Raw genomic sequence first — 57,671 nt, forward strand, 5'->3', positions numbered from 1 at the left:
TGGGCCTGCTAAAAATGACTCATCTCCGTCATAAGGTGTATAGTTTTTCTGAATAAAATCTCTGACGTTGATTTCTTTTTCCCAAACGCCGTTCTGGAATGTTCTCCATTCGTTTTTCATCCTTAGAGTACCTCCTGTTTATTGTATAAAGATCACATGATTGATTAGTAACTCTTATAAAAACAGCTCTATATAAAAGAACAACTTATATTAGCTAGAACTATTATATTCTATTCCTTGTATACACGTCAAGAAATATTTTAATATTGTGAAAAAGTATCAATAATGGAAGTAAAAGCCGCTTTTCCTTTGCCAGAATAAGGAAATTAAGAGGAAAGCGGCCTTGAAAAGAAAAGAAAAAAGTATTATAGTAATTCATAGGGTTATAGACACATACGGTATGTCCCCAAATTCACGGATAAGGAGAAAAACAAAATGCAGATTAATAAAGATATGTTAATCGGACAGTTAGTTACGATGGACGAATTAATTCCGGCAATGTTAATGCGTGCAGGCATGCATTGTCTTGGCTGCCCGTCCGCACAGGGTGAATCGCTGGCAGAGGCCTGCATGGTGCATGGAATTGACTGTGATGAATTAGTTGCCCAGATGAATGAAATTCTGGCTACAAGATAAGGATAATTATCGATGAAAATGGCTGCAGTCTCGGATAAAATACCTGAGGCTGCAGCCATTTTTAATTGTTACGGGCTTGCAGCGGCCGTTACTTGACCGCTGAAACATCCTCATGGTTTACGATATCAGGGAAAGAGACTGAAGCGCGTGTCCCTTGCTGATAATCTCATAATGTTCGCAGTAATATGCTTCGGCCGCATATTCAAATTTGACCTTTGTTCCGTACTCGGCAAGAACATTGAGAACGCGGCTGAATTCAAGAGAATCGGGACCGTCGCTGTGGACGATCAGATAATACTGATTCGTTCCTGGATTTTTATACAGTGTATTCTCGCCTTCATAGAGGGAACCGGCAGAATGGGCAGCTTCGATAATTGTATCGAGACTGCTGAAGGAGTAGATTCGGGAAGTAGAGGATTCCGATTTTTCAGAAGTACTGTCGGAAGACTTCTCATCCTTCTTGCTGTCCGATCCGGATGGGGCAAGTTTTTCAATCAGGCCGTCAGCGCCTTCCAAAAGTTCACTGGCCAGATTGGAAAGAATGCTGTCTTCGTCATCCGGCATAGGAGAAAATTTGGAAAAACGGGTATCCAGTTCTTCTGGATCTTCTATTTTTGTAATTACCAGCATAACACTTTCATTAGAGAGAGGAATCGCCTCAACCATCAGAGGAATATCGTCGGCCTCGAATCCTACTTCATTGGAAGCCTTTTGGATCATCTCGCGAAAGAGGTTGCGGGCCTTTTCAGTACCGTAAGCCAGTTCACCGAGATTTAAGTTACGGACACTTAAATCAAAACTTGTCAGGGTACAGCGAATTTGACTTTCATTTATACGTTCTATCTTCATAGGATCACTTCCTTTGTTTGAGTTTTAAAATGGGCGCATTCCTTCAATATAAATATACTATATCATATAGCAAAATATCAATTACTATGTGAAAAATTAAGAATTTTTTTATGGAATACAGGGAAATAATAATTGTAAAAGGCAAAAATGTGTATTAAAATATGGTTTAAGAGATGATATTGGAAAAAAGGAGGTGGGTCCGGGAGAGAACACCATTCTGTTTGGAAAATATCAACTGCGCCGGGTAATAGGGACCGGGCGTACTTGTACTGTATATCTTGCTGTACATCTGGGTCTGAAGGAATATCGGGCCATTAAAAAAAATCTCCAAACGCTTCGCAGATTATGGGGAATTTCAAAGGGAAGCAGTTATTCTGAAGAATATCAGGCATCCTGGAATACCTGTGATATATGATCTGGAAGAAGACGAGGACAATTATTATCTTATCGAAGAATATCTGGAGGGAGTTTCGTTGTTCAACCTCATACGGAACGAGGGACCCCTGTCAAAGGCAATGACGGTTTCAATCGGAATCCAGATTTGCCGTCTGGTTTATTATCTGCATTCAGCAAAACCAAATCCCATTTTATATTTAGATCTGCAGCCAAAGAATCTGCTGTTGTGTCATGATACTGTAAAACTGATTGATTTCGGCCAGGCTGTTTTTTTACAGGAAGCCGGATGCTTGAAAAAGCGTTATGGGACTGCGGGCTATGCCGCGCCGGAACAGTATACGGACGAGACACTGGATGAGAGGACAGATATGTTTGCCATCGGAAAACTGATGTATTTTCTGTTTAAAGGCACTTCCCTGGAGAATGAAGGGAATGAGAAGAGAGCGGAATTCAGAGCTCCTGGCCTTATGAGAATTATCAGCAGATGTCTGGCTTCAGAAAAAGAAAAAAGGTATCCTTCAGTATACGCCCTGTGTGAAGAGCTGGAAAAAATCCAGAAGGATGGAGGAAACAAAAACCATTTATCATCTCTTACCATTGCTTTTGCCGGAGTCAAATCGGGCGTCGGAACGACTCATCTGGCAATCGGCCTGTCGCAATATCTGAAATTACATGGTTATCCCAATCTATATGAAGAAAAAAACAAATCCGATGCAGTAAGGACGATGGCGGGATATTTTTGTGCCCGTCCTGACAGTGACGGCATTATTAAGATTGCCGGTTTATATATGAAGCCATTTTATGGACAGGCAGTACGGTTCAAAGAACCGGAAGGAATGTTTCGGATTCAGGATTATGGTACAGACTGGGAAGCGCTCGGGGAAAACAGGGCGGATGCACTCATTATCGTAAATGGGGGCAAATGGTGGGATATTGCCTGGCCCCGCAGATATCCATGTATGCTCGATGGGAGCGGAAAAATTTTCATTATATGCAATTTGTCTCTAAAGGATTTAAAAATAAGCAGAGAGAAAAGGCAGGAACAGGCCGTTTATATGAAAGCCCCGTATTTTGAAAGCCCATTTGACCTTTCGGCAGAGGCGGAATATTTTTACAGGAGCCTGATGGACAGGATATGGAATGGACAGCACAGAAGGGAGAGAAGATATTTACCACGGCTATGGCTAAAAAGAGCAATCCGTTTTATCCGTCTGATATTTGCCGGATAATCGGTGTAGCAGGAAGTACACATGGGGTAGGTGTCACCCACTTCTGTATATTAGCGGCGAATTACCTGTCGAGCTGTCTGAGAAAGAAAACAGCAGTATTGGAGTGGGACGGACACGGCGATTTTGAGAAGATGGAGCGAGCGTGTACCGGGAAAAATGCACAACGGAATGATTTCTGCGTTTTGGATGTTTCTTATTATAAAAACGCAGGGCAAAAAGAGCTGGTATCATGCATGGATCCGGATATCTGTATATTGTCGTGGATTTTGGGATTCTGACAAAGGAGAAGCAGGGTGAATTTCTTCGCTGTGAAAAGCATGTGCTGGTCGGCTCATTCAGCGAATGGCAGGAAGAAGAGTTTCTGGTTCATATGAAGCATCAGAAAGGAACGGAAAAAAGATGGATATATGCCGTTTCTTTCGGCAGTATGGAGATGAGAAAAGAGGTGACGAAAAAGTTAAAAATACCGGTCCTTAATATTCCATTCACAGCGGACGCATTCACGGTGACTCCCATAGTCCTGAAATTTTTCCAGGAATTTTTTGAGAACTGAACGAAGATTTGTGTCACAGCATACCTCTTTGCGGTTCGCTTTTCAGTTCTCGGGGAGGACAATATGGGAAAGAGAAAGAAACAGCTTGAGGAAAAGGACCGTCAGGTATACCTGGAAGGTCTGAAGAAGTACCAGGACCGTGGAATTCCCGTATATATTGACAACAAAGAAGCAAGCGAAGAAGATATGGGAAAGATTTTCGAGATTCAGGAGGATGGAAGCTTTTATATGGGAGACTATGTAGGAGCAGATTCCGGCTGTTTGAGAGAAATACGGTTTGATAAGGTCTATAATAAGTAATAGAATAATATTCTGCATAAGGGCAGCTGTGCCGTGGATACCGTATTCAGTCTGAGCAACCGTTCACCCACAGCTGCCCAAATAAAACGTTAAAAAAAATTAAGAACACACCCCCGCCGGATATGGTATAATGTGCACGTAAGCAATGAGCCATGCGAAATGAGTTGCAATGAAATTTACGTTGTGCTTGCACATAAGGAAATTTCATTGCGACTCATTTCATAGGGCGAAGCCCGTGACCGAAATGGAGCGGAGCGGAATTGAGGGCACAGCATGGCGGACAGAAAGAGAGCTCTTGACCAGGGCAGGCGAAGCCCGTGACCGAAATGAAAATAGATTTACAGGCAGATTCGGAGGATAAATAAATGAAAAAAATGCTTCAGACCCTTTGGGGGATGATTCTTGTCATAATTTTAGCTGCTGCAGGAGCAGGTTGTTTTTTTCTGTTCCAGAAGTATTCGCCTTCTAAGGAGAATGCGGATATTGGGAAACTTTTCCGGGCAGAGGGAAATGAAGTTGCAATTATTCTGAACAATGAATTACAGAAAGATAAGGGACTTTACATAGACGGCCAGACATACCTCCCTGTTACATGGATCAATGAATTCCTGAATGAACGGTTTTACTGGGACAGCAATGAGAAGATGTTGGTGTATGCGCTTCCTGACACAATCGTTTATGCAGATGCCAATACGGCGGGAAGTACCGGAAAACCCCTGCTCTATGATAAGGGGGAAGAGGTATATCTGGCTCTGGGCCTGATTGCCAACTATACAGACATCCGCATAGAAGCGTTTGACGGAGAAGAGACAAAGCGTATTTTTGTATGGAATACATGGGAGCCGGAACAGACGGCCTCTATGAAGAAGGATGGAAATCTTCGCGTAAAGGGCGGAGTGAAGAGCCCGATTGTACAGGAGGTTCCGAAAGGATGCAGAATTCGGATCCTGGATTCTATGGATAAATGGTCCTATGTTCAGACTGAGACAGGATTTCTGGGGTATATAGAGAACAGAAAGCTGACAAAAGCGGAACAGACGACGCCGAAAAGCGCATTTACGCCGCCGGTGTATGAGACGAATTCTCTGGGAGAACGTGTTTCAATGGCCTGGCACCAGGTTACGACGATGGAAGCCAATGGCCTGTTTGACAAGTTCATAGCGAATACAAAGGGAGTGAATGTCGTTTCTCCCACCTGGTTTTCAATGAAGGACAACGAAGGCAATTTTACTTCCCTGGCCAGCAGAGAATACGTTGACAAGGCACATGGCATGGGGATTCAGGTGTGGGCGCTGATCGACAATTTCGGCAAAGAGGTGCAGACAGAAGTTTTACTGTCCAAAACATCTACGAGGAAAAAACTGATCGCCTCCCTGATAGACAAAGCAAAGGAATATGATCTGGATGGTCTGAATCTGGACTTTGAGAGCCTGAAGCCGGAAGCGGCTCCGCATTATATTCAGTTTATAAGAGAACTTTCTGTTTCATGCAGAAAAGAAGGTCTGATTCTTTCTGTAGACAACTATGTGCCGGCAGCGCATACAGAATTCTATAACCGCAAAGAGCAGGGGATCGTTGCAGATTATGTAATTATCATGGGATATGATGAACACTATGCGGGCGGAGAAATGGGGTCGGTGGCGTCCCTTCCGTTTGTGGAAAACGGTATAAAAGATACGCTGGAAGTGGTGCCGAAAGAAAAAGTGATTAATGCGGTTCCACTTTATACGAGACTGTGGAAGGTGACGGGCGATGAGGTGAAATCATCTGCGCTTGGAATTACCGCTGCTAAGAAGTGGATTGAAGAAAATAAGGTCGGACTGAACTGGGATGATACGCTGGGGCAGTACTATGGCGAGCTGGAGGGAGAAGAGACCAGCCAGTATATATGGATGGAAGAAGAGCGCTCTCTCAAGCTGAAAGCGGACCTTGTAAACAAATATGATCTGGCAGGTATAGCTTGTTGGAAATTAGGCCTTGAGCCAAGTGAAATATGGGATGTGATCAATCAATGAGAAGCAGGAAACATACGGTAAGAGCAGTGGCAGCTACGCTGATAGTAGCTGCTGCTTTCCATATGCAGGGCTGTGCCGGAAGGGCAAGTACAGATCAGGCAGATCTTTCAGAGACTGAAAGTCAGGAGAGCACAGTCGGCACTGAGGAAAGCACAGAAGAGTTAACAGAGCCCGAAACAGCGGCACTGGAAACGGAACCGCTTAAAGAGGACGAACAAGCTGATTTGCACAGGCCGGACGGACTTGAGGGGATCGACGGGATTAAAATTGTTATTGGCACGGATGTACATTATCTGGCGGGAGAGCTTACGGACTACGGGGAAGCATTCCAGCATATGGTTGACTATGGGGACGGACGGATTGTCACATATATCGACCAGATTACAGATGAGTTTTTGAAGGAAGTAGTTGAAGAAGAGCCAAAAGCCTGATTCTGACAGGCGATCTCAGCTCAAATGGAGAGAAAAAGAGCCATGAAGCTCTGGCGGAAAAGCTGCGTAAGGTAGAAGACGAGGGAATTACCGTTCTTGTAATACCGGGCAATCACGACATTAACAATACGAATGCCAAAGGATATGAAGGAGACGGGACATATCCGGTGGAGTTTACTTCCCCTGGAGATTTTGCCTGGATTTACAGCGAATTCGGCTATGATGAGGCCGCCAGCCGTGATGAAAGCACACTCAGTTATGTTTATCAGCTGGATGAGAATACGAGGCTTCTTATGCTGGATACGTGTCAGTACCATGATGGATTTGCCAGGGTAGGCGGCGCAATTATGCCGGATACGTATGACTGGATTGAAGAACAGCTGGAAGATGCATATGATAATGATATGAATGTAATTCCTGTAGCCCATCACAATCTTCTGGATGAGAGTGAGGTTTACGTGGCCGACTGTACGATCGAACATAGCAGCCAGCTGATTGAAAAACTGGAAGGATGGGAAATATCCCTGTTTTTAAGCGGCCATCTTCATGTGCAGCATATGATGGAAGAAGACAGGGGATATCCAATCCGTGAAATCGTTACGAGTTCGCTGACGACTCCGGACTGCCAGTATGGGATTCTGACTTATCAGGACAATGACAATTATGAATATGTAACGAAGAAAGTTGATGTCGAACGATGGGCTAGAGAAAATGAGAGCCCTAAGATGGATTTGCTGGAGTTTCGTGCATTCCGCCAGCCGTTTCTGCGCAGGGTATTTCAGAATCAGGCATATGGCGTTCTGCAGAAAATGGACAATATGACGGAAGAAGAACGCAGGAGCATGTGCAGGTTCTATGCAGAGCTTAACGACTATTATTATCAGGGCAGGGCTGTTGAAATAAGAGAAAAGGCCCTGGATGACAAGGCCTTTGATTTGTGGCAGGATAAAGCATACGGAACTGTTTTAAACGATTATATTCTATATATTCTGGATGATGCCAGAGCAGATTACAACAGCCTTTATGTAAGAGATGGGGAGACGGTTAAATCGAAGGAAACCGTCGTGGATTCAGAAGAATGAGAAGGCCTTCTTAATCTGGCGGATATCATTTTTGGACATATGAAGCTTTTCCGCCGAATAAAGATACTGGTCAGCGTAGGCGGAAAGCAGAGAAGCAGCAGAGCCGATTTCATGGAGCCGGTCAAGTCTGCAGAGGTATTCACGCAGAGTTTCTCCCGTTTTTCGAGGATGCAGATGACGTTTCCCGTACCAGCCGGCGCGGAAAATCAGCGCGGGCATACTGTTCGTATGTACGAAAAGTATCCACAACATACGGAAAAACCTCGTAAGTTCACTGCATAATTTTTTAATAAAAGACATCAGGTGGGATGTGCGCCGTTCATTTTTTGCGGTGGACTTTCCGCCTGTTTTTATTCCGAGAATATTTTTACTGAATACTTTATATAAAAGATATGAAATTACAGCTGCAGCACATACGATCAACAGGAAAAAGAGGGCCTGCGTATTTGGAGTCCTATTTTCTTGTTCCATAACGGTCTGGACCGACGGTAGAATGAAGGGGTCCGCTTCCCCTGGCGGAGTATCCGGAAAAAGGCTGAACAGCCATCCGCAGAAGGCAGCAAAACACGACCAGAGAAAAGCAAGTCCGGATAATATGAGCCGTACAATAGAAATAATAAACGATACGAGACCGGAAGAGACGTTTTCTCCCCATAACGAGACAGCTGCACCTACACCTCCAAAGAAAATGATAAAAGCAGCAGGAAAGAAAACGGACGCAGCCGAAACCCTGCCCCTCTCAAATGAAGGGAGGGCCAGGCGGGATACGGCCAGATTCAGAAGACTGACTACAAGAGCGGCAGAAACAGCCTTCATCAGGGAAAGAATTCCAGCACCGGGATCAAAATAATGCCAGATCTTAACGATGATAATGATTACGATCAGCCCGTCTGTAGAGAGGATTCTGGAAGATTGAGAAGCAGGTATACAAGCTCTGTAAATCCGGTGAACCAAAAGCACCAAAAAGGCCAGGTAATACCAGAGATAGGTAAAAAGGTCAGGCGATTTTAGCAACGGCAGACGGATGGCTGCAATACAGAGCAGAGCCGAAGGCACGGTATTCAAACAGATATACCGTCCGACCGACAAGGGATTTTTTAAAATAAGGGAGTCAAACAGCTGGAGAAGAAACAGTCCGGCAGCCAGCATGACAAAGTTCAGGCCAAGAATGCAGGGCCTGAGAATGAAGAATATGGAAAAGCCGAAGACGGCAATATCGGTTAATACAGCTGTAATTGAATTAAGAACAGGATGTTTTACGCTCATATCAGATACCTCAAAGAATTTACGCCTGTATGCCGGTCAGATCATCCTTATGGATGAGTTTCCAAGGACAGAATGGGTCTTTATCAGAAACCGAACAGGCAATAACCGTCGTCCGGTCCATTTTTGCAAGTACATCTGTAGAAATGGTCATAGCCGAAAAAGAATAAGTGATGATACAGAACGTTCCGAAATATATTGCATTTTCCATCAGCCTGTCATATGGAACGACTGCTTCTTCATCACGATACGAAACAGAGGCGAGAGAGTATAAAAGATTCTCAGGATCAGAACCATGTCTTGCAGGATAATGAATTACGGCATTTTGATCGGGCAGTCCGGGTATAATCAGGCCGCAGCAGATTCCAGTGTCTGCCAGCCGCAGTATGCTGGAAGCGGTTATGCTGATCATCTCTTCCAGCTCGTCGCTGAGAGGAGTCCATATGACGATATCTTCACAGGTCATGCTGTTTTTTTCCGACGTGTATGTACGGAATGATGATAAATCTAAAAGAAATGTCATCATTTTTGGGAAGATGGTCTCATATATGTTTGTCATCATGATATTCTGCCCGGCAAGCTGCCGCCAGTTGACTTTCTTGACGGGATCCCCCGGCTGGTATACACGATTCATTTTCAGAAGAGTAATATCTTCCAGATAACCGTTATGGCCGGCTTCCGTGTCAGACGTACTCTGTGTTAAATCGTTGATTTGAACAGGCATGACAGCAGGATAGACGACAAAAACAGGCTGGATATCCAAGGAAACGGACTTTTCCTTGGCGCCGAGGCCGAAACCATCGCCGGAAGCGGCCGAAGCCCTGGTAAATGTGCAGATCCCTCTGCGGACCGCCTTTAAAGGAATGTCCAGTTGGGATTCCTGATGCCATAGAAGCCACGATAAACGGGCACAGGCTCCCGGAACTTCCTCGCCGGATGCCTCCTCAAATACCATTTTTGAATTTTCCTCATCAGCAGGTTCCACACACCCGTTTTTCGGAAGGGGAAAAAGGACCTCTACCCACATGAGAGGGAGGAATTTTCTGTTTGATATTTTGCATGACAGCTGAAAGGTACTGCCCGGAAAGGCACATACGCGGCTGTCTTTGATCTGGATATCCAGCCGTGACAGAGCGAATCTGTTCCAGAGCCAGGCCGCCAGAAACAGAAAGAAAAACAGGAGAAAGGTTCCGGCAGCTTCATTCAGTCCGTTGTAGTAAAACAGAACAGCCATGGCGGCCAGAATGCCGATTCCGATTGGATTGGCAAAATTACTCGTTAATTTACGGTTGCTTTCCATAATCAGCTCCGTTCCATGTTATTTGGTGTCAGAAATTTCTGTAGAAGCGAGAATATCCTGAATGATGCTGTCAGACGAAGTACCGGAGAAACGGGCCTGGGACTTTAAGGTGATTCTGTGGCTCAGTACAGGGACTGCGATCGCTTTAATGTCGTCAGGCGTAACAAAACTGCGGCCTTCCATAGCTGCCCATGCCTTCCCTCCCTGAAACAGCGCTTTAGAAGCTCTGGGGCTGGCCCCTGTCTCCAAAAGCGGATGATTCCTTGTGGCATGGACAAGACTTACGATGTAGCGGCGTACGGCAGTGCTGACGTGTACACGGTCAATTTCCGCAAATACTTCTGCAAGACCTTCAGGTGACAGGACAGAATGAATTTCCGCATAAGGAACGGTATTTCCTAAACGCTCCAGCATCAGATTTTCTTCTTCAGGACTTGGATATCCCAGGGACATTTTGATAAAAAAACGGTCCATCTGAGCGGCAGGAAGAGGGAAGGTGCTTTCACGCTCCACCGGATTCTGAGTAGCCATGACGAAAAAAGGAGAGGGCAGCTTTAAAGATTCTCCGTCAATCGTAACCTGCTGTTCTTCCATCGCTTCCAGAAGGGCGGACTGGGTCCTTGGAATCGCGCGGTTGATCTCGTCAGCCAGGAGGATATTGGTAAACACAGGTCCCTTGCGCAGCTGAAAGTCTCCTGTTTTCTGATTGAATACAGTCATTCCAAGAATATCCGAAGGAAGGAGGTCCGGGGTAAACTGTATTCGGCAGAAGTCGCAGCTTAAAGCCAGTGAAAGCGTTTTGATCAGAGTTGTTTTGCCGCTTCCGGGAAGATCATCCAGGAGGACGTGTCCTCCGGAAAATACGGCCATAACGAGCAAAGAAATCTGCTCTCGTTTGCCGATAATAATCTGCTCGATTTCGTCTAAAAGCAGGTTTTTATAATGTTCTGCATTCTTTTGTGATTGATCCATAGCTGTAAGTCTCCTGAATTCTGTAGTTTGTGTATGCAATGTTTCTATTATATCAGTTTGAAAGGAAACCGTCAAAAGAACGGGGAAAAGTTCACAAATAATTCATAAGGCGGCAACAGTTCTTTTTGGACAAAAAACAGGATATATTGAAGTAAACTGTAACAGCCTGGATGGTCATGGTGAAAAGAACATGGGCAGAGCCCCTGATGGGGATACTATTGTTGTTGGTTGTATTTTTTGTCTCCAGGGAAGCCGGGATTATGACGTCCCAGGCAACTGCAGGGGCGCATGGAGAACGAGAACGAGCGGTTGTGGCGATCGACGTGGGTCATGGGGGAAACGATCCTGGAAAGGTTGGGGTAGATAAGAGCCTAGAGAAGGACATCAATCTTCAGATCGCGAAAAAACTGAAAAAGTACCTGGAAAATTCAGATATAGAAGTCGTTCTGACGAGAGAGGATGACAGGGGATTATACAGTGAAAAAGACAGCAGAAAAAAGATGGCCGATATGAAAAAGAGAGTAGAAGTGATTGAAAAGGCCAAACCTGATCTTGTGGTCAGCATCCATCAGAACAGCTACCACCAGGAAAATGTATCCGGCGGGCAGGTTTTTTACTATGGAAGGTCTGAAAAGGGTAAAAAGCTGGCTGAAATTATACAAAAACGATTTGACTATGTGCTGGGGGAGAAGAACACAAGATTTGCGAAAGCCAATGACAGCTATTATCTGCTTCTTCACGTGAAGGAGCCTATTGTAATTGTAGAATGCGGATTCCTTTCCAACTGGGAAGAATCAGCAAAACTGAACTCTGAAGAATACCAGGACCGTCTGGCATGGACGATCCATATGGGAATCATGGAATTTCTGAATGATAAAACGGCCCCGCCCAAGGCTGAGAATGGAAATAAATAACCAAACAATTCTGGACTTCTAAAATTATCAATGGTAAAATATCCCTATTGGTGTTTTCAACGGTCTGGAGGATAAAAGATGATTATACATTCGATACAAAGTGTTTTGTCGCTTGTAATGATGATGGCTGTGGGATTTGTCATTACCAGGAAACCCTGGTTCGGCAAGGCAGGTGAAAGCTTTCTCTCAAAGCTGTGCATGCAGGTGGCAATCCCGTTTTTAATGATAGTTAACGTCTATGATACATGTCCTACAAGGGAAGAGCTTGTAGCTCTTCTGAAATTTTTCCCGATCCCATTTCTGATGATCCTGTTCTTTCTGATCGTAGGTTCGGTTGTTGCAAAGATTCTAAAAGTACATGTCAGAAGAATCGGGGCGTTTGTCAATGTTATAGGATTTTCCAATACGGTTTTCGTAGGGTTTCCCATCGTGGAATCCATTCTGGGCGAGCAGGCGCTTCCCATCGCCATGAGCTATTATATCGCTAATACCATTTTATTCTGGACTGCGGGCGCCTGGCTGCTGAGAAGGGACAGCAATCCCGGGGCTCCCATATTTACTTTCGAAAACGTAAAAAAGATGTTTTCCATGCCGATTATCGGATTTTTGTTCGGAATTACCCTAGTCATTCTGAACGTAACCATACCGGACTGGATTTTCAGCCCCATTAAACAGGTGGGTAAGACAGCAACGCCGCTGGCCATGATCGTAATCGGAAGTATTCTGAGAAATATCAACCTGAAAGAGCTGAAGATGTCCAGAGACATTGTTGTGCTGATGATAAACCGATTTATTGTATCTCCAGTGGTTATGCTGGGAGTCCTGCTTCTGCTTCCGATCAGTGATATGGCAAAACAGGTTTATCTGATTCTGGTAATTATGCCCGCAATGACACAATTTGGAATCCTGGCAAAGGAATCCGGCGCGGACTATGAATTCTGTACCGTCCTTATCGCTGTAACGACTGTAATCAGCATGGCCGTAGTGCCGGTTTATACGGTGCTGCTGGGGATTATTTTTTAACTATTTATAGAGGGTATTCAGTTTCAGGCAAATTTTGAGGAATACCAGTTCTTCGTTACGCAGGAAGATTACGCGGAGTTGGTTACCGATGCAGGCGATGTTTACAACTATAATATTATGACGACCCGCTACAAAAAGGGAGACGGCATTCATGTTGCAAATGTCTGCTCCGGTAATGTGATAGTATCCGTATACGCCGACTTCCGGAAGGAAGATGAGGCGGAGCGTTCTTTGGAAGAAATAGAGCGTATACTGCGCAGCCTGAAAATTGACGAAACAGAGGCGCTGGAATCGTTCCCGTCAGATGCCGGAGAAGAGGGCATGCAGGTGGTTGGAAATGAAACCGTGGGGTATGTTTCGGTTCCAGACACATGGGTGAAATTTACTGATTTGGACGGCGGAACAGATTTCCAATATTCAAATATAGAAGGTACGGCTATTATTACGATGAATATTTTTGACACGAAAGGCCTTTCGGACGAGCAAAAAGCAGCACTGGATACAAGGAGTGCTGCCAGTTCCGTATGGTATAATTTAGAAAATAATGATGTTACGAATATTTCCGGGGCTACAGTTAAGATCGGTACATATGACGCTCTTCAGGTTTACGGGTCGTTCACCAGTGAAGACCATGGCCTGGCAAGCTATATCGTCTGCTGGATATTTGAAGATGAAAACGGCATTATGCATTACGTTTCCGCAGAAGCTCCGGTGGAGTCTGCCTCGGAAGTAGTTTCTTATGTGGAAAGCTCATTTACGCTTACTCTAAAAGAGTGAGCATATCAATTATTTCATGGCTATTCATGATTATCACCTCCCGTAAAGGAAAACATATCTCAATATATCTAAAAAATGTGGTTTGTATATCGAGCCCATACACAGTCTTTTATATCCCATACTATATGCTATCATATATTTCTATTGAACGGTACGTGATGAAAGCGGTTTAGTAGGAAAATATCAGGACGGTTCTTTTAAAGCGGTTAAAGCCTGGCTGCGGTACTGGCCTGGAGATGTCCCCTCATACTGCTTGAAGAGGCGCATAAAAGAGCGGACATTGTTAAAACCGACCTGGAAACCGACCTGTTCCACTGTCATCTGTGTATCCTCCAGAAGACGTTTTGCCCGGTTGATCCGAAGCGTATTCAGATATTCTACGAAACCAATGTTCAGGTGTTTTTTAAACAGGCGGCTGACATAAGAGGGACTCATCTGGCTGTAGTCGGCCAGATCCTGCAGGGAGATATCTTCTCCGAGATGCGTCCGGACGTACTCTTTCAGGCGCTCAATGGTTTTGTCGGAGCGCTGGCGATTAAAGGACTCCACGCAGGAGGCGGCCGTGCCCGCCGTATTTTTCAGGAGCATCTGGATATCACCGATGGTGGCACAGGAGTTCAGCGCTTTATAGAATATCGTAAGTTCCGGATGACTGTCCAGATCGATCTCCAGACTGATCAGGATTTCCAGAATCTGGTTCATTATGTGAGAAGCTGTTATGGAGACATCGTTATAAGAAGCAGAATACTGGCGCATGTTCTGATAGATATTCATGCAAGGCTCTTCTACGGCAGCAGGAGAGCCGGTTCTGACGGCCTGCAGGAGGGCTTCTTCCAGCTTTGTATTCAGGTAGTACACCGTATGGGAAGGGGAAGCGGTTGCGCCGGCCGCTGTCCCCGACGGGTTATACTGCTGAAATTTTAAGGATTCTTGTGCTTCTCGATAGGAATAGGGAAGATCAGAAATTGATTCGTATGTATTTCCGCCGTTTATCAGCAGAGGAAACGGAAGGTTCTCCGCAGCTCGTTTTAGAGTAGATAGGATTGTGAGAAGCACGCGGTTTTCGGAATCCTTGCTGTTAATGACAAGCGACCAGGAAAAGCGGTTTAAGTGAAGCAGCGCATATGGGCAGGAGCCGGCGGCTTCATTTACGAGGCCGGATATCTGGCAGCTGTGAAGCAGCTGGGTCTGTTCGTCAAATTGTTGAATGTAATTCTCATAATTTGATATCAGCAGAATAATTACGCCGTAGCCAAAGGGTGAAAAATCTTCACGGATAAAATCTAATTTGGTCTCTATTTCTTCCGGGGTCATCGGTTCCCCAAGAATCAGGCTGAAGAAAAAATTATCTTTTACGGCCGGCCTGAGCTGATCGATGGTGGTATGCATATTCTGATTGGCTTCCTTCATGGAGCTGTATGCATTGTGAATATACTGATATTCATCAGAACATTCCCTGGAACTGTCTCCCCCCTGAACGAGAGAAACGAGGCCTCTCAGCGGTTTATAAAGTTTCTTTGCAGCAAAGAATGAAAGCAAAAAAGAAATTGGAAGAGCCGCGGCGGCCAGAGCCATGAGAAGCCGGGATATATGACGGTATTGTTTAAAAAAAATAGGCATGGAGGAAGTGCCGACATACCTCCAACCGGTTACAGGAGATATGGCATGAAGCACGACAAGGTCGTCCGGATCAGCCTTAAAGATAAATGTTCCGGAATTAGAAGCAAGCTCCTTTTGAAAGTCGCTGTCTATCTGCCAGCTTACCTGATCCGGATTTTGGGCGTAGAGACTGGATTGGTCCAGGTCGTATACATTGATCTGCAGAGCGGACTCCGGCCTGTTGGCGGAAAAGAGAAAATCCCTGTCCATATTGAGAATCAGACATCCAAGACTCCCTTTGGAATCAAGGGGGATATTCTGATAAAAGGTGAGGCAATTTTCCAGACCATTTGAATCGGGCGTATGAATTACATTTTTCCGCACGACCATCGAAGCATATTTTTTTCTGAATACAGGTCCAGAGCAGGTTTGTCATAAAAATGAAAATACCGGTAGCCTTTGTTTTCAGAAGACAGGACGAGTCCGGCGAAATTGGAATACAGATATGCATAGTAAATGCCGTTGTCCGATTTCTGGATATCATTTAAGTATTTCATAATCTGGGTATTCCTTGATATTTCAGAAAACGTCGGCTGGAGGATGAAGGAAAGAACGGAAGCATTGGTGGCAACGCGGACCATTTCTTCCTGAACGGATAAAATCTGATTGTCGATATTGTTCATGTACTGCGTTAACGCCCTCTGACTGGAGCTGTAGCTTTCGCTCTTCCAGAACTGTTCGGACAGGTTGGCAAAAAGCAGAGAGATGCACAAAAGAGGAATAACGGAAATGAGGGACAGCAGGATAAAGGTTTTTAAAAATACATGGTGGGAAAAGGAAAAATAATGTTTCAGTCTGTTTATCATTTCGTAAACGCCTCCCAAAGGGTAATGTCAGAATTATGGCAATATTATAGCAACAACAGGACAAAAATGAAAGTACAGGAAGAAAAAACAGCCATGACAATTTATGCACATATGACAAAAATGGAACAATAATGCGGATTATACAGGATAAAACGCACCAAAAAAGCAAGTCTGCCGAATAATGGAAGGAGACAGGTAAAATAGTGCCGGGCGGAGGAAAGAATTGTCAATTGTAAGGAATTTTAAAATCCGATATAGTAAGGACAGCCGATCAAGCTTGATGGAACAAATTAAAAAATGTATCAGGAGAGGAAGACGATATGATGAAAAAAAGAAGTATTTTAAGCGGAATTTTGATTGCCTCCATGGCTGGTAGCCTTCTGGCAGGATGTGCAAATTATTCGGGATCAGTTGATAATATGACGGAGGCTCCGAAAGAGGCGGAGCAGGAAAAGACGGAATCATCTTCTGCGAATCCGGATGCAGTTCCGATTAAGATTGCAAATTTCCTGGCTGATACGCATCCGATAAATGTGGCTCTGCAGTCTACATTGAAACCGATGCTGGAAGAGAAAACACAGGGAAGATATACACTTGAGATTTATTCCAACAGTGTTCTGGGCGGTGAAAAAGAGATTACGGAAGCGGCAAAGATGGGAACCATTGAAGTCGGAGTAGCAGGTGTACAGATGTCAGACCAGTTTCCCAAGTTAAAGGTGCTGGATTTTCCATGGGTATTCGACGATGTAGACAGCAGCTGCGAGGCACTGAACACGCCGGAAATTATGGAAGAGATCACAGAAGATGTGAAGTCTACAGGACTTTTATGTAAAGGCTTTGCGCTGAACGGCGTGCGTTCCATATCCAACAGCAAGCATCCGATCAATTCCGTTGAGGACTGCAAGGGAATCAAGCTGCGCGTTCCGGAAGTTACTCATTTTGTAGATAATGCAAAGGCTCTTGGATTTAACGTTGTTACGATGTCTATGTCGGAAATTTTTACGGCGCTTCAGCAGGGCGTAATCGATGGACAGGAAAACCCGCCTACAACGCTGCTTACGAGCGGATGGTATGAAGTTCAGGATTATCTTGCCCTCACCCGCCATCAGGTAACGTATCAGTGCTGGCAGTCAATCAGAAGTTTTATGAAGGAATGACTCCGGAAGACCAGAAGGCATTTGACGAATGCTGTGCAGCTTATGTAAAAGAGGTAAAGAGGCTTTACAAAGAGACGGAAGAAGCCGACATCAATACGCTGAAGGAAAAGGGAGTGGAGGTAACAGAAGTAGACAGAGCTCCGTTTAAGGCAATCGGTGAAACGGTAATTGAAAAGTACTGCGGAGAATATCCGGATTTTAAGGCAATGCTGGACAAGCTTCATGAAATGGGAGCGAAATAAGGAAAAGGATGGCTGTAATATGGAAGAGAAGAAAAAGAAGGGCATAAGCGGCCATGGGATTTTCGTAATGGAGAATCTGATATTTCTGATGTTTCTCGTAATGGTCGTAATCGTATTTGTTAATGTAGTTGGGAGATTCTTTTTTCAGAAAGGAATTACGGAGTCGGAAGAGCTGGCAAAAATCCTGTTTGTATGGATTACTTTTATAGGTACGGTTCTCTGCTTTTATGAAGGAAAGCATATTGCCGTGGATGTGCTGCTGATCTTCCTTCCGCCGAAAATCAGAAAAGTATTTGACGTAGTGAGCAATCTGCTCGTTACTGTAATTCTGGCACTCGTTGCATGGTATGGGATCAGCTTTGTAAAAACCAGCTTTGGAATGGTATCGCCTCTGACCAAGATTCCTCAGCCGGTGATCCATCTGATACTTCCGGTCAGCTTTGTGATAATGATCGCTATGAATATCAGGATCTGATTGATATTCTGAGATGCGTAAAGGAGGATGAAAAATGATTTTTGTTGAATTTCTGATCTCCATGTTCGGACTGCTTCTCGTGGGAGTCCCTATAGCGATAGCGATCCTAGGGACGGTAGCAATTATGATTCTGACGACCGGTCTTTCCAACTTCACATTGATTCCGACGTATCTGTTTAGCGGAACAAACAGCTTTGCCATGATGGCGGTCCCGTTTTTTATGCTGGCAGGAGAAATTATGAATGAAGGGGAACTTTCGGCAGGCATTGTGGGATTCTGCAGGACGCTTCTGGGTCATGTAAAGGCCGGTCTTGGCTATGTAGCGGTCCTGGCATGTATGATGTTTGCCTGCGTTTCAGGAGCAGCTGTTGCAACAGTGTCTGCAATCGGAGGAATTATGCTGCCCATGCTGATGGGAGAAGGCTACGATAAAGATGATTCTACGGCAATTATATGCGCCGGTTCCATTACCGGGCCAATTATACCGCCTAGTATACCGATGGTGCTGTTTGGAACGATCAGCGGAGTGTCGGTGACAAGGATGTTTGTCAGCGGTGTCATACCGGGAATTATTGCCGGCCTGCTTGTGATGATAACATGGAAGCTGATGAGCAGAAAAAAAGATTATAAGGTTTTGAAAAGAGCAACGCTTAAAGAAGTGCTCATAAGCGGAAAACAGGCTTTGCCATGTCTGATCATGCCGGTAATCATGATGGGCGGTATGCTGACGGGCATCTTTACCCCTACGGAAGCAGGGGTGGTGGCAGTCGTATATGCGTTTTTGGTCGCCGCATTTGTCAATAAGAAAATGAGCGTTGCAACGCTGAAAAAGTGTATGGTCAACGCGGCGAAATCGAGTGCGGTTGTCATGTTTATCGTTGCAACGACAACAGCGCTGGCTGCCATTATTACGGTTGCTCAGATTCCTCAGGTGATTGCCGCCGGGCTGTCGGCAATTTCTAAAAATCCTCTGGTGATTATGTGCCTGATCAACCTGATCATTCTTGTAATCGGACTGTTCATGGATGTGATTCCTGCAATTTCGATTGTTGGTCCCATATTTCTGCCGATTGTGAAGGCATTGGGCATTGACCCCACCGTATTCGGCGTGACAATGATATTCGGGCTTGTAATCGGCCTGTTGACTCCGCCAGTAGGAGCTGTGCTTTATATCGGCTGCAGCATGGGGGACGTGCCGCTGTTCAGGCTGGTGAAAAAAATACTTCCGCTCGTACTCGTGTACATAGCGATCCTGTTCTTGCTGACCATATTCCCCGGTATCATTACATTCCTGCCGGATCTGGTCATGTAATCCGGTAGTAGGGGATTAAAAAGCCATTGCTCGGTAAGGAAATGGTTTTAAAATTATATAACAGCAAACAAAAAGAAGGAAAAGAGAGTGCGGCAGCATTCTCTTTTCCTTCTTCGTGAAACGATGTAATCATAGTTCTCCGTCAGAAACGGTTATAATAAAATGATATTGTGCTCTATACACTCTTTTCTCATGCCGTCCGGCCACAGGCTCGCCTGTACTTCGCCGATATGGGCGCGGTCGAGAAGCAGCATACAGAGACGGGACTGCCCGATGCCGCCGCCGATTGTGTAAGGAAGTTCCTTATTCAGGATCATCCGGTGGTATGGGAAACGTCACGGTCAAGGCAGCCTGCCTTTTCCAGCTGTTCGTGGAGAGAAGTTTCATCCACGCGGATTCCCATACTGGAAATCTCCAGGGCGCAGTTGAGGTTCTCAAACCAGAACAGAATATCTCCATTCAATGACCAGTCATCATAGTCCGGCGCACGGCCGTCATGGGGTTCTCCGCTGGCCAGCTTGTCGCCGATCTTCATCAGAAATACACAGCCGTACTCTTTTGTAATTAGATTTTCGCGTTCCTTTGGAGTTTTATCCGGATAGCGGTCTTCCAGTTCCTGTGTGGTAATAAACGTAATATCTTTTGGAAGATGCTTCACCGCTTCGGGGTACTTATACCATACTTCATGCTGCATGTGTTTGATGATTTTAAAGATTGTACGAACGGTAGACTCCAGCGTTTCGATGGTCCGTTCCTCTTTTGTAATTACCTTTTCCCAGTCCCACTGATCGACGTAACAGGAGTGGAGGTTATCCAGCTCTTCATCGCGGCGGATCGCGTTCATATTCGTGTACAGGCCCTCGCCTGGCTGAAAGCCATAGTCATGAAGCGCCATACGTTTCCATTTTGCAAGAGAATGAACAACCTGGACAGTTTCGTCCGGGATGCCGGCAACATCGAAGGAAACGGGACGTTCCACTCCGCTCAGATCATCGTTCAGACCAGTGCTCTGTCTTACAAAAAGCGGTGCGGAAATACGTTCCAGATTCATCTCCTTGCCGAATTCTTTCTGAAATGTATCTCGTATATATTTAATGGCTTCCTCTGTCTGTCGTACGTTCAGTTTCGGATCATAATCCTTTGGAAAAATAAGTGACATTGAAATCGCCTCCTGATTTAAACATGTTCCTTATATTAGCAGAATCCATAAAAGATTGCAAGAGATTTGCGAAAGTTATATTATATAGTAACTCTGTACCAATTTTTACATCGGATGTCCATCTGAGCTTTTTAAAACGGCTTTTCCGGTCAAGAAGAGGCGCCGTATGAACTGTTGCATCTTGCATGGAGATTACCGTTGTGCTATGATACAAGCTAAGATTGAGGATAAAAGGGAAGGGAAAATAATGGAGACGAAGAGAGTCATTGTTACAGATAAGGAGCAGGTGAAGGACGAAGAGCTGTTGGAAGCTGCCCGGATTCTGAAAGAGGGAGGTCTTGTTGCATTTCCTACAGAAACGGTATACGGACTGGGAGCCAATGCCCTCGATGAACAGGCGGCTAAAAAGATCTATGCTGCAAAAGGCAGGCCCTCTGACAATCCTTTAATTGCCCATATTTCAGATATAAAAGAGCTGATTCCGCTGGTAAAAGAGATTCCGGAAGCAGGAAAAAAGCTGATGGAAGCCTACTGGCCGGGGCCGCTTACAATGATTTTTAATAAAAGCGATTTAGTGCCATATGGTACTACAGGAGGCCTCGATACGGTCGCCGTAAGGATGCCCAGCGATAAGGTGGCTAACAGGTTGATCGCCCTAGCCGGGGTTCCGATAGCAGCACCAAGCGCCAATACTTCCGGCCGTCCCAGCCCTACGACGGCTGATCATGTGTGGAAAGATATGAACGGTAAGATCGAGATGATCGTAGACGGAGGTCCTGTAGGAATCGGAGTGGAGTCTACAATTGTAGACGTTACGGAAGAGATTCCCGTCATTCTGCGTCCCGGTGCGATTACGATGGAGATGCTTAAGGGACTGCTGGGAGATGTAAGAATAGACCCGGCAATTGTAGGCCCAATGAAGCCTGATATGAGGCCGAAAGCGCCGGGAATGAAGTACCGCCACTATGCGCCGAAGGCTGATATGACTCTGGTTGAACTGTCAGATGAGACAAAACAGGCTCTGGAAGATAAAAACGGCAGTTTTTACCGTTCTGTTATGCATAGAATCTCAGACTGCGCAAAGGATATTCATATCGGGGCGGAAGACTATCTCCTGTCCTGGGAAGTGAAGAGACTGGCGGAAGAAGCGGCAGAACAGGGGTTAAAAGTAGGTGTAATCTGTACCGATGAGACGAAAGAAGAATACGAATGGGAGCGTTCTAATATCTTTATCGTACGCAGTATGGGGCTCAGGGCGAGGGAAGAGACCGTCGCTCATAACCTTTATGCGGTACTGAGGGAATTTGACGATCTGGAAGTGGACTTTATCGTAGCGGAGGGATTTGCCAGAACTCAGCTGGGGCAGGCGATTATGAACCGTCTGACAAAGGCTGCCGGACACAAGGTTGTTAAAATATAAGAGATAGAATACGTCAGGATGAGGGGAGAGATTTACAATGTCACAGAAAAGGCAGGATTATATTACCTGGGATGAATATTTTATGGGAGTCGCCATGCTTGCTGCAAGACGTTCCAAAGATCCCAGCACACAGGTAGGCGCATGTATCGTAAGCCAGGATAACAAAATCCTTTCCATGGGATATAATGGCTTTCCGAAGGGATGTTCAGACGACGAGTTTCCATGGGGGAAAGAGCATGAGAAGGATGATCCCTACAATTCAAAATATTTTTATTCGACCCACAGCGAGCTCAACGCCATACTGAATTACCGCGGCGGCAGCCTGGAAGGAAGCAAGCTTTATGTGACTCTGTTCCCCTGCAACGAATGTGCGAAAGCTATCATCCAGGCGGGGATCAAAACGCTTATTTATAAAGAAGATAAATACGCGCAGACACCTGCCGTCATGGCTTCCAAACGTATGCTCAATGCGGCGGGAGTCAGACATTATCAGTATCAGTCCACCGGAAGAAAGATAGAACTGGAAGTATAGAGATGAAATTTCTGTTAGCTGCGATCAATGCGAAATATATCCATTCCAATCTGGGCGTGTACAGCCTGAAACAGTATGCGCAGGCGCATCATTTGGGAGCAGATATAGAGATCGGAGAATATACCATTAATCACCAGATGGAGCATATTCTGAAGGACATTTATATAAGAAAGCCGGATGTCATAGGATTTTCCTGCTATATATGGAACATTTCCTATGTAGAAGAACTGATACACGACTTGGAGAACGTGCTTCCGGACGTTCCTGTCTGGCTGGGAGGACCGGAGGTATCTTTCTGCGCCGCGGATATGCTTGAGAGGGAACCGAACATTTATGGAATCATGATCGGAGAAGGAGAAAGGACATTTGCCTCCCTTCTTGAAGCATATGAGGCTGCATGGAAAGCGCCTGGCAGCTTCGACAAAGAGAAACTGGCCGAGAGACTGTCTTCCATACCGGGACTGGCTTACAGAGGACAGGAAGGCGATGTATTGATAACGCCGCCCGGGCCTGTAATGAATATGGACGATATCCCGTTTTCGTATCAGGACCTGAAAGGATTCGAGAACAGAATCATCTATTACGAAAGCAGCAGAGGCTGCCCCTTTTCATGCAGCTACTGCCTGTCTTCCATTGACAAATCTGTGAGATTTCGCAGCCTGGAGCTTGTAAAAAAGGAACTGGACTTTTTCCTGGAGCATCAGGTGCCTCAGGTGAAATTCGTAGACAGGACGTTTAACTGCAGAAAGGACCATGCCATGGCGATATGGAAGCATATTGCAGATCATGACAATGGAATTACCAACTTTCATTTTGAAATATCGGCGGACCTGCTGGATGAAGATGAGCTGCTGCTCCTCGGGACGCTTCGCCCCGGACTGGTTCAGCTTGAAATAGGTGTTCAAACCGCTAATTTGCAGACGATTCATGAAATCAGAAGAAAGACGGATCTGAACAGATTGAAGGAAGTGGTGGCCAGAATCAAGAAAGGCCATAATATTCATCAGCATTTGGATCTGATTGCCGGACTTCCGTTTGAGGATTACAGCAGTTTTAAAAGGTCGTTCTGCCAGGTGTATGAGATGGAGCCGGATGAACTTCAGCTGGGATTTTTGAAGGTGTTGAAAGGCTCGTATATGGCGGAAAAAGCCGCTGATTACGGTTTGCTCTGCAGACAGTCACCACCATATGAGGTGCTGTGCACAAACTGGATGTCATATGGGGACATTCTGCGGTTAAAGGGCGTGGAAGAGATGGTGGAAGTTTATTATAACAGCCGCCAGTTTATTCATACAACAGCCGCTCTGGCCGGGGAGTTTGATTCTCCTTTTGACATGTTTGAAAGTCTTGCCCAGTATTATGAAATGGAGAAATTATATGAGGTCAGGCATAACCGGACGGCCAGATACGAAATCTTATACAGATTTCTGTGCAGCCTGAGGAATATGACGGCCAGTCGTCTGAAGAAATTCAGGGATCTTCTCATATACGATCTCTACCTCAGGGAGAACGTGAAAAGCCGGCCGGACTTTGCTGCGGATCAGACACAGTTTAAAAACGATATAAAACCGTACTATGATGATTACTGCCGTGCTCACCGGCAGAAAGATAAGAGAATGGTTCATATAGAGGTTATGGAAGACGGAAGATATATATTGTTTGACTATGAGGTGCGGGATCCGCTCACATATAACGGAACTGCACGGACGATTCAGAGAAAACAGGAAACAGAGATGAGTACTGAAAAGTAAACGGAGTGAAATATGGCAAAAAGAGAAACGAAAGCGGAGCGGAATGAGCGGGTAAAAAAAGTTCTGGAACTCCTGGATCAGGAATATGGAACAGAATACAGGTGTTATCTGAACCATGAGACGCCCTGGCAGCTTTTAATTGCTGTTATTATGAGCGCTCAATGTACAGACGCCAGAGTCAACATCGTAACGGCAGACCTGTTTAAAAAATATGATACGCTTGAAAAATTTGCAGAAGCAGAACTGGCGGAACTTGAAAAAGACATTCATTCCATTGGATTCTATCATATGAAGGCCAAGAATATTATATCCTGCTGTAAGGATCTGGTTCAAAAATATAACGGCGTCGTCCCGAAGACGATCGAAGAACTTACTTCACTTGCAGGTGTAGGAAGAAAAACGGCAAATGTGATACGTGGCAACATCTATAACGAGCCTAGCATTGTGGTGGATACTCATGTTAAGAGAATTTCCAGAAAGCTGGGGTTTGCCCGATCAGAAGAACCGGAAAAAATTGAATATGAACTGATGGAAGTGCTTCCAAAGGAGCACTGGATTCTTTGGAATATACATATTATCACCCTGGGAAGAACGATATGTGTAGCCAGAAATCCCAAATGTGAGGAATGTTTTCTGAAAGATTACTGTCCCTCCAGAGGAAAGAAATAATGATAGAATCTTATGTGGCCATCGATCTGGAAACGACGGGGCTGAATCCGAAACAGGACAGAATTTTAGAAATCGGAGCTGTACTGGTATGCAACGGACATGTTACAAAAGAGTTTTCCACATTAATCAATCCAAAACGGGAGATTACGGACAAAATTGTGGATTTGACGGGAATTTCAGGAGAAATGGTGGAAAACGCCCCCGGAATTGATGATGTGATTGATGAGGTGCTGTCATTCTGCAGTGATTGTCCTCTTTTGGGCCACAACATTCTGTTTGATTACAGCTTTTTGAAGAGAGCGGCGGTAAACAGCGGCCATCTGTTTGAAAAGAATGGCGTCGATACGCTGAAACTGAGCAGAAAGTTCATGCCTCAGGAGGAGAAGAAGAATCTTTCCGCCGCATGTGAATGGTTTCATGTTAAAACTGACAGGGCTCACAGAGCGCTTGCGGATGCATATGCGGCACATGAGCTGTATCAGGCAATGAAAAACATGTATTCAGATCAGGAACCGGGTGCTTTTTCAGCCGGGATTTTACAATATCATGTAAAAAAGGAACAGCCTGCCTCAAAAAGGCAAAAAGACCACTTGCGTGATTTACTAAAATATCATAAAATATCTGTATCTTTGCAGATTGATGATTTGACACGTAATGAAATTTCCAGAATTACGGATAAAATCATTTCACAATATGGAAGAATTATAAAATAGGATAAAAGAGGTGAGAGAGAATGATTAATTTCAATGATAAAAAGACAGGATTTAAGAAAGCGATTGCAGCATTTGTTATTATTCTGCTTGCAGTTGCGATGGTATTGCCGATGGCATTATCGTTTATGCCGTAAAGCCGTAAATTTGGAGTATGAGGAGTATATGATGAAAAAGAAAGTGTGGATTGGCGGCCTGGCAGCGGCGGTACTGGCAGTGGGGGTTTTGGCATTGTACCCGACAGACGCGCAGGCGACAGAAATTCCTGTCGGTATTTCAGCAGGAGGACAGGATCTGGGGGGGCTTACAAAAGAAGAAGCTGAACAGACAATAAGAGATTATGTAACCAGTATGGAAGGCCAGAAGATTACTCTTACAATCGGCCAAAATGAGGTCGAGACTACCGCAGGTGATCTGGGATTTCACTGGAGCAATGAAGAGGCCGTAGAAGAGACGGTCAGCCGCTTTACGGAAGGCAATCTTCTCAAGCGCTATATGGTATTAAAGGACCTGGAAAAAGAAGGGGCGGAGATTAAACTGGAGACGGCTGTTGACCAGGCGAAGGTGGAAGCTTTTGTCAATGAAAACAGCACGGGTCTGGAAGGCGGTGCCAAGGATGCATCCATCACCAGAGAAAACGGACAGTTTATCATTACTCCTGGAGAGCCGGGGATTGCAGTCGACGCAGAAGCGACGGCCGCTGCGCTGAACGAGGCGCTGCAGGGCGGTCTGGACAGTCCGATCCAGGTAGAAGCGGCGGTTACGGAAAGCCAGCCCAGGATCAGAACGGAAGATCTGGAAACGATTCAGGATGTTCTGGGTACATTTACGACCGACTTTAGCAGCAGCGGTTCATCCAGAGCGAAGAACCTCCAGGTAGGAGCTGCCAAGATCAATGGCCATCTTCTGATGCCGGGGGAAACTCTTTCCGGCTATGAGTGCATGCAGCCGTTTACAACAGCGAATGGTTATGCAACAGCGGCCGCTTACCAGAACGGCCAGGTAGTTGACAGTATAGGCGGAGGCGTCTGCCAGATTGCAACAACGCTTTATAATATGGCGCTTCAGGCAGAACTGGAGATTACACAGAGACAGAATCATTCTATGATTGTCACATATGTAAAGCCGTCTATGGATGCAGCGATTGCAGGAACGGCAAAAGACATTAAAATTACTAATAATTACAGCACACCGATCTACGTAGAAGGTTATACTGAGAACAGAAAACTCACTTTTACCTGCTACGGAAAAGAAACGAGACCTGAAAACCGTAAGGTGGAGTACGTATCAGAGACGCTGGGCCGCACCGACCCGGGAGCTCCGATTGAGCAGGTGAATAACGCACTCGCTCCGGGGGCAAGAAGAAAAGTTCAGTCCAGTCATGCAGGCCTGCGTTCCAGATTGTGGAAGGTGGTGACTGTTGATGGACAGGAGACGGAGAGAACCCTTCTCAGCACAGATACTTATAATGCTTCGAAGGCGATTTTCCAGGTAGGACCGACAGCGCCCGCACCGACACCGGCGCCAGTACCGGAGACACAGCCGTCCACATCGCAGCCGGAGACACAGGCCCCTGTAGAAGGCCATGACGGAGGCCCTGGCGTGAGCATGAACCAGCCGACACAGCCGGCCGAGACCCCGGCAGCCGCTCAGGTGCCTGAGACGCAGCCGCCCGCGCCTGAAACACAGCCGGCGCCGCCCGCAGCGGAAGGCGGAGCTGGAGAAGGGCCAGGCTGATGAGAAGAAAAGTGATCAGGGAGAGCAGGGGATTCATGAAGCCGGCCAGGATATTGTTGCGGCCGGGTTTGCAGGAATGGCCGGAACCCTGGCGATCGTCCGGGAGAAGAGAGAGGAGCTGGAACAGTATTTCAGCTCTTCCTATATAGAAACCATTAACAACCAAAAAACGGCAGAATCAGACAGGAATCTGGAGCAGTGGAAGGAATTCGGAGCGACGGAGTGCGAACCGGCAGGAGAGGGAGGAATATTGACCGCCCTCTGGAATTTGTCGGGAGCGTACAGAGTTGGGATTGAATTCACACTGCGTCAGATTCCTGTTAAGCAAGAAACGATAGAAATCTGTGAGTATTATGATCTGAATCCATATCGTCTGTACTCAGAAGGCTGTATTCTTCTGATCGCCGGCCATGGGGCCAGACTGACCGAACGCCTGAAACGGGAAGGAATCCATTCCGCCGTGATCGGCCGGGTAAACGAAGGCGTGAAAATGGAGATACTTATGGAAGAAGGGGTAGCCTGTCTGGAACGCCCTCAAAAAGATGAACTGGAGAAAGTAATTCCTGGATACTTTCAGCGTTGAAGGTCAAAGGGATTGCATATAGAAAAAAGTATTGATAAGGAGGCAAAGCTATGAGAGAAAAAATTCTGGCAGTGATTGAGAAAAACAGCAGAATCGACGTGAAAGATCTGGCGGTTCTGTTGGGAGAGAGTGAAGTCGCGGTCGCCAACGAAATAGCTGCAATGGAAAAAGAGCATATTATCTGTGGATATCATACGCTGATCGACTGGGATAAGACCGACGATGAAAAAGTCACTGCTTTAATTGAGGTGAAGGTTACGCCTCAAAGAGGTATGGGGTTTGATAAGGTAGCGGAGCGCATTTATCAGTACAATGAAGTAGAAGCCGTCTATCTGATGTCCGGTGGCTATGATTTTACAGTTATCATTGAAGGAAGGACCATGCGCCAGGTCGCTCAGTTCGTATCTGAGAAATTATCTCCGATGGAATCGGTTTTGAGCACGGCAACCCATTTTATACTGAAAAAGTATAAAGACCACGGAACTGTTCTTGCAGAGGAAGAGCAGGATGAAAGGATGTTGATTACTCCATGAGAAATCCGTTATCAAAGACCATAGTGAATATACAGCCGTCAGGAATCCGAAAATTCTTTGACATTGTCAGCGAGATGAAAGATGCGATTTCCCTTGGAGTAGGAGAACCTGATTTTGATACGCCGTGGCATATTCGTGAAGAGGGAATTTATTCTCTGGAAAAGGGAAGGACATTCTATACGTCCAATGCCGGACTCAAGGAGCTGAAGGTTGAAATCTGCAATTATCTGAACAGGAAGTGCAGCCTCAAGTATGACCCGAACCATGAGGTCATGGTAACTGTAGGCGGAAGTGAGGCTATCGATATCGCGCTGCGCGCCATGATCGATCCGGGCGACGAGGTACTGATTCCGCAGCCGAGTTACGTTTCTTATGAACCGTGTGCAATTCTGGCTGGCGGAACGCCTGTTATCATTCAATTGGAAGAAAAGGATGAATTCAAACTGACTCCAGAGAAGCTTCTGGAAAAAATAACGCCGAAGTCAAAGATTCTGGTGCTCCCATTCCCAAACAATCCGACAGGAGCAATCATGGAAAAGGAAGAGCTGGAGAAGATAGCTGAAATCGTCGTTGAAAAGGATTTATTTGTAATTTCTGATGAGATATACTGCGAGCTTACATATAAGGGTGATCATACCTCAATTGCATCCTTCCCGGGCATGTGGGAAAGGACCGTTGTGATCAATGGATTTTCCAAGTCCTATGCGATGACTGGCTGGAGGCTGGGATATGCTGCCGCACCACGGATCATTCTGGATCAGATGCTGAAAATCCATCAGTTTGCGATTATGTGCGCTCCGACTACGAGCCAGTATGCAGCCGTTTCCGCCTTGAGAAACGGTGATCCGGATGTAAAGATGATGAGAGAATCCTATAACCAGCGCCGCCGTTTCCTGGTAAACGCACTGAGGGAAATGGGGCTGGAATGCTATGAACCGTTTGGAGCGTTCTATGTATTTCCAAGTATTAAGCGTTTCGGAATGACATCGGATGAATTTGCACTGCAGCTCCTTCAGGAGGAGAAGGTAGCAGTTGTCCCCGGTACTGCGTTTGGGGCAAGCGGAGAAGGATTTATCAGAGTTTCTTATGCGTATTCGTTAAAGAGCCTGAAAGAGGCCCTGGAGCGGATCAAACACTTTATAGACCGTCTGGATGGAAAGGCATAAGGAAATGAACATCGTACTTTATGAGCCGGAAATGCCGGCAAATACGGGAAATATCGGCCGTACCTGTGTGGCGACGGATACGAAGCTCCATCTGATTGAACCTTTGGGATTTAAGCTGAATGAGAAGGCGATCAAACGGGCGGGTCTGGATTACTGGGATAAGCTGGATGTGACGGTATACAGCGATTTCCAGGATTTTCTGGACAGAAATCCGGGGGCGAAAATCTATATGGCTACGACGAAAGCGCCCATGGTCTATACAGAAGCCGCCTATGAGCCGGATTGTTTTATCATGTTCGGCCCGGAAAGCAGGGGAATCCCGGAAGAGATACTCCTGGAGAATCAGGAGACGTGCGTCCGGATTCCTATGTGGGGGGATATCCGTTCCCTGAATCTTGCGAATTCCGTTGCGGTTATTCTCTATGAAGCGCTGCGCCAAAATGGATTTGAGGACATGAAGCTTGAGGGAAAGCTGACAAAATATGATTGGAAACAGTTGTAACGGCGGATAAGCGTAAAGTAAAATAAGATATAAAAAGAGGACTTCGGGTCGCCGGCCTGCGTGTAGAGCGTGCAGGTCGGCTGACTCGAAGTCCTCTTTGTTTTGGCGTACCCGGCGGCGAATGAGAGAAGACTAATTTTATGATACTTGACATTGCAATAATGTTATGTTTTACTAAAATTATAGAGTAAATGGGGTTTGATTTGTTGTTTTTATACAAATTGAAGTAAACGATCAGCTGCTTTTTACACCATTAGGGTATTTTACTGAAGGATGACAGCGGGATTGTCTTTAGGTAATATTTTAAAGTATGCTCTGACTGTAAAAATGCAATTATGTGGAGGGGGATAAGTATGGCAGACTATTTTCCAACTGATGAAAAAGATGACAAAACAGATTCTGGTGTATCAGCTAAGGATTCAGCTGAGAAGGTCCGGGTTCACGAAGATTCGGATACGAATAATTATATGGCTTTTGACGATTGGGGGGAGAGCGGTTCGTCAAACAAATGGATTCATCCAGAGTTGAGTTTTTTATTGCCGGTAAATTCCGATTTAGCTGGCGGTCCGTTAGAGATGAATAATCCTTTAAACGATAAAAAAACCTGGCAGAATATAGTTACTAAAAGTATTAAGTGCCTGATATCAAGGAGCCCCAATGAAATGATCAATTATGGTGTTGAATCATTAGTGGCATGGGTGTTTGATGGAGAAGGAAAGAAAGATGACCCATTAATTGGAATGTTTGAAGAGATTAACAGTAAGCTGGATAAAATCATTGGTCAGCTGGATAAAATCATTGACCAGCTTAAAAAGATTCTTGATGCGATTGAAGTCGAAAGATACCGTACCGATATTAAGGAGGCCTCAACGATCAGAGATGTCATACAGGAGGAAATTGACCTTATTAATTTAAGACTTGCAGATGCCAAAAAGATAGAGGATGAGGATGAGAGAGCGAGAATCTACAAGTCAATTATCCGCGATATAGACACCATTACAATTAATGGAAATTCAATTTACCAGGAGACTAAAACGCTGGCAAACGCAATGACCCGGATTGATAACCAATCCCGTATGTGTATGTTTCAGATGCTGGGGTATTTTGTAAAAAGCTGCCATTTACTTTGGGATCATCAGGAAGTCCTTTTATATATAAGCCTGATAAGCTCTTACATGAACACATATTTGCAGGCAATGGCATTTTGCCGGCTATCTCTTCTCTACCAGATAAAGATTAATGAGAACGATGACGAAAAAGCCAAAAAATATATAGCCCAATACAAGGTTCTTTTTACAGGCGACAAAGATACCCGGCTGGAATCTAATTTATCCAAGGTACTTAAAGCATTTGAGGAAAAGACCGGCCGCTCTGATATCATGGAAAACCCTTACTATGCAACTTTTAGATATGGTGATGAGAAGGCGGTTTATGTGATGCGCGATACCACATTTGTGCAGGATACTCCGTCTAAAGATATCAGTATGGTCTCAGAGTCTGACTTGCAGGAAATATACAAAGAAAGACCTTTTTTACCCTTACCTTACGTTTTTACTTATGTGATAGAGCGCTTCCCAAAGGTAAGACAAAGTGGTTTTTACGGAATAATAGATGCAAACGCCTTCGTATTTCATGGGAATCAAATGATTCGCTTTGCAAATACTCACAATATGACATACGATGACTTTTTTGGCAAAATGGCAGGACTGAACATAAGTAAAAATAGCACGTATAAGAATTTCCGGGAGATTGTTCAATTTGTGTCATCGGATAGTCAAAATATATTTAAACTTCGCAGCGCATATAACAATAGTGAAAATAAAGTGGGACGTATCTATTTACGGCCGAATTCCAGTGGAAACCACTATTCTGTTGAAGTTGGTCCAGGTATACGCCCATTAATCATTTACAGCCTGACCAAACCGGTATCAATGGTGTCAAAGACCTTTTGACCCAAACATCATATCATTTAGATAATAAACAGTGTTATAATCGCCTTCAAAAAAAGAAAACCAGAGTCAATCAGGTCGAAAATCGAACCAATTGCTCTGGTTTTCTATTAAAATGTGAGCAGTCCATCAAACCAGACCTTCACCAAGACAGACCTTCACCAAGACAGACCTTCAAAAACTTTGAATACCCGTTACGATATCTGATATCGGAGGCAGCGCTTTATTCTTTAATGCGACAGCCTCCTTTTTTGATCCTTTTTTCCTGATCTTTAAAAAGCTGCCGCGTTTTATTGTGTCAAAATATTTATAAAGCGGCTGTCCAGTTTATGCTGCTCCGCGCTGGAGAAGGCGCGGTCGGTTATAACCCCGGTGAAATCGGACAGGTTGGCAAAGCTCTGAAGAGCGTAACTGTTGAATTTACTGCTGTCCACCATCAGATAAGTCTTCTGGGCAATCTGCATGGCGGCTTTTTTTAAATAAGCCTTTTCGATCGTAGGGCTGAGCACGTCAAAATTAGAAGAAACGGCCGTAGCTCCAATGAAGGCAGATGTGACACGGAAACTGCTGAGGGACTCCAGCGTTGAAGGTCCGACGGTCGCAAGGGTGGCTTTCAGAATGGTTCCTCCAAGCAAGATTGTATTGATATCTCTTTTGCACAAGTCAGTAGCGATCAGAACGTCATTGGTGACAACCGTGAGATTCTGTCTTTGACTCAGGATGACGGCCAGTTCAAAGGTGGTAGTGCCTGCATCCAGATAGATAATGTCGTTATTGTGAATATGGTTCAGCGCAATCTGAGCCAGTTTCTGTTTGCTTGCCTGATTCAGGACTTTTTTATCTGAATAGTCATTTTCTAAACGTACATCCGTCACCAGGGAGGCGCCTCCGTACCGGCGCGAAACCAGCCCCATCTCACTTAGTTTCTGCAAATCCCGGCGGATCGTCATAGAGCTTACTTTCAGCCGTGCGGAAAGGTCTTCGACTTCTACAAATTCCTGCTGGGCAGCGATTTGCAGAATTTCATTTAGTCTTTGCTCTGCGATCATAAAAAAGCCTCCTTTCAATTTGGTTTATTTGATATATCCATCATAAGGGAATAAAAAAAATAAGTCAACAAGTAACTGATAAAAAATAAACAAAATCAAACAAAAAGAAAGAGGAATCAAACAAATTGTACAAAATGGAAATGGTGTTTATGGCATATTCACCAAAAAAAATAAAAAAATAAGAAAGTAATTGACAAATAAAAGTAAAAAGACTATTATAAAAACAACAAAATCAAACAAAACAACAAATATCAAACACGAAATACAGGGAGATAGAACAACAAATGAACAAAATTTTGATTCTGGCTGATGATTTAACCGGGGCCAATGATACGGGGGCGGCGATCAGCCAATTAGGATGGAGCACGTGCTCGGTTGTAAATGACCGGATCAGACCGCCGCGGCTGGAAGAATTCAGCTGTGTAAGCGTAAATCTGGACAGCAGGAGCCTGGAGGCGGAAGCCGCCTATCAGAAGGTGATGGAGGCGGTAGGCAGATTTGCCGATCCCGGTATTGCCCTGTATTCAAAACGGATTGATTCCACATTAAGAGGGAATCTTGGAGCGGAGTGCGACGCGCTGCTGGACTACTTGTCCAATAAATATAAGGATCAGAATGTACATAAGGAATGGGCGGCAATGATCGTTCCGGCCTTTCCTCAGGCAGGAAGAACTTATGAAGATGATGTCCTCTATGTAAACGGCGTGCCTCTGGCACAGACGGCTGCCGCCAGAGATCCGAAACGACCTGTCAAAACGTCTTCGGCTTTGGAGATATTCCGCAGACAGTCCGGCCGGGAAACCGAGGTGATTTCTCTGGAAACAGTCAGGGGAGAGAAAAAACAGATTCTTTCTGAGGTTGAGAAACTGTGGGAGCGTGGCGCCAGAAATATTTTATTCGAAGCAGTACACAAGAGGATATAGAACATATAGCGCAGTCGCTGCTGGAATGTAGTTTCCCCTTTATCGCGGCGGATCCGGGAAGTTTTACCGCCGCCCTTACGGCAGCAAGGTTTGGGGCTGGTACGGAAGGTCGGGAATTCGAGAAGAAAGAATTCGCCGGAGATAAGATATTGGCGGTAATCGGAAGCGTAAACGACGTCGCGAAGGCCCAGGCAGCCAAGCTGCTGAAAAGGCCGGATGTGGGCTGGGTGGTGATGGATGTGGAAAAGATCCTGGAGAACAGCTGCCTTTGTGGAGAACATATGAGACAGGCGGCGGCAGAACTTGTAAAAATAAAGAATCAGAAAAAGATTTCGGCGCTTCTGTTTTCCAGCTCAGTTGAAAAAAAGCATGTTTCCCTGGATCGTTTTAAAGAGAGGGATCATACAACGCTTGAACAGCTCTGTGAAAAAATCAATCAGTCCATCGCATATATCGCGGCAGAGGCTGTGAACGAAGGAGGCTTCGGAGGTATTTTCACAACAGGCGGCGATATTACGGTAGCTGTCTGTACGGCGTTAGACGCAGGGGGTATCCGGATAGAAAGAGAAATACTCCCACTGGCGGTGGGCGGCCGGATTCATCTTGATAACGGAAAAGAAATTTGTATTGCTACAAAGGGCGGAATGATAGGAGATGAACATGCAGCATGTAGCTGTATCGAATATTTATTAGAAAGATTAAAGTAGAACCTAAGGAGGTTAATTATGAACAGACCGATCATTGCAATTCCAATGGGAGATCCTGCAGGCGTAGGGCCGGAAATCGTTATCAAATCTATGATAAATCATGAGGTGTCGGACAAGGCGCGGTGCGTTGCCGTGGGAGACAGCCGTATTTTAAAACGGGCGCTGACCTTTCCGGGTATGCCGGATGTGGAAATAAAAACCATTGTAGATCCAAAGGACGGAGACTACAGGATGGGCGTTCTGAATGTGATTGACTTGCACAACCTGGCTCCTGAAGATTACGAAATGGGGCAAGTAAACGGAAAATGCGGCCAGGCGTCATATGAATACATAGCAAAAGCGATTCAGATGGCCATGGACGGTCAGGCGGATGCGGTAAGCACCACCCCGATTAATAAAGAGTCTCTGAGGGCGGCAGACATTCCATATATCGGCCATACGGAGATTTTCGGCGCGCTGACCGGCACGGAAGACCCACTTACCATATTTGAAGTCAGAAATATGAGAGTCTTTTTCCTTACGCGTCATATGAGCTTGAGAAAGGCATGTGACTCCATTACAAAAGAGAGAATTATTGATTATGTGAAGCGCAGCCAGGAAGTATTAAAGCAGCTGGGCGTAGAAGACGGTATTATGGCGATCGCAGGGCTGAACCCCCACAGCGGCGAACACGGACTGTTTGGGGATGAAGAGGTTCAGGAGGTATATCCGGCAATTGAGGAACTCAAGGAACAGGGCTATCCGGTAGAGGGGCCGATCGGCGCGGATTCCGTATTCCATCTGGCGCTTCAGGGGCGGTACAACAGTGTCCTTTCCTTGTACCATGACCAGGGCCACATAGCTACAAAGACTCTTGATTTTTACCGTACGATTTCGATTACGGGAGGAATGCCCATTCTCAGGACATCCGTGGACCACGGTACGGCATTTGATGTGGCGGGCAAAGGAGTTGTGAGCAGTATCAGTATGGAAGAAGCAATTTTGGTGGGAGCGAAATACGCTCCGTCGTTTACAAAACATACAGAAGAAAGGGAGTAGATTATGGAGAAAATGTGGTATCAGAAACAGTTGCGCATGGTACAGACTGTTTTGAGAGAACCAGACATTGTAAACTATGATGCAAAGGCGGTGACGGATTATCTGGTCAAGTCCAACGCCAACTGCATAATTGTTAATGCGGGAGGCATCGTAGACTTCTTTCATTCGGGGCTGGAGGGAGCGAACCTGAATCCTTTTATGAAAAATGAAGACGTTCTGGGAGATTTGGTAAGAGAGGCCCATGCAAGAGACATAAAAGTAATCTGCCGAATCGATTTCCGTGGAGCCGAGAAGGATTTTTACAGGTCTCATCCCGACTGGTTTGCGTGTGAAGAAGACGGCGGCCCCAAAATGATGAGTTCAACAATTAAATCAGAGGTGGATATCTATACCCCGTGTTACAACAGCCGCTATATGAATGAACATGCCATGGATTTTACACGTTCCATCTTCAGGCAGTATGATGTGGATGGAATATGGGAAAATGCATTAGGTATCCCACACGGCGTCTGTCGCTGCGTACGGTGCCGTACAAAATACAGACAGGATATGGGAAAGGATCTTCCTGCTGAGGCCCAGATGAAGATTCCGGCAGTAAGGGAAGAGTATAGAAAATGGAAATATCAGTGTGCAAAAGAACATATTGAAAGAATTAAAAATACAGTAAAAGAGTTTGGCGAGGATAAGGCTTACGCAGCTGAGATATTTGGATTTCTGCGGACAGCGGAAAGGGAGGCCGTCAATGTTTTGGACTTGGATATGGCAAAAGAAAGCTTTGACTATCTCGTGACTCCGGCCATGGTTTCCCAGGAGGCATATCCAGCTGCTTATGATTCGGGGTTGGTTTACACCGGATCAATTGTGAAGCATATGAAAATGATCAGCAGGGAGAAACAGGCGGTTCTGCTGTTTGGAAATAACGGAGGAACGCTGCGCTACGTAAAAGATCCTGCTGCGGAAAATAAAATATGGCTGTGGGAAGCTGTTTCTGCCGGCGGAGGTTTCTGGAACTGTCTGTTTAACGGTCAGCATCCGGCAGCGACTCATGATAACAGAGCGGCATATATTTCCAAGCCGATGTTTGATTTTCTGAAGGAAAATGAAGAGATTCTGGAAGAAAATTATCCAATGGCGGAAGCGGCAATTTATGCTTCCAAGCCAACCCGTGATATTTTCGGCAATACGGTAAACTCGGATATGGATCGTTTCTGCTGCAATATGAAGGGCGTAGAAAAGATATTGGCGGGGAAACACATTCAATTCGTTCATATTCCCGGCGGCGTTTCTATCACGCTGGAAGAACTGAAACCATATAAAGTCATTATTCTGCCAAATGCAGCCTGTATGTCTGACTATGAAGTATCCGTATTCGAACAATATGTAAGAGAAGGCGGCAGTGTAATAGCCAGTTATGAAACAAGCCTGTATGACGAGAACGGCAGAAAACGTTCTGATTTTGCACTGGGAAATGTATTTGGCATAACGAATACGGGAACGGTGGAGGATACGAGAGTCGATTGTTATCAGCTGATCCGGGACAGAGAAAGTCCGCTTCTGAGGGGGATAACAGATACACAAGTGCTGGCAAATGGTGAACATACCATACTGGTAAACGAGCTGCCGGGCGCCAATACTGCTACTACATATATTCCGATTATCCGCAACCAGCCGCCTGAGAAGGCATGGATCCGGGATATGAAGACCGTATACCCCGTTTCATTGATAAATCATTGGGGAAGCGGAAAAGCAGTATATTTTGCGTTCCCGATTGGACGCGCATTATATAAGTACGCTCATGATGATTTTGTACAGTTATTTGAAAATGCACTGGACGCAGCACTTGGAGACAAGACTATGCTTACTACAAATGCTCCGGCCAGCGTTCATATCCAGATGATCAATACAGGTGAAGATCAAAAAGATATCATGATGAGCCTTGTGAACCATACCGGAACCATGTACCGTCCGGTACAGGAGGTGGTTCCCGTACATCAGATCGAAGTCAAGATCGAGCTGCCTCATTCACCGAAAGAATTGCGCATTTTAAGGGCGGAAGCTCCGGCTGTATTTAAGGAAAAAGAGCGGGAAGACGGAACGGTAACCGTAACCTTTTGCTTGGATAAGCTGGAAGAATTTGCGGCAATCTGGATAAGGCTGTAACAGAATCTTACAGATCAGTGATAAAACAACAAAACAGGAGGATAACTATGAAAAGATTACTTGCAGTGATGTTAACAGCAGCTATGGGACTTAGTTTAACCGCGTGTCAGGGAACAACGAAGGACAGTTCGGAAGGTAATCCGGGCCAGTCGGTTACAGAAGCTTCTGAAGGAAAGCAGGACGCTTCTGTCGAATGGCCGACCGTTAAGAATGTAGAAATCATTTGTCCGGCAAATGCAGGGTCAGGTACGGACGGCGTATGCCGCGCTCTGGCATCCCACTGGGGAAAGATGTTTCCGGACCATAATTTTACAGTTACAAACGATGCTTCTGGCGGATATACAGTTGCTTATGAAATGGGCCGCAACAGTGATACAGACGGAAGTACGATCCTGGTAGGAACGCCGTCCATGCTGATGACTTATTACTTTGGGGTATATGATCATCTGGTTACGGATCCATCGGAATTTCAGATTATAAACTGTATAAAAGTCAACACAGATGTAGCAGCAATCTGCGTAAAAGCTGATTCTCCATACCAGACGCTGGACGATCTGGTAGAGGCTGCGAAAGCAAACCCGAATACAATTTCAGTAGGAACCGGTTCTGGAAATATTGTTTATGCAGGAGCTTTAAATATTGAAAACGCACTGGGCTGTACCTTCCGTAAGGTGGACGGAGCAGACAATAATGAACGTATTACGAACCTTTTGGGCGGATTTAACGACTGGGCATATCTGACGCCTGCAGTAGCGGATCAGTATGTACAGAACGGTGATATGCGTATCCTGGCTTATGCTGCCAACGAACGGTCAAAGGTCTATCCGGATATTCCGTGCTTCGATGAATTGGGCTATCATATGGAATATGATGTTCCGACCGGCTATATCCTGTGCTGCAATCCTGGTATGAGTGATGAATTGGCTGAGGCTATTTCTGCCACGCTGCCGGGGCTTAAAGACGATGAGATGTGGAATACACTGCTGAATACCACTTTTAAAGGCGGTACGTGGGATTACGTGGATCGAAGCGGGGGCATACAGATCGTAAAAGACATGCAGACCTTCTGTGACGACCTTGGCTTGGGAGCATAAATAGCGGAAAAGACGTAAAGAAAGGTTTTCCCCTCAGCGGTCCGCTCAGGGGAAAGCACTCTGCTCTGGGAAAGGAGAGTATACATGAAGAGAGATCGAGTGAACGGCATCGTTGGAGTTATTATTGGCGTGCTGATTATCGCCGGGGCCCTGCGCCTGCCTCCATCGAAAGTGCCGGATGATATCGGGCCTGCGGTTTTTCCCATTATTGCAGCGGTAATGATAATAATTCCCGGATTATTCCTGACCTTCAAAAAGGCCTTTACTGAAGAGTGCCCTTTTTTGAACAGACAAGAATGGAAACGCCTTGGAATCCTTGTGCTGGTTTTTATATTATATGCAGTACTGTTGTATATGGTTGGTTTTCTGGTAGCGACTCCAATTATTACTTTTATTATCAGCAAGATGTTTTCGCAGGGTAAAAAAGTTCCTGCATGGCAGCTGATTGTCTATGCTCTTATACTAACCATAATAGTTTATATGTGTTTCTACAAAGGGCTGGGGTTGAAACTGCCACGTGGTGAATTCTTTAATCTGGATCTATAAGGAGGGATACATATGTGGTCGTATTTAGGAGAATCCTTTATTACCCTGTTTAGCTTTGAAGTGCTGATGTTGTGCCTGGGAGGCGGTATCATCGGCATTATTCTGGGATGTATTCCCGGCCTCTCAGGTGGTACGGGCATGATGCTTGTACTTCCGATGACGTATGCTATGGATCCGGTTAAGGCAGTAGCGCTCTTATGCAGCATATATATCGGCGGTGTATCGGGTGGATTTATCGGTTCTATTCTGGTAGGAATTCCGGGTACCAACGGTTCCGTAGCGACTGTCTTTGACGGATATGAATTTACAAAAAAAGGTGATCCTGTAACTGCGCTCAGCGTAGGTACGGTGGCAAATTTTATCGGTACACTTCCAAGTATTATTATTGCCATGTTCTGTGCTTCCTGGGTAGCATCCTTTGCAGTAAACATGGGACCGTGGGAGCTGTTCAGCCTGAGTATGTGTGCTATGGTTATGGTTTCCTCTCTGGCAGAGGGGAATATGATGAAAAGCCTGATGGGAGTAGGAATAGGTCTCGCTTTTACCACGATCGGGCGTGCGCCGGTCAGCGGTACTGTGCGTTTTACCTTTGGAAATTATCACTTGGCAGCAGGACTTCCTCTCGTTTGTGTATGCATGGGAATCTTTGCAGGGCGTACGATTTTGCTGGAATATGCAAAGTCAGAGCGTATGGGTGGCAACGGCCCTCAGATTAAAGTAGGCGGATTTAAGCTGCCCAAGGGTGATATTATAAGAGAAAAAGTCAATATTATTCGTTCCTTTATCATTGGTTTGTTTATCGGATTTCTGCCTGGACTAGGAAGCGGACTTTCCAACGTAGTGGCCTATACGATGGCCAAAAATGGGGACAAGCATCCGGAGAAATTCGGTACCGGCTGTACAGCCGGCGTATGGGCACCGGAGGTGGCAAACAATGCTTCTGTAGGCGGTGCTATTATCCCCATGATCGCTCTTGGAATTCCAGGGGATGCTCAGACAGCATTACTTCTGAGCGGTTTTATCATTCAGGGCGTTGAAGCCGGTCCTCTGTTGATTCGGAATAATCCCGGCATTGTATACATGATATATGCCTCCTTGATTTTTTGTGCAGTGGCCATCTTAATTATTGAAGTAGTTGGTATGCGGGCATTTCCTATGTTGCTTCAGGCACCATATCATCTGCTCTATCCGGCGATCCTGGTCCTGTGCTTTGTAGGGGCATATGCCTGCGTCGGCAATACATTTGCCATTTTACTGGCTATTATATGTACTTTGTTCGGTGTTTGGATGTCTTACGCAAATATTCCATCTACGCCGTTTCTTCTGGCCTTTATTCTGGGCAGTAATGTGGAAAAATATCTGAGAAATGGAGTCAGTTACTCCCCTCAATACGGCTTGATGTCCTTCTTTGTAAGACCTGTTTCCTGTGTCTTGTTGCTTTTGGCAATCTTTCTTCTGTTTTGGCCTATGATCCGCAGCGCATGGAGAAAGAAACATCCGCCGGTAATTAAAGTGATGGAAGAGGATTAAATAATTGGATAAAAAAATAAACAGGATATGCAGCGCGCAGAGGCAGCAGCCAATGCAGGAAGCATATCCTGTTTTTGTTGGTGTTTTTACTTGAAACTTACTTGGGATTTTGCTTACAGGCTGTAATGCTATTGTATCGTAAACTGCCATTTCTTAACCTTTGGTTCGGGAAGGACATCTTTATACCGATAGATACTGAGCAGAATGCCCATCATGATATAAGTGACGACTGTAGTTCCCAGACCGTAAGAAAGAAAGGGCATGGACAGCTGGGAAAACAAAATAAATCCCATGTTGGATAAAACGTAGCATAGCGTATGATCTAAAAGCGCCAATCCGCATGCCAGTCCGACCATCATGCCCAGACAGTTGGGATGGCGGAGAACGATTCGGAAGATCCTGATGAACAGGAGTACAAAGCCGGTCAGAATTATAAGACCGGGGATGATTCCCCAAGAGGTAAACAAAAACGTGATGATATAATCATAAGAAAATCCCGGAAGGAAACCAAAGACCTTCCCTGGTGAACCTCCCAGCAGCTGCCAGCCTCCCATGAGCTTACGTATGGTGGCGGTGATATAGGAAATTCCTTCCGGATCATATATGAGATTGAAGAAAGCGGCAATCCTGGCTTTCTGATACGCTTTTAGCCACCCGAACTGGTCTGCGAGCAAAAGCCACAGGGCTCCGGTAAGCAGAGGGCCGACCGTCAGGAGGAGAAGCGCTGGACGACGGCTGACATGAAACCAGCCTTTGGCGACAGCGGCGCACACCATAAGAAGGAATATAATGCCCAGGCTGAAAGCTGTACGGGTGGAGCCCACGCCGCGACCGGCCAACAAAAGAGCGCACAGGCCATGCAGTATGCAAAGAAAGATCCTTCCGAAACCGCCTCCCCGGGCTCTGTATAGGATGCCGGCAAAAAGGGGAGCGAAGAGGTAGAGATAAATCCTGAGGTAGGGAAATGATCCCATCAAAACAGGTCCTGTGCAGACCACAAATAGTATGGAGAAGAAGAAAAGCCACCACAAAAGCAGAGAAAAGCGGCCGATCAGCGTATAATCAGCATAATAAATAACAGCCATGCACAACAATCCGACCAAGGTATAACAGCATTGGTTGGCGAACTGGGAAAATCCTGGAAGTGGCAGAGGCGATGAAGAAGGGTCGGCAGCCAATACGGTTCCTGCGGTCAGGCAGATGTGATACTGCAGAATTAATCCCACAATGCTGAAAATACTTATGAATGCAAGGAGCTTCCAGTCCGGCCGGGGACGGTGTATCCGGTCCATTTCCACGCCGACAGAGACGGGATCGCCCATCTGCCGCAGGCTTTCTTTAAGCGCCTCTTCCTCTGTAAGACCATCTTCTATGAACGCCTCTTTCTGGTCTTCTATATGGCAGGCGAGTTCCTCTGAAATATAACCTCTCGCTTTTTTGCACCGAATCTGGTCGGTTACGCTGCCAAGATATTCACTTAAAAGATCATACCGCTCCATAGACAGCACCTCCCAGCACCCGGGCCATCGCCCTTGCATATTCATTCCATTCGTGTTCCTTCTGATTCAGGGCCTTCTGGCCTTCTTTGGTTATGTGATAGTATTTTCTCATCTTACCGCCGGCTTCATCCTCATAAACAGTCAGATATCCCTGAGATACCAGTGAATGAAGAAGGGGATAGAGGGTCCCGGCTTTCAGTTCAAAGACATTTTCCGATCTCTTATCCAGCGTATCGATCATCTCATAACCATACATATCCTTTTCGGAAAGAAGCTTCAGAATAAGCAGAGACGTACTTCCCGAAAGCAGACTTTTATCAACGGACATAAACAGTACCTCCTTTTGTAGTTTGTATCGATCATCTATATATAATCATAAAGCAACTATATATCGATATTCGATATATGTCAAGTGCATGAATCAAATCAAGAAAAAATCCGGCTGCGGGCAAAAGCCCAAAAGCCGGATTTTTTCTTGATTTCAACTTTGTCTGTCATACAGTCAAGTATTACAGGTTCGTCGCCTTAGGCAGCTGAAGATAAACTCCGTTCCCACGCCTTCTGTGCTGACTACGTCGATATTTTCTCCATGTGACTGGATAATTTCCTTGACGATTGCAAGTCCAAGGCCTGTGCCTTTCTTGTCTTTTCCCCTGGAACTGTCGGACTTATAAAAGCGTTCCCATATCTTTTTAATATTTTCCTTCGGTATTCCGATGCCGGTATCCTTTACGGAAACGAATACCTTTTCATGACGTACAGCAGCCTGTACAAAGATCGTGGAATTATGATGGCTGAACTTAATGGCATTGTCGATCAGATTATAGAGGACCTGCTGTATTTTACCAAGGTCGGCATAGACCATCTCGATGCTGTCTGAAAAGATCAGCTCAAAATTAATTCCCTTGGCATCGCATGTCCCTTCAAAAGAAGCAGCCGTATCCTTAATAACACGGTTGATGTCAAAATTTGTTCTGGAAAGATAGCCCTTGCTGTCCAGGGTATTCAGAGTCAGCATACCCTGGGTGAGCTTATTCAGGCGCTCTGTTTCGGAGATTACCCGTTTTAAATATTTTTCCTGCATTTCAGTAGGTATGGTGCCGTCGATGATAGCTTCCAGATATCCTTTGATTGAGGTGAGGGGAGAACGGAAGTCATGAGAGACGTTGGCAATAAAAGTCCGCTGATATTCTTCCATCTTATTCAGCTCTCCGGACATATAATTCAGCGTTGCAGCAAGGTATCCCATTTCATCCTGAGTGCTTACCTGAATTCTGTAGTCCAGATTCCCTGCCGCATATTCGTTGGCTCCGGCAGTGATTTTTTTGAGCGGAAAATAAACGATCTTGGTGAACACCAGCAGGATGATCAGAGAAAGACCGAAGATAATCAGCGATGTAATGTAAATCAGATTCAGAATACTGTTGTGGCTGGCCGAAATTGCACTGACCGGCATATGGATGATTACGTAGCCGTAAGTGTTGTAATTGCCTGTAATGGGCGCGGAAACGCTTAAAACGTCATAATCATACAGTTCATAATAGTTTCCTATGCAATAGGATTTATTTCCTGTGGCGGTAGGATCAAAATTCTCGATCGCCATTCCGGCGCGCTTGGAGTCGTTGCTGTCCAGAATAATATTTCCGCGGCGGTTCACTACCCAGATATCAGCCTGAAGAAAGGCAGCTACGGCGTTCAGCTGTGGATAAGCGGCTGAAAGCTCTGTGGGCTGTTTTCCCTGATACGGTCCGCTGTATTTACCGGCAATCAAAGTAGCCTCGTCATAAAGCGATTCCGCCTTGTCACGTACGAGCTGGCGGAATGTGATGTGCGAGGCAAAGGTTGCAATTGTAATAAAACCCAGAAAACCAAAAATCAGATAGCCTACAATGAATTTATAATAAAGAGACCGTAAATGCATTATCGTTTTACCTCGAATTTATAGCCGATTCCCCATACAGTGGACAGAGACCAGCTTTCATGATCCTTGATTTTTTCGCGGAGCCGTTTGATATGTACATCCACGGTCCTTGTATCACCGATGTATTCATATCCCCATATATGGTCGAGCAGTTGTTCTCTGGTAAATACCTGGTTGGGAGATGAGGCCAGAAAATACAAAAGTTCCAGTTCCTTCGGAGGCATTTCAATGGAGTGGCCGCGGTAAATGACGGAATAATTTGTCAAGTTTACGGTCAGATCCGGGTACTCTACGTAATTGCCCTGTTGCTGGACAGCGGCGGCAGGGGCAGGAGTAATGGGCTGGTAGCGCCTTAAAACGGCCTTGACGCGGGCGACCAGCTCCTTTGAATCGAAAGGTTTAATCATGTAATCGTCGGCGCCCAGTTCCAGTCCCAGCACCTTGTCGAAGATCTCACCCTTTGCGGACAGCATGATAATAGGAACCTGAGAAGAAGTACGAATCTCGCGGCATACCTGATAACCGTCTATGCCCGGAAGCATGAGATCCAGAAGAATGATGTTCGGCTTAAATTCAACGAAGACTCTCAGCGCTTCTTCGCCGTCATTGACAATCATCGTCTCATAACATTCCTTCATCAGATAAAGGGAAATGAGTTCGGCAATATTCTCATCATCATCCACGATCAATACTTTTTGTTTTTCTGCCATAGAAACCTCCTGTTTATTTAAATGTCACAATCGTAACGCCTGTATCGCCTTCGCCGAATTCGCCGAGGCGGAATTCCTTGACATATTTTAACTTCTTTAAATGCTTGTGAACGCCGGCCTTTAAAGCTCCGGTACCCCGCCCGTGGACAACGCGGACCTGATTAAGATGGGAAAGATAAGCATCATCCAGATATTTATCCAACACTGGAAGCGCTTCATCAACGGTCATTCCGATCAGGTTCACTTCCGGTGATATACTGCCGGATTTGGACATGCGTATTTTTCCGCTTCCCGTCTTGCTCAGGGCAGGACCGGTAAGAACCGGTTCGTCCAGCAGCTCAAGATCCTTTATGTTGACGAGTGAACGCAATATACCCATCTGGACATATAAATCACCCCTGGCATTTGGGAGTGAGCTGACCGTTCCGTTCAGATTCATTGTCAGTACCCGCACCCCGTCGCCGATTTTCAGCTTTTTCGGGGAAACGGATTTTGCCGGTTTTTGCTTTTGCCTGTTTCCAAGAGTCAGATCCTTTTCCACATCACCCAGCTTTTCGCGCAGTTTTGTACGCTCTGCCTCCAGTTGCTTGGACAGACCGGCAGAATCACCCAGCTTATTGATGCTGCGGATCGTCTGGTCCGCCGTCTCTTTGGCTTCCCGGAGGATGCGCTGAGCCTCTTCTTTGGCGTCGTGTATAAATGTTTCACGCCGTTCGTCGAGCCGCTCTTCTTTCTTTTCCAACCGTGATTTCAGCTGTTCAATCTCCGCTTTGTAGGCTTGTATCTCTTCTCGTTCCTTTTCAATCGTGACGCGGCTTTCTTCCAGATGGGCGATCAGGTCTTCAAACGTCTCATCCTTGGCCTCCAGATGAGTCCTGGCATCATCTATAATATAGGACGGAAGGCCAAGTTTCTGGGAGATGGCAAAGGCGTTGCTCTTGCCTGGAATGCCGATCAGAAGGCGGTAGGTAGGCCTCAGCGTCTCCACGCTGAACTCGCAGCAGGCATTTTCCACACCAGGCGTCGTAAGGGCAAATACCTTCAGCTCGCTGTAGTGGGTAGTAGCCATTGTCCTGCATTTCATATTGTGAAGGAAGGAAAGGATGGCGATCGCCAGCGCGGCTCCCTCGGTCGGGTCGGTGCCGGCTCCAAGTTCGTCGAACAGACAGAGGGAATTGGAGTCCGCCTGTTCCAGAATCCTGACAATGTTCGTCATATGTGAAGAAAATGTACTAAGGCTTTGCTCAATGCTCTGCTCGTCGCCGATATCGGCAAAAATTTCTTCAAAGACAGACAGTTGGGAACCGTCAAACGCAGGAATGTGAAGTCCCGCCTGTCCCATCAGCGTGAAGAGGCCGACCGTTTTTAAGGATACGGTCTTTCCGCCTGTATTGGGGCCTGTGACGATGAGAAGATCGAAATCTTTGCCCAGACTGATATTGATGGGAACAACTGTATCCGGATTCAGCAGCGGATGGCGCCCGTCCTTGATATTGATATAATGATTCCTGTTAAATACAGGCGCACTGCAGCGGTAATGGCGGGACAGCGCAGCTTTTGCAAAGATAAAATCAAGCTTTGTGAGGATTTCCAGATCAGTTGTCAGTTCTTCGATGTACGGACAGACCTGATTGCTCAGATCAGCAAGAACCGCTTCGATTTCTTTCTGTTCCTGTATTTCCAACTCTCGAAGTTCATTGTTCAGCTTGATAATAGCCATTGGCTCTATAAAAAGTGTGGAACCGGTAGAAGACTGGTCGTGCACCATACCGGAAACCTGATTTTTATATTCTGATTTTACCGGCAGACAATATCTGCCGTCTCTCATGGTAATAACGGCGTCCTGAAGGTAGGAACGGGTAGAATTTAAAATCGTATTCAGCTGTGTGTGTACCTTATCCTGAATGGACTTCATAGAACGGCGCACGTGGCGGAGTCCGGGGCTGGCTTCATCGCTGACTTCATCTTCGGAGATGATGCAGCGTTTGATCTCATTGTTGACAGGCGTCAACGGTTCCAGAGAACGGAACATGCCTTCCAGAGAATCATCGGGAAGCTCTGTTTCTTCATGACGTCCGTATGCTTTGGCCCGGGCGGCTATGGTCATGACCGAGCTGATGGCCAGGAGTTCCGGAATGCTGAGAGAGCTGCCTATTTCCAAACGCTTTAAGGAATCACGGATATCCTTTAATCCGCTGAAGGAAACGGTTCCCTTCTGGCGCACACGGGTAACAGCATCCGTCGTTTCCAGCTGATTCTGTACGATTTCGTCAAAGTCTGAAGACGGGACAAGACTGCGGCAGAGGTCCCTGCCAGCGGTAGAGGAAGCATAGTCTGCCAGCTGGTCGATAATTTTATTATATTCCAACGTTTTTAACGCTTTTTGATTCATTGAAATCACCTTTTCTTTTATTATGACTGATTATTTATATTATGAGAATTTACGGTTATATTTATCACTGTTAAAAGTGCGCAGATATAATGTCCGCTATGCGCACATTATACGATAGGCTTAAGCGCCTATCGGCCTCCGGCGGAAAAGAGCGCCCATATTTCTGCGGAGAACGCAGAAAATGGAATGCGCAGATATAATGTCTGCTATGCGCACATTATATCATAGAACACAGAGCATTTACCAGTCCTTTTGAGAAGAGGATTTTTACGGGGGCGGCCAGCAGAAAGGCTTGCATAAGAACAGGAAGAAAAGTATAATAGGAATAGATTTCAAAAAACTGAAAATGGGACAGCATGCTGCAGGGTATTGTGGATACCTGCTTTGACAGGAGGTTGTTTATGCCGGAGATAAAGGGACCAGGGAGCGAGTTGCCGAAAAAGAAGAAATTTATTAATGAAAAGATCGTAAAACAGCCAATGACGAGGAGGCAGTTGGCGAAACGGGCTGCCGCCTTTTTATTTCTTGCCGCCCTGTTTGGCGTAATTGCGGCAGTTACCTTTGTTCTGTCAAAACCGTTTGCCGAGCGGTATATCGGCGGAAATGGTACAGGGGAAAGCCAGACGATCAGTATTCCCAAGGATGAGGAGACGACACCGGCGGCAGAACCGACGACAGAGGCAGAAGAGAAGGAGTCAACACCGATCAGCGAGCTGGTGAAAGACGCAGTGGAAAATTACCATTTTGACATTCATGATGTGGACGACATATTTAATAATCTGAAACAGGCAGGGCAGAAAGCAAATAAGAGCATTGTAACCGTTCACTCTGTAAAGAGACAGACGGACTGGTTTGACAATCCGATCGAGAGTGCGGGACAGTATGCGGGCGCCGTGATCGCTGTTACGGACAGTGAGATACTTGTGATCGTACCGGAGACGGCTTTAGAGGCGGCCGACGCCATTCACGTGACGCTTTATGACGGAACGGAGCTGAAGGGAACAAAGAAGCAGGCCGACAAGGTTACTGGTCTTGCTGTTATCAGCGTAAAGAAGTCAGAGCTGCCTAAAGAAAAGCTGACTGCGATTGAGCCGTTCAAACTGGGCAATTCCTATACGGTGAAGGCAGGCGATCTGGTTCTTTCCGTGGGTGCGCCTCTCGGTATGCCATATTCGTTTGACTATGGAACGGTTCACTATGTGGCAAGAAATGTTCAGACGACGGACGGAACTACAGGTATTATGTTTGCCGGTGTCAGGGGAAATGCAGATGCCGGAACATTTCTTTTGAATACGGCAGGAGAAATTATCGGCTGGATTACAGATAATTACGAGAATGAATCGAATTCCGGTACGACGATTGCGGAAGGAATATCAGATTATAAGGGGATTCTGGAAAAAATGAGCAACGGAATTCCTGTCGCTTATCTCGGAATCAAGGGGCAGGAAATTACGGAAGATATGACAGGTGACGGTACTCCAAAGGGCATTTATGTATATGAATCCATATCCGGAGGCCCTGCGTATTCGGCAGGCATCCAGAATGGGGATATCATTACGCAGATGAATGGAGAGCCGGTACTGACGATGAAGGAGTTTCAGGCCAGAATTGAAAAAATGGATGAAGGCCAGCCTGTAGAAATTGTCATAAACCGCAATGGGAGAGAGGAGTATACAGAGCTTCAGTATCAGGTTGTGCCTGGAGCCAGATGATCCGACAGCACGTAAGAATGATCGTGGGCCGTGAGTTGAGACAGAGCGCTTAACCAGGCCGGAATGGGCTGGAAAGCAGAACACAATGTATGACTGGAGGGTGTCGCAAAAAGGAATAAAGTATTGCCGCTGATACAAGATGGATTGACTTGGCAACTGCCTGGAACGCAATCTGGTATCAGTGGCACAGCTGATTCGATTTTTGCAACACCCTCTGTCTTTTCGTTTCAGGGGGCGCCGGCGGCGTGGCAAAATCTGACGCGGAATTACTTCTGCTTGCAGGAGTAAGAATGTTCCTGTATACTTGAGAATGACCGCAATTCAGGCTGTTTTTGGTGGAAGGAAAATCAGAATCGGCCAAACGACATAGAGAATGGAAAAGAGGAGAATAAAATGAAATATATTGATACATTAAAAGAGGGGATGCACGTTTCAACCGTGTATCTTTGCAAAACGAAGCAGATTGCCCTTACAAAGGCAGGAAAAGAGTATGGAAACCTGATTCTTCAGGATAAGACAGGAACCGTCGATGCAAAAATATGGGATTTGGGATCCCCCGGAATCTGTAATTTTGAAGCGATGGATTATGTATGTGTAGAGGCAGATGTAACCGTATTTCAGAACACCAATCAGCTGAATGTAAAGAGGATCAGAAAGGCGGAAGAGGGGGAATACGTGCCGGCTGATTATCTTCCTGTTTCAAAAAAGGACATCGGCAGGATGTACATGGAGCTGACCGGATATATCAGTACGCTGAAAAACGCAAAACTGAGAGCGCTTGCCGCCAGCTTCTTCATTGATGATAAGGATTTTGCAAAGGCATTTCAGTTCCATTCCGCCGCTAAAAGTGTACATCATGGGTTTGTGGGCGGCCTGCTGGAGCATACGCTGAGCGTCGTGAAGATGAGCGACTTTTTCGCGGGACAGTATCCGATGATTAACCGTGACCTGCTCCTGACCGCAGCCATGTTTCACGATATTGGAAAGCTAAAGGAGTTATCGACATTTCCGGAAAACGATTACACGGACGCCGGACAGCTCCTGGGGCATATTGTGATCGGTTCTCAGATGATTTCAGATCGTATCCGCCAGATTCCGGATTTTCCAGCGAAGCTGGGGGCAGAGCTGATTCACTGTATTCTGGCGCATCACGGAGAACTGGAGTATGGCTCGCCGAAGAAACCGGCATTGCTGGAAGCGCTGGCGTTGAATTTTGCAGATAATGCAGACGCAAAGATGGAAACGATGATGGAGGCTCTCCAGTCAGGCGGAGAAAATATGGGATGGCTCGGATTTAACCGTTTTCTGGACAGCAACATCCGCAGAACGGGAGAATAAAGGGAAAGATACATGGATTTAAAAAAGAATGATATTTTTACCGTAGAAATTACGGATATGAGTGATGATGGAGCCGGGATTGGAAAGCTGGACGGATATATATGGTTTATTAAGGACGCGATGATCGGCGATATTGTTGAGGCCAGCGTCATGAAAACAAAGAAATCGTATGGTTTTGCCAGGCTGCGTCAGGTTGTAAAGCCTTCTGATGTCAGGACGGCAGCAAAGTGCCCGGTGGCAAGGCAGTGCGGCGGGTGCCAGCTCCAGGCGATGGACTATGAGGCCAGCTGAAATATAAGGAAAAAAAGGTGTATAACAATCTGAAACGAATCGGCGGGCTGGACAGCCTGTTTCTGCCGGATGAAGAGGGCTGGGAGGAAGGCAGTCAAGGCTGCCGGATGGAACCGATCATAGGGATGGAAGACCCGTGGCGCTACCGCAATAAGGCCCAGTTTCCTTTTGGCCGCGACAGGAACGGACGGATTACAGCCGGCTTTTACGCAGGCAGGACTCACGATATTATCGAAAATGAGGACTGTCTGCTTGGTGCGGAAGAAAATAAGGCCGTGCTGAAAATTATTAAAAATTTCATGGAAGAATATCATATTGAGCCTTATTGTGAGGGGAACCATAAAGGCTTTATCCGTCATGCCCTGATCCGAAAGGGATTTTGTACCGGAGAAATCATGGTATGTATTGTGATCAACGGGAAATCTCTGCCCCAATGGGAAGTACTTACCGAAAGGCTGAAGACCGTAGAAGGGATGACGAGCATTTCCATTAATATCAATATGGAAAAAACGAATGTGATCCTTGGAAAAGAAATCATAAACTTATATGGGCCCGGCTATATTACGGACTATATTGGAAATGTTAAATACCAGATTTCTCCGCTCTCTTTTTATCAGGTCAATCCTGTTCAGACGAAACGGCTATATGAGACAGCTCTGGAGTACGCGGAACTGGCTGGAAATGAGACGGTATGGGATTTATACTGCGGAATCGGAACGATTTCCCTGTTCCTGTCCCAGAAGGCGAAAAAGGTCTGCGGCGTGGAAATCGTTCCCCAGGCTATTGAAGACGCAAGAAGAAACGCAGATCTGAATCACATGGGGAACGTGGAATTTTTTGTGGGAAAGGCGGAAGAAGTGCTGCCTGAGCAGTATGAAAAGAACCATGTACATGCAGATGTGATTGTGGTGGATCCGCCCAGAAAGGGATGCGATTTTGTCTGCCTCGATACGATCGTTAAAATGGCTCCGGAACGGGTGGTTTACGTGAGCTGCGATTCCGCTACTCTGGCCAGAGATGTGAAGTATCTTGGTGAGAAAGGATATCAGGTAAAAAGGGTTAGATGCTGTGATATGTTTCCTCATACGGGACACGTGGAGACGGTGACGCTGCTGACAAAATGAGGAGGTACCATGAATGAATGATAAATTGCAACGCTTTATAAACCTTATGCGTTCCGTATTTGAACTGGATAAATCCGACCTCGATTTTGGCATTTACCGCATTATGAATATCCGCAATGCGGAAATTGAGAAATTCCTTACAGAAGGTCTTCCTGAAAAAGTTCAGGAGGCTTTGGCTCCGTATGCGAACGAAGATAAATCGAAAATCAAACAGCAGATGGAAGATATTGAAAATAATGCGAAACAGTTTGGTTTTGATGATATCTCATCCCTGCCTGAAAATAATCCGATGGCGCAGAAGTATGCAGATTTACAGAGACAGCTGGTTTCCGGTACAGATATGTCAGCTCTTGAAACGGACGTATATTCTGCGCTGTATTCATTTTTTAACCGCTACTATGATGAAGGCGATTTTATTTCCAAGCGCCGTTATAAGGAAGGCGTGTACGCCATTCCTTACGAAGGCGAGGAAGTGAAGCTTTACTGGGCAAATCAAGATCAGTATTATATTAAAACCAGTGAAAATTTTAAAGATTATACATTTGTTGAGGATAATATTACAGTTCATTTCCGCCTAGTGGAAGCAACAGTTGAGCAGAATAACAACAAGGAAGCGGCAGAGAATAAGCGTACTTTTATGCTGTATACGCCTGAAAATGCAAGGCTGACTCCGGAAGAATTTGAAGCCGCCGGTTTTGATACCTTTTCATGGAATGAGGAGACGAAGGAATTAATCATACGGTTTATTTTTGATATTCCAACAGATAAAAAACGCAGATACGATGCGGAGAACTATGATGGAATTGTCGAGTATCTCATGCGGAAACACAAGGATGTCATGCGGTCGCTGCTTCGCAATATTTCACCAGATAAGAAAAGGGAATTGACTGTTCTGGAAAAGCAGCTGAAAAATTATGTGGCAAAAAACACATTTGATTACTTCATACACAAAGACCTCCACAGTTTCCTTTCCAGAGAACTTGATTTCTATATCAAGTCTGAAGTGATGCAGCTGGATGATCTGGACACAGAAAATGAGCGGCAGGTGGACGCTTATCTGGCGAAGGTTCGTGCGATAAAACGTGTGGGTAAAGTTATTATTGATTTTCTGTCTCAAATCGAGGAGTTTCAGAAAAAGTTATGGTTGAAAAAGAAGTTTGTCGTGCAGACGGACTGGTGCATTACGCTGGACCGGATTGCGACAGAATTCTGGGAAGAGATTTGTGCAAATAAGGCACAGACAGCTGAGTGGATTGCCATGTTTGCCATTGACCAGGCAAAAGGCTGGACAAACCCGCCGACTGCAGAGTTTTTGCGCCAGAATCAAAATCTGATCGTGGATACAGCGCTGTTCAGTACTGATTTTAAGGAGCGCCTGTTAGCTGCAATTGATAATCTGGATGAGCAGACAGACGGAGTGCTGATCAAGTCTGATAATTTTCAGGCGCTGCAGCTTCTGACGGAACGGTACAGTGGCAAAATCAGGCTGGAATATATTGATCCTCCGTACAACACGGACGCAAGCAAGATTCTGTATAAAAACGGATATGAGCATTCCAGCTGGATTTCTCTCATGGATTCGCGGTTAGAAGCGGGCAGAAGACTGCTCTCCTCCAATGGAATTATTGAGGTTGCAATCGATGATTATGAGATGCGGTATCTGAGCCTGTGTTTAGACCAGATTTTCGGATCAGGCAATGCGATTTCCAATATTGCAATTTTGACGAATCCGAAGGGGCGTGACCAGGGTTTTATTGCGCAGGCACATGATTATACATTGATGTATGCAAAGAATAAGGTTTTGGCAGAAACAAACAATTTTATTCTGACTCCGGAGGAATTGGCAAAAAAATTCTCAAAGTCGAAAGATGGAGAGGCCTTGAGGGAGCTGCCGCTTAAGAGAACCGGAACAGGAAAGCGCCGCGAAGAACGTCCTTACATGTATTTCCCATTCTTTTTTGCACCGAAATCGAAAGAGCTCTTTGTCATTCCGGAAAAATATTATAAGAAGATTTACGATGCGGATACACAGACATTCAACGACGATTATCTGCAGTCCGTGATCGACGATTATGCTGAGCGCGGTTACGAGGCAGTTCTGCCTGTAAGCAGCCAGGGAGAATTATTCCGTTGGAGATGGGGATATCAAAGCTGTGTAAAAGGTGTCGAGAACGGTACGCTGTTTTGCAAACCGGTCCGCAGCGGCGGGTATGCAATTTATCAATACGATTTCGCAAATAATGAGGCGACTCCAAAGTCGTTATGGTTCGGAGAACGATATGATGCGTCATCGAAAGGAACAAATCTGCTGGAAAACATGATTCCAAAGAATCCGTTTGACTATCCGAAGAGCCTTTACACGGTTATGGATAATATCATAATCGGATCGGATTCCGGCGATACTGTGCTGGATTATTTTGCCGGTTCAGGAACAACGGGACATGCGGTTATCGAACTGAACAGAACCGTAAAAGGAGCAAAAAGAAAATATGTGCTCGTAGATATGGGTGAGTATTTTGAAACGGTAACAAAGACCAGGATCGAAAAGGCCGCTTACTGCGCAGAGTGGAAAAATGGAGTTCCTGTAAACAGAAATACGGGAGTCTCTCAGATCATTAAATATATGCGTCTGGAGTCATACGAGGACGCGTTGTCAAATATTCAGATGGCGAATGAAGACGCGGGCCTGCATGCGCTTCTGGGCGAGCAGTATCTTGTACATTATATGCTGGATTTGGGTAAGCGGGGAAGTTTGATGGACATCGATTCCTTCCAGGCGCCTTTTGATTACAAGCTGATGATTACGGAAAAGAATGAGTGCAGGCTGCGCCGTATCGACCTTTGTGAGACGTTTAATTATCTGATCGGCCTTCTGGTTGTCCGTCAGAGCGCAGTTACCTATTACCGCAGTGTGAAGGCAGATACGCCGTCTTACGAGGGGGCTGTGGACTTGATAGAGGATATCGACGGACAATATGCATTTAAACAGATCGAAGGGATTCTTCCCGATCACCGCCGTGTTCTTATTATCTGGCGCACAGTGACGAATGATCTGCTTGCTTCTAATGCAGCGTTGGATGCCTTTTACCTGAAATACTGCGCAGGCCCATCCCATGGGGAGTATGATGTTATTTATGTGAATTGTGACAACAATTTGGAAAATTTACGTACAGACCGGGACAGCTGGAACGTACGATTGACGGAGTCTGAATTCAAACGATTTATGTTCGAGGAGGTTTAAGCATGGGAAAAGATAAAAGTGAACAGAAGCTTACTTTCGACGAACAATTGATTCTGTCTCAGTATTTCCTGAAGGAATTAGGTATTGAAACACTTTCAGCCCTGGGAAGACAGCTTAACACCACGGAATATGAGGGGATGACTGAGAGTGGAAATACACAGTTTTACGAATATATTTCTCATATATGCCAGCTCAGGGGAAAACGTGTGAATCTGGATAAGCTGCGGATTTATGATGAAAATATCTGCCGTCATACAAGACAGCTGAGTCAGAGGCGGGGAACGATGTACTGGAAGTATTATCAGTACATCTCTTTGCTTTTTACGGAAATGTATTTAGACCGCTATTTTACAGACAGGGAGGCTTTCTGTGCAGATCTGAATGAATTTTTGGGTGAAATGACGGCAAAATCCCTTAATCGGCTTTCTTTTGATCCTTATGAACCGGAAAAGATGAATAAACTGGCATTTATGTGTGCAACGGGAAGTGGAAAAACGCTGATCATGCATGTCAATATCCTGCAGTATCTCCACTATTTCCGCAGGGCGCAGCGCTTAAACAGCCATTTATCCATTAACAAGATTATCGTATTGGCCCCCAATGAAGTGATGAGCTTACAGCATCTGGAAGAGCTAAAACTGTCGTCTATTTCAGCCGGATTATTTCAGAAGGAATATGGCGTTCTCAAACAAAGAGAGGATGTCATTGTCATTGACATGAATAAGCTTAAAGAAGAAGGCAGAGTTAAGACGGTTGCAGTTGACAGCTTTGAACAAAACAACCTCGTACTGGTTGATGAAGGTCACAGAGGCCTTTCCGGTAATATCTGGTATGACTATAGGACAAGACTTTCGGCAGAAGGATTTGCTTTCGAATATTCAGCTACCTTCAAACAGGCATTAAATGCCGATTCCAAGAAAAAAGAAGAAAAAGACCTGATGGAGGAATACGGAAAATCCATTATTATGGATTATTCCTATAAATACTTTTATGAAGACGGTTATGGAAAGGACTACCGTATTTACAATCTCCAGGAGAGCATGGATGAGGAACAGAAAGTTCTATACCTGACTGGCTGCCTGTTGTGTTTTTACCAGCAGATGAAGCTGTTTACAGAAAAGGGGGGCGAGCTGCAAAAGTTCCATATTGAGAAGCCGCTGCTTGTATTTGTGGGAAACCGTGTTACGGCGGTAACGCGGAAGGATGAACTGACAGATGTGGAAGAAGTGCTGGATTTTATCGATAAATTTGTGCGTAACCGCAGTAAAAGTGTGGAACGAATCAAAGCCGTGCTGATGGATGATACCGGCCTTAGCGATGTCAGAGGCAGGGACCTGTTTTACATGGACTTTGTCGCCTTGAATCATTATTTTGGCGCTCAGCCGGACGCGGAACTGGTATTTGCAGACATTATGCGCATTGTGTTCAATACAAATACCAGCGCGGATGAACCAAGGCTTCATTTGGAGAACATTCGCCAGGTGACTGGAGAAATTGGAATGAAGATCGGAGAATACGGTGACTTTTTCGGTGTGATTTCCATTGGAGATACGGCGGGACTGATCAAAAATTGTGAACGAAAAGGAATTGTAGCTCAAACAGACGAATTTATATCGGAGTCTCTGTTCCAAAAGATTAACGAAAAAGACTCCCCCATAAAAATGCTGATTGGATCCAGAAAATTTACGGAAGGCTGGAACAGCTGGCGCGTTTCCACGATGGGATTGATTAATTTTGCAAAGGGGGAAGGCGCACAGGCAATTCAGCTCTTTGGCCGTGGAATTCGGCTGAAAGGCTATAACGGCTGCCTGAAGCGTTCTAGCCGTCTGGACGATATCTGTGTGGAACGGCCCAAGTATATCGAGGTTTTGGAGACGCTGACGATTTTCGGTATTAAAGCGCAGTATATGGAAGACTTTAAACGGTATCTCGAACTGGAAGATGTGCCGGCCAACGATGTTATACTGAGGCTTAAGCTGCCGGTTGTGAACCGGTATGATACCGTTAAAGATAAAAAACTCAGAGTAATCCGGGTAAAAAACGGAGCAAATTTTAAAAAACAGGGGGAACGTCTGATTTTAGATGTTCCAGATCAGGGATTCAACCGTTATTTACTGCAAAGTGTTACAAAAATCGATTGCCGCAGCAAGATTCAGACAATTGATTCTACATTTTCAGGTCTGGTGAAAATGGAGTCGTTGGAAGAGAGATATACGCTTCCGACAGAGGTACTGCCGCATCTGGATTATTACCGCATATTTGATGAGCTGCAGATTTACAAAAGCGAAAAAGAA

Annotated in this window: 46 protein-coding genes and 4 pseudogenes (2 of these 50 running past the window's edge); 36 read left to right on the forward strand and 14 right to left on the reverse strand. The window is 45.6% G+C overall.

Translation table 11 applies throughout. The features are described 5' to 3' along the window. A pseudogene (gene pflB, locus DXA13_RS02550) lies at nucleotides 1–120 on the reverse strand (formate C-acetyltransferase); it reaches 1,967 nt to the left of the window's first position. A 315-nt stretch (nucleotides 121–435) separates the two neighbouring features. Between pflB and DXA13_RS02555 the strand changes: the two are divergent. Beyond that, entirely contained in the window at nucleotides 436–636 is a 201-nt protein-coding gene (locus tag DXA13_RS02555) for a DUF1858 domain-containing protein (RefSeq protein ID WP_118241738.1), read from the forward strand. 117 nt (nucleotides 637–753) lie between these two features. On the opposite strand, the gene DXA13_RS02560 is transcribed toward DXA13_RS02555, so the two are convergent. Then, a complete protein-coding gene (locus DXA13_RS02560) occupies nucleotides 754–1,485 on the reverse strand; it encodes an adaptor protein MecA (RefSeq protein WP_118241740.1) in 732 nt (243 codons plus the stop codon). A gap of 323 nt (nucleotides 1,486–1,808) precedes the next feature. Here DXA13_RS02560 and DXA13_RS02570 point away from each other — a divergent pair, with 323 nt between their 5' ends. From DXA13_RS02570 to DXA13_RS02595, 6 genes are all read left to right on the forward strand, one after another. Then, nucleotides 1,809–3,110 carry a serine/threonine-protein kinase gene (locus tag DXA13_RS02570; protein WP_278287019.1) on the forward strand — a complete coding sequence of 434 codons (1,302 nt, stop codon included), beginning with the start codon at nucleotides 1,809–1,811 and terminating at the stop codon, nucleotides 3,108–3,110. A gap of 229 nt (nucleotides 3,111–3,339) precedes the next feature. Then, complete coding sequence (locus DXA13_RS02575) at nucleotides 3,340–3,663, forward strand: hypothetical protein (RefSeq protein ID WP_118241746.1); 324 nt, start codon at nucleotides 3,340–3,342, stop codon at nucleotides 3,661–3,663. Nucleotides 3,664–3,726: 63 nt separating this feature from the next. Further along, the gene (locus DXA13_RS02580) at nucleotides 3,727–3,963 is read left to right on the forward strand and encodes a hypothetical protein (RefSeq protein WP_118241747.1); all 237 of its coding nucleotides are present in this window, start codon (nucleotides 3,727–3,729) and stop codon (nucleotides 3,961–3,963) included. A 365-nt stretch (nucleotides 3,964–4,328) separates the two neighbouring features. Further along, a complete protein-coding gene (locus DXA13_RS02585; protein WP_118241749.1) occupies nucleotides 4,329–5,978 on the forward strand; it encodes a glycosyl hydrolase family 18 protein in 1,650 nt (549 codons plus the stop codon). Further along, complete coding sequence (locus tag DXA13_RS02590; RefSeq protein ID WP_118241751.1) at nucleotides 5,975–6,409, forward strand: hypothetical protein; 435 nt, start codon at nucleotides 5,975–5,977, stop codon at nucleotides 6,407–6,409. The genes DXA13_RS02585 and DXA13_RS02590 overlap by 4 nt, the downstream gene beginning before the upstream one ends. A gap of 50 nt (nucleotides 6,410–6,459) precedes the next feature. Next, on the forward strand, nucleotides 6,460–7,491 hold the full coding sequence (locus DXA13_RS02595) for a metallophosphoesterase (RefSeq protein ID WP_243008934.1): 1,032 nt from the start codon (nucleotides 6,460–6,462) through the stop codon (nucleotides 7,489–7,491). Here DXA13_RS02595 and DXA13_RS02600 read toward each other — a convergent pair. From DXA13_RS02600 to DXA13_RS02610, 3 genes are read right to left on the reverse strand one after another with little or no spacing between them, the layout of a single operon-like run. Continuing rightward, the gene (locus tag DXA13_RS02600) at nucleotides 7,480–8,757 is read right to left on the reverse strand and encodes a hypothetical protein (RefSeq protein ID WP_118241755.1); all 1,278 of its coding nucleotides are present in this window, start codon (nucleotides 8,755–8,757) and stop codon (nucleotides 7,480–7,482) included. The genes DXA13_RS02595 and DXA13_RS02600 overlap by 12 nt on opposite strands. A gap of 19 nt (nucleotides 8,758–8,776) precedes the next feature. Then, the gene (locus DXA13_RS02605) at nucleotides 8,777–10,054 is read right to left on the reverse strand and encodes a DUF58 domain-containing protein (RefSeq protein ID WP_118241757.1); all 1,278 of its coding nucleotides are present in this window, start codon (nucleotides 10,052–10,054) and stop codon (nucleotides 8,777–8,779) included. Nucleotides 10,055–10,072: 18 nt separating this feature from the next. Continuing rightward, a complete protein-coding gene (locus tag DXA13_RS02610) occupies nucleotides 10,073–11,026 on the reverse strand; it encodes a MoxR family ATPase (RefSeq protein WP_118241759.1) in 954 nt (317 codons plus the stop codon). Nucleotides 11,027–11,286: 260 nt separating this feature from the next. Here DXA13_RS02610 and DXA13_RS02615 point away from each other — a divergent pair, with 260 nt between their 5' ends. The 3 genes from DXA13_RS02615 to DXA13_RS02625 all read left to right on the forward strand — a co-directional run bounded on the left by DXA13_RS02615 (nucleotide 11,287) and on the right by DXA13_RS02625 (nucleotide 13,740). After that, nucleotides 11,287–11,940, forward strand: a complete 654-nt coding sequence (locus DXA13_RS02615) for an N-acetylmuramoyl-L-alanine amidase (protein ID WP_347559659.1) — start codon at nucleotides 11,287–11,289, stop codon at nucleotides 11,938–11,940. A 78-nt stretch (nucleotides 11,941–12,018) separates the two neighbouring features. Further along, on the forward strand, nucleotides 12,019–12,963 hold the full coding sequence (locus DXA13_RS02620; RefSeq protein WP_118241761.1) for an AEC family transporter: 945 nt from the start codon (nucleotides 12,019–12,021) through the stop codon (nucleotides 12,961–12,963). Nucleotides 12,964–13,041: 78 nt separating this feature from the next. Then, nucleotides 13,042–13,740 carry a hypothetical protein gene (locus DXA13_RS02625; RefSeq protein ID WP_118241763.1) on the forward strand — a complete coding sequence of 233 codons (699 nt, stop codon included), beginning with the start codon at nucleotides 13,042–13,044 and terminating at the stop codon, nucleotides 13,738–13,740. Between the two features lie 183 nt (nucleotides 13,741–13,923). On the opposite strand, the gene DXA13_RS02630 is transcribed toward DXA13_RS02625, so the two are convergent. Together DXA13_RS02630 and DXA13_RS02635 are read right to left on the reverse strand one after the other, a co-directional pair. Further along, complete coding sequence (locus DXA13_RS02630; RefSeq protein WP_181995505.1) at nucleotides 13,924–15,609, reverse strand: AraC family transcriptional regulator; 1,686 nt, start codon at nucleotides 15,607–15,609, stop codon at nucleotides 13,924–13,926. A 98-nt stretch (nucleotides 15,610–15,707) separates the two neighbouring features. Further along, nucleotides 15,708–16,205: a cache domain-containing protein gene (locus tag DXA13_RS02635; protein ID WP_118241767.1), complete on the reverse strand. Its 498-nt coding sequence runs from the start codon at nucleotides 16,203–16,205 to the stop codon at nucleotides 15,708–15,710. Between the two features lie 419 nt (nucleotides 16,206–16,624). Here DXA13_RS02635 and DXA13_RS02640 point away from each other — a divergent pair. From DXA13_RS02640 to DXA13_RS02655, 3 genes and pseudogenes are all read left to right on the forward strand, one after another. Then, nucleotides 16,625–17,604 (forward strand): annotated as a pseudogene (locus DXA13_RS02640) (TRAP transporter substrate-binding protein). A 19-nt stretch (nucleotides 17,605–17,623) separates the two neighbouring features. Then, on the forward strand, nucleotides 17,624–18,079 hold the full coding sequence (locus DXA13_RS02650; RefSeq protein WP_181995506.1) for a TRAP transporter small permease: 456 nt from the start codon (nucleotides 17,624–17,626) through the stop codon (nucleotides 18,077–18,079). 34 nt (nucleotides 18,080–18,113) lie between these two features. Continuing rightward, the gene (locus tag DXA13_RS02655) at nucleotides 18,114–19,391 is read left to right on the forward strand and encodes a TRAP transporter large permease (RefSeq protein WP_118241774.1); all 1,278 of its coding nucleotides are present in this window, start codon (nucleotides 18,114–18,116) and stop codon (nucleotides 19,389–19,391) included. A 152-nt stretch (nucleotides 19,392–19,543) separates the two neighbouring features. Here DXA13_RS02655 and asnA read toward each other — a convergent pair. Continuing rightward, nucleotides 19,544–20,550: pseudogene (gene asnA / locus DXA13_RS02660) on the reverse strand (aspartate--ammonia ligase). A 247-nt stretch (nucleotides 20,551–20,797) separates the two neighbouring features. Here asnA and DXA13_RS02665 point away from each other — a divergent pair. From DXA13_RS02665 to DXA13_RS02715, 11 genes are all read left to right on the forward strand, one after another. Next, nucleotides 20,798–21,970, forward strand: a complete 1,173-nt coding sequence (locus tag DXA13_RS02665) for an L-threonylcarbamoyladenylate synthase (RefSeq protein WP_118241862.1) — start codon at nucleotides 20,798–20,800, stop codon at nucleotides 21,968–21,970. Between the two features lie 37 nt (nucleotides 21,971–22,007). After that, nucleotides 22,008–22,502: a dCMP deaminase family protein gene (locus tag DXA13_RS02670; protein ID WP_118241776.1), complete on the forward strand. Its 495-nt coding sequence runs from the start codon at nucleotides 22,008–22,010 to the stop codon at nucleotides 22,500–22,502. 2 nt (nucleotides 22,503–22,504) lie between these two features. Continuing rightward, nucleotides 22,505–24,253, forward strand: coding sequence for a B12-binding domain-containing radical SAM protein (locus DXA13_RS02675; RefSeq protein ID WP_118241778.1), 1,749 nt, complete (start codon nucleotides 22,505–22,507; stop codon nucleotides 24,251–24,253). Between the two features lie 12 nt (nucleotides 24,254–24,265). Then, the gene (gene nth / locus DXA13_RS02680; protein ID WP_118241780.1) at nucleotides 24,266–24,922 is read left to right on the forward strand and encodes an endonuclease III; all 657 of its coding nucleotides are present in this window, start codon (nucleotides 24,266–24,268) and stop codon (nucleotides 24,920–24,922) included. Continuing rightward, nucleotides 24,922–25,635 carry a 3'-5' exonuclease gene (locus tag DXA13_RS02685; RefSeq protein WP_118241782.1) on the forward strand — a complete coding sequence of 238 codons (714 nt, stop codon included), beginning with the start codon at nucleotides 24,922–24,924 and terminating at the stop codon, nucleotides 25,633–25,635. The genes nth and DXA13_RS02685 overlap by 1 nt, the downstream gene beginning before the upstream one ends. Before the next feature lie 162 nt (nucleotides 25,636–25,797). Beyond that, nucleotides 25,798–27,369, forward strand: a complete 1,572-nt coding sequence (locus tag DXA13_RS02690; RefSeq protein WP_347559660.1) for a VanW family protein — start codon at nucleotides 25,798–25,800, stop codon at nucleotides 27,367–27,369. Between the two features lie 76 nt (nucleotides 27,370–27,445). Continuing rightward, a complete protein-coding gene (locus DXA13_RS02695; protein ID WP_118241786.1) occupies nucleotides 27,446–27,952 on the forward strand; it encodes an AIR synthase-related protein in 507 nt (168 codons plus the stop codon). 50 nt (nucleotides 27,953–28,002) lie between these two features. Further along, the gene (locus tag DXA13_RS02700; protein WP_118241788.1) at nucleotides 28,003–28,485 is read left to right on the forward strand and encodes an Lrp/AsnC family transcriptional regulator; all 483 of its coding nucleotides are present in this window, start codon (nucleotides 28,003–28,005) and stop codon (nucleotides 28,483–28,485) included. Beyond that, the gene (locus tag DXA13_RS02705) at nucleotides 28,482–29,651 is read left to right on the forward strand and encodes an aminotransferase class I/II-fold pyridoxal phosphate-dependent enzyme (protein WP_118241790.1); all 1,170 of its coding nucleotides are present in this window, start codon (nucleotides 28,482–28,484) and stop codon (nucleotides 29,649–29,651) included. The genes DXA13_RS02700 and DXA13_RS02705 overlap by 4 nt, the downstream gene beginning before the upstream one ends. Before the next feature lie 4 nt (nucleotides 29,652–29,655). Beyond that, entirely contained in the window at nucleotides 29,656–30,153 is a 498-nt protein-coding gene (locus DXA13_RS02710) for a tRNA (cytidine(34)-2'-O)-methyltransferase (RefSeq protein WP_118241863.1), read from the forward strand. A 353-nt stretch (nucleotides 30,154–30,506) separates the two neighbouring features. Further along, a complete protein-coding gene (locus DXA13_RS02715) occupies nucleotides 30,507–32,105 on the forward strand; it encodes a hypothetical protein (protein ID WP_118241791.1) in 1,599 nt (532 codons plus the stop codon). 287 nt (nucleotides 32,106–32,392) lie between these two features. Here the strand turns inward: DXA13_RS02715 and DXA13_RS02720 are convergent, their stop codons facing one another. Continuing rightward, the gene (locus tag DXA13_RS02720) at nucleotides 32,393–33,151 is read right to left on the reverse strand and encodes a DeoR/GlpR family DNA-binding transcription regulator (protein ID WP_118241793.1); all 759 of its coding nucleotides are present in this window, start codon (nucleotides 33,149–33,151) and stop codon (nucleotides 32,393–32,395) included. Between the two features lie 284 nt (nucleotides 33,152–33,435). Between DXA13_RS02720 and DXA13_RS02725 the strand changes: the two genes are divergently transcribed. From DXA13_RS02725 to DXA13_RS02755, 7 genes are all read left to right on the forward strand, one after another. Then, nucleotides 33,436–34,074: a four-carbon acid sugar kinase family protein gene (locus DXA13_RS02725; RefSeq protein ID WP_118241795.1), complete on the forward strand. Its 639-nt coding sequence runs from the start codon at nucleotides 33,436–33,438 to the stop codon at nucleotides 34,072–34,074. Beyond that, nucleotides 34,020–34,781, forward strand: coding sequence for a nucleotide-binding domain containing protein (locus tag DXA13_RS02730; protein WP_118241797.1), 762 nt, complete (start codon nucleotides 34,020–34,022; stop codon nucleotides 34,779–34,781). Before DXA13_RS02725 ends, DXA13_RS02730 begins: the two co-directional genes overlap by 55 nt. A gap of 18 nt (nucleotides 34,782–34,799) precedes the next feature. Next, on the forward strand, nucleotides 34,800–35,819 hold the full coding sequence (pdxA, locus tag DXA13_RS02735; RefSeq protein WP_118241799.1) for a 4-hydroxythreonine-4-phosphate dehydrogenase PdxA: 1,020 nt from the start codon (nucleotides 34,800–34,802) through the stop codon (nucleotides 35,817–35,819). Nucleotides 35,820–35,822: 3 nt separating this feature from the next. Continuing rightward, nucleotides 35,823–37,979 (forward strand): alpha-amylase family protein, encoded by a 2,157-nt coding sequence (locus DXA13_RS02740; RefSeq protein ID WP_118241801.1) that lies wholly within the window; start codon nucleotides 35,823–35,825, stop codon nucleotides 37,977–37,979. Between the two features lie 47 nt (nucleotides 37,980–38,026). Then, nucleotides 38,027–39,073: a tripartite tricarboxylate transporter substrate-binding protein gene (locus tag DXA13_RS02745; protein ID WP_118241803.1), complete on the forward strand. Its 1,047-nt coding sequence runs from the start codon at nucleotides 38,027–38,029 to the stop codon at nucleotides 39,071–39,073. Nucleotides 39,074–39,157: 84 nt separating this feature from the next. Next, on the forward strand, nucleotides 39,158–39,619 hold the full coding sequence (locus DXA13_RS02750) for a tripartite tricarboxylate transporter TctB family protein (RefSeq protein ID WP_118241805.1): 462 nt from the start codon (nucleotides 39,158–39,160) through the stop codon (nucleotides 39,617–39,619). A 12-nt stretch (nucleotides 39,620–39,631) separates the two neighbouring features. After that, nucleotides 39,632–41,149 (forward strand): tripartite tricarboxylate transporter permease, encoded by a 1,518-nt coding sequence (locus DXA13_RS02755; protein WP_118241807.1) that lies wholly within the window; start codon nucleotides 39,632–39,634, stop codon nucleotides 41,147–41,149. Between the two features lie 128 nt (nucleotides 41,150–41,277). Here DXA13_RS02755 and DXA13_RS02760 read toward each other — a convergent pair whose 3' ends face one another. The 5 genes from DXA13_RS02760 to DXA13_RS02780 all read right to left on the reverse strand — a co-directional run bounded on the left by DXA13_RS02760 (nucleotide 41,278) and on the right by DXA13_RS02780 (nucleotide 47,671). Continuing rightward, the gene (locus tag DXA13_RS02760; protein ID WP_181995507.1) at nucleotides 41,278–42,648 is read right to left on the reverse strand and encodes an FtsW/RodA/SpoVE family cell cycle protein; all 1,371 of its coding nucleotides are present in this window, start codon (nucleotides 42,646–42,648) and stop codon (nucleotides 41,278–41,280) included. Beyond that, nucleotides 42,635–42,976: a PadR family transcriptional regulator gene (locus tag DXA13_RS02765; RefSeq protein ID WP_118241811.1), complete on the reverse strand. Its 342-nt coding sequence runs from the start codon at nucleotides 42,974–42,976 to the stop codon at nucleotides 42,635–42,637. The genes DXA13_RS02760 and DXA13_RS02765 overlap by 14 nt, the downstream gene beginning before the upstream one ends. 174 nt (nucleotides 42,977–43,150) lie before the next feature. Then, nucleotides 43,151–44,569: a HAMP domain-containing sensor histidine kinase gene (locus DXA13_RS02770; protein ID WP_118241813.1), complete on the reverse strand. Its 1,419-nt coding sequence runs from the start codon at nucleotides 44,567–44,569 to the stop codon at nucleotides 43,151–43,153. Beyond that, nucleotides 44,569–45,279: a response regulator transcription factor gene (locus tag DXA13_RS02775; protein ID WP_118241815.1), complete on the reverse strand. Its 711-nt coding sequence runs from the start codon at nucleotides 45,277–45,279 to the stop codon at nucleotides 44,569–44,571. The genes DXA13_RS02770 and DXA13_RS02775 overlap by 1 nt, the downstream gene beginning before the upstream one ends. 13 nt (nucleotides 45,280–45,292) lie before the next feature. After that, complete coding sequence (locus DXA13_RS02780) at nucleotides 45,293–47,671, reverse strand: endonuclease MutS2 (protein ID WP_118241818.1); 2,379 nt, start codon at nucleotides 47,669–47,671, stop codon at nucleotides 45,293–45,295. Between the two features lie 401 nt (nucleotides 47,672–48,072). Here DXA13_RS02780 and DXA13_RS02785 point away from each other — a divergent pair, with 401 nt between their 5' ends. The 5 genes and pseudogenes from DXA13_RS02785 to DXA13_RS02805 all read left to right on the forward strand — a co-directional run. Beyond that, on the forward strand, nucleotides 48,073–49,383 hold the full coding sequence (locus DXA13_RS02785) for a S1C family serine protease (RefSeq protein WP_118241820.1): 1,311 nt from the start codon (nucleotides 48,073–48,075) through the stop codon (nucleotides 49,381–49,383). Between the two features lie 393 nt (nucleotides 49,384–49,776). Then, complete coding sequence (locus tag DXA13_RS02790; RefSeq protein WP_118241822.1) at nucleotides 49,777–50,721, forward strand: HD domain-containing protein; 945 nt, start codon at nucleotides 49,777–49,779, stop codon at nucleotides 50,719–50,721. Nucleotides 50,722–50,733: 12 nt separating this feature from the next. Further along, nucleotides 50,734–52,136: pseudogene (gene rlmD / locus DXA13_RS02795) on the forward strand (23S rRNA (uracil(1939)-C(5))-methyltransferase RlmD). A gap of 13 nt (nucleotides 52,137–52,149) precedes the next feature. Continuing rightward, complete coding sequence (locus DXA13_RS02800) at nucleotides 52,150–55,377, forward strand: site-specific DNA-methyltransferase (RefSeq protein ID WP_118241824.1); 3,228 nt, start codon at nucleotides 52,150–52,152, stop codon at nucleotides 55,375–55,377. A 2-nt stretch (nucleotides 55,378–55,379) separates the two neighbouring features. Next, nucleotides 55,380–57,671: the 5' portion of a DEAD/DEAH box helicase family protein gene (locus DXA13_RS02805; RefSeq protein WP_118241827.1), read on the forward strand. Its footprint extends 960 nt past the window's final position; the window shows 2,292 of its 3,252 coding nt (coding positions 1–2,292); it begins with the start codon at nucleotides 55,380–55,382; its stop codon lies beyond the right edge, outside the window.

It is taken from the genome of Clostridium sp. AM58-1XD (assembly GCF_003464085.1).
In the GTDB taxonomy this organism is placed as follows: Bacteria; Bacillota; Clostridia; order Lachnospirales; family Lachnospiraceae; genus Lachnoclostridium_A.

Excerpts from the sequence above, each read along its gene's own strand:
- DXA13_RS02675 (WP_118241778.1), top strand. The coding sequence starts at position 22,505 with ATGAAATTTCTGTTAGCTGCGATCAATGCGAAATATATCCATTCCAAT.
- DXA13_RS02800 (WP_118241824.1), top strand. The coding sequence starts at position 52,150 with ATGAATGATAAATTGCAACGCTTTATAAACCTTATGCGTTCCGTATTT.
- DXA13_RS02655 (WP_118241774.1), top strand. The coding sequence starts at position 18,114 with ATGATTTTTGTTGAATTTCTGATCTCCATGTTCGGACTGCTTCTCGTG.
- DXA13_RS02575 (WP_118241746.1), top strand. The coding sequence starts at position 3,340 with ATGCATGGATCCGGATATCTGTATATTGTCGTGGATTTTGGGATTCTG.
- DXA13_RS02690 (WP_347559660.1), top strand. The coding sequence starts at position 25,798 with ATGATGAAAAAGAAAGTGTGGATTGGCGGCCTGGCAGCGGCGGTACTG.
- DXA13_RS02620 (WP_118241761.1), top strand. The coding sequence starts at position 12,019 with ATGATTATACATTCGATACAAAGTGTTTTGTCGCTTGTAATGATGATG.
- DXA13_RS02740 (WP_118241801.1), top strand. The coding sequence starts at position 35,823 with ATGGAGAAAATGTGGTATCAGAAACAGTTGCGCATGGTACAGACTGTT.
- DXA13_RS02610 (WP_118241759.1), bottom strand. The coding sequence starts at position 11,026 with ATGGATCAATCACAAAAGAATGCAGAACATTATAAAAACCTGCTTTTA.
- DXA13_RS02750 (WP_118241805.1), top strand. The coding sequence starts at position 39,158 with ATGAAGAGAGATCGAGTGAACGGCATCGTTGGAGTTATTATTGGCGTG.
- DXA13_RS02560 (WP_118241740.1), bottom strand. The coding sequence starts at position 1,485 with ATGAAGATAGAACGTATAAATGAAAGTCAAATTCGCTGTACCCTGACA.
- DXA13_RS02765 (WP_118241811.1), bottom strand. The coding sequence starts at position 42,976 with ATGTCCGTTGATAAAAGTCTGCTTTCGGGAAGTACGTCTCTGCTTATT.
- DXA13_RS02745 (WP_118241803.1), top strand. The coding sequence starts at position 38,027 with ATGAAAAGATTACTTGCAGTGATGTTAACAGCAGCTATGGGACTTAGT.
- DXA13_RS02695 (WP_118241786.1), top strand. The coding sequence starts at position 27,446 with ATGGCCGGAACCCTGGCGATCGTCCGGGAGAAGAGAGAGGAGCTGGAA.
- DXA13_RS02580 (WP_118241747.1), top strand. The coding sequence starts at position 3,727 with ATGGGAAAGAGAAAGAAACAGCTTGAGGAAAAGGACCGTCAGGTATAC.
- nth (WP_118241780.1), top strand. The coding sequence starts at position 24,266 with ATGGCAAAAAGAGAAACGAAAGCGGAGCGGAATGAGCGGGTAAAAAAA.
- DXA13_RS02635 (WP_118241767.1), bottom strand. The coding sequence starts at position 16,205 with ATGATAAACAGACTGAAACATTATTTTTCCTTTTCCCACCATGTATTT.
- DXA13_RS02705 (WP_118241790.1), top strand. The coding sequence starts at position 28,482 with ATGAGAAATCCGTTATCAAAGACCATAGTGAATATACAGCCGTCAGGA.
- DXA13_RS02615 (WP_347559659.1), top strand. The coding sequence starts at position 11,287 with ATGACGTCCCAGGCAACTGCAGGGGCGCATGGAGAACGAGAACGAGCG.
- DXA13_RS02710 (WP_118241863.1), top strand. The coding sequence starts at position 29,656 with ATGAACATCGTACTTTATGAGCCGGAAATGCCGGCAAATACGGGAAAT.
- DXA13_RS02630 (WP_181995505.1), bottom strand. The coding sequence starts at position 15,609 with ATGGACAGGGATTTTCTCTTTTCCGCCAACAGGCCGGAGTCCGCTCTG.
- DXA13_RS02785 (WP_118241820.1), top strand. The coding sequence starts at position 48,073 with ATGCCGGAGATAAAGGGACCAGGGAGCGAGTTGCCGAAAAAGAAGAAA.
- DXA13_RS02755 (WP_118241807.1), top strand. The coding sequence starts at position 39,632 with ATGTGGTCGTATTTAGGAGAATCCTTTATTACCCTGTTTAGCTTTGAA.
- DXA13_RS02720 (WP_118241793.1), bottom strand. The coding sequence starts at position 33,151 with ATGATCGCAGAGCAAAGACTAAATGAAATTCTGCAAATCGCTGCCCAG.
- DXA13_RS02760 (WP_181995507.1), bottom strand. The coding sequence starts at position 42,648 with ATGGAGCGGTATGATCTTTTAAGTGAATATCTTGGCAGCGTAACCGAC.
- DXA13_RS02585 (WP_118241749.1), top strand. The coding sequence starts at position 4,329 with ATGAAAAAAATGCTTCAGACCCTTTGGGGGATGATTCTTGTCATAATT.
- DXA13_RS02780 (WP_118241818.1), bottom strand. The coding sequence starts at position 47,671 with ATGAATCAAAAAGCGTTAAAAACGTTGGAATATAATAAAATTATCGAC.
- DXA13_RS02650 (WP_181995506.1), top strand. The coding sequence starts at position 17,624 with ATGGAAGAGAAGAAAAAGAAGGGCATAAGCGGCCATGGGATTTTCGTA.
- DXA13_RS02665 (WP_118241862.1), top strand. The coding sequence starts at position 20,798 with ATGGAGACGAAGAGAGTCATTGTTACAGATAAGGAGCAGGTGAAGGAC.
- DXA13_RS02555 (WP_118241738.1), top strand. The coding sequence starts at position 436 with ATGCAGATTAATAAAGATATGTTAATCGGACAGTTAGTTACGATGGAC.
- DXA13_RS02715 (WP_118241791.1), top strand. The coding sequence starts at position 30,507 with ATGGCAGACTATTTTCCAACTGATGAAAAAGATGACAAAACAGATTCT.
- DXA13_RS02600 (WP_118241755.1), bottom strand. The coding sequence starts at position 8,757 with ATGAGCGTAAAACATCCTGTTCTTAATTCAATTACAGCTGTATTAACC.
- DXA13_RS02775 (WP_118241815.1), bottom strand. The coding sequence starts at position 45,279 with ATGGCAGAAAAACAAAAAGTATTGATCGTGGATGATGATGAGAATATT.
- DXA13_RS02725 (WP_118241795.1), top strand. The coding sequence starts at position 33,436 with ATGAACAAAATTTTGATTCTGGCTGATGATTTAACCGGGGCCAATGAT.
- DXA13_RS02605 (WP_118241757.1), bottom strand. The coding sequence starts at position 10,054 with ATGGAAAGCAACCGTAAATTAACGAGTAATTTTGCCAATCCAATCGGA.
- DXA13_RS02790 (WP_118241822.1), top strand. The coding sequence starts at position 49,777 with ATGAAATATATTGATACATTAAAAGAGGGGATGCACGTTTCAACCGTG.
- DXA13_RS02770 (WP_118241813.1), bottom strand. The coding sequence starts at position 44,569 with ATGCATTTACGGTCTCTTTATTATAAATTCATTGTAGGCTATCTGATT.
- DXA13_RS02685 (WP_118241782.1), top strand. The coding sequence starts at position 24,922 with ATGATAGAATCTTATGTGGCCATCGATCTGGAAACGACGGGGCTGAAT.
- DXA13_RS02590 (WP_118241751.1), top strand. The coding sequence starts at position 5,975 with ATGAGAAGCAGGAAACATACGGTAAGAGCAGTGGCAGCTACGCTGATA.
- DXA13_RS02700 (WP_118241788.1), top strand. The coding sequence starts at position 28,003 with ATGAGAGAAAAAATTCTGGCAGTGATTGAGAAAAACAGCAGAATCGAC.
- pdxA (WP_118241799.1), top strand. The coding sequence starts at position 34,800 with ATGAACAGACCGATCATTGCAATTCCAATGGGAGATCCTGCAGGCGTA.
- DXA13_RS02670 (WP_118241776.1), top strand. The coding sequence starts at position 22,008 with ATGTCACAGAAAAGGCAGGATTATATTACCTGGGATGAATATTTTATG.